General features: G+C 70.8%; 50 protein-coding genes (1 of these 50 only partly in view). 22 read left to right on the plus strand and 28 right to left on the minus strand.

What is annotated here, in order from left to right:
* Positions 1-144: 144 nt before the first annotated feature.
* A complete protein-coding gene (locus QQY66_RS08530) occupies positions 145-1,698 on the plus strand; it encodes an amino acid permease (RefSeq protein WP_301978487.1) in 1,554 nt (517 codons plus the stop codon).
* Between the two features lie 18 nt (positions 1,699-1,716).
* Here QQY66_RS08530 and QQY66_RS08535 read toward each other — a convergent pair whose 3' ends face one another.
* From QQY66_RS08535 to QQY66_RS08550, 4 genes are all read right to left on the minus strand, one after another.
* Positions 1,717-2,301 (minus strand): GNAT family N-acetyltransferase, encoded by a 585-nt coding sequence (locus QQY66_RS08535; protein WP_301978490.1) that lies wholly within the window; start codon positions 2,299-2,301, stop codon positions 1,717-1,719.
* Positions 2,302-2,442: 141 nt separating this feature from the next.
* Positions 2,443-3,822: a cytochrome P450 gene (locus QQY66_RS08540; protein WP_301978491.1), complete on the minus strand. Its 1,380-nt coding sequence runs from the start codon at positions 3,820-3,822 to the stop codon at positions 2,443-2,445.
* A 16-nt stretch (positions 3,823-3,838) separates the two neighbouring features.
* Entirely contained in the window at positions 3,839-4,759 is a 921-nt protein-coding gene (locus QQY66_RS08545; protein ID WP_301978492.1) for a hypothetical protein, read from the minus strand.
* A gap of 691 nt (positions 4,760-5,450) precedes the next feature.
* Positions 5,451-5,735: a polyprenyl synthetase family protein gene (locus QQY66_RS08550; protein ID WP_301978493.1), complete on the minus strand. Its 285-nt coding sequence runs from the start codon at positions 5,733-5,735 to the stop codon at positions 5,451-5,453.
* 537 nt (positions 5,736-6,272) lie between these two features.
* Here QQY66_RS08550 and QQY66_RS08555 point away from each other — a divergent pair.
* A complete protein-coding gene (locus QQY66_RS08555; protein ID WP_301978494.1) occupies positions 6,273-7,214 on the plus strand; it encodes an RluA family pseudouridine synthase in 942 nt (313 codons plus the stop codon).
* Positions 7,215-7,232: 18 nt separating this feature from the next.
* Here QQY66_RS08555 and QQY66_RS08560 read toward each other — a convergent pair whose 3' ends face one another.
* The 6 genes from QQY66_RS08560 to QQY66_RS08585 form a co-directional block, all read right to left on the minus strand.
* Positions 7,233-8,711, minus strand: a complete 1,479-nt coding sequence (locus QQY66_RS08560) for a cytochrome P450 (RefSeq protein WP_301978495.1) — start codon at positions 8,709-8,711, stop codon at positions 7,233-7,235.
* Positions 8,712-8,891: 180 nt separating this feature from the next.
* A complete protein-coding gene (locus QQY66_RS08565) occupies positions 8,892-9,512 on the minus strand; it encodes an ATP/GTP-binding protein (protein ID WP_301978496.1) in 621 nt (206 codons plus the stop codon).
* Positions 9,493-9,894: a DUF742 domain-containing protein gene (locus tag QQY66_RS08570; RefSeq protein ID WP_301978498.1), complete on the minus strand. Its 402-nt coding sequence runs from the start codon at positions 9,892-9,894 to the stop codon at positions 9,493-9,495. The genes QQY66_RS08565 and QQY66_RS08570 overlap by 20 nt, the downstream gene beginning before the upstream one ends.
* Positions 9,891-10,298: a roadblock/LC7 domain-containing protein gene (locus QQY66_RS08575; protein ID WP_301978499.1), complete on the minus strand. Its 408-nt coding sequence runs from the start codon at positions 10,296-10,298 to the stop codon at positions 9,891-9,893. The genes QQY66_RS08570 and QQY66_RS08575 overlap by 4 nt, the downstream gene beginning before the upstream one ends.
* Entirely contained in the window at positions 10,295-11,905 is a 1,611-nt protein-coding gene (locus tag QQY66_RS08580; RefSeq protein ID WP_301978500.1) for a sensor histidine kinase KdpD, read from the minus strand. The genes QQY66_RS08575 and QQY66_RS08580 overlap by 4 nt, the downstream gene beginning before the upstream one ends.
* A gap of 314 nt (positions 11,906-12,219) precedes the next feature.
* On the minus strand, positions 12,220-12,846 hold the full coding sequence (locus QQY66_RS08585) for a TetR/AcrR family transcriptional regulator (RefSeq protein ID WP_301978501.1): 627 nt from the start codon (positions 12,844-12,846) through the stop codon (positions 12,220-12,222).
* A 148-nt stretch (positions 12,847-12,994) separates the two neighbouring features.
* On the opposite strand from QQY66_RS08585, the gene QQY66_RS08590 reads away from it, so the two are divergent.
* From QQY66_RS08590 to QQY66_RS08615, 6 genes are all read left to right on the plus strand, one after another.
* Positions 12,995-13,831 carry an urea amidolyase associated protein UAAP1 gene (locus QQY66_RS08590; protein WP_301978502.1) on the plus strand — a complete coding sequence of 279 codons (837 nt, stop codon included), beginning with the start codon at positions 12,995-12,997 and terminating at the stop codon, positions 13,829-13,831.
* Positions 13,828-14,424: an urea amidolyase associated protein UAAP2 gene (locus QQY66_RS08595; RefSeq protein ID WP_301978503.1), complete on the plus strand. Its 597-nt coding sequence runs from the start codon at positions 13,828-13,830 to the stop codon at positions 14,422-14,424. The genes QQY66_RS08590 and QQY66_RS08595 overlap by 4 nt, the downstream gene beginning before the upstream one ends.
* Positions 14,421-17,933, plus strand: coding sequence for a 5-oxoprolinase/urea amidolyase family protein (locus tag QQY66_RS08600; RefSeq protein ID WP_301978504.1), 3,513 nt, complete (start codon positions 14,421-14,423; stop codon positions 17,931-17,933). Before QQY66_RS08595 ends, QQY66_RS08600 begins: the two co-directional genes overlap by 4 nt.
* 12 nt (positions 17,934-17,945) lie before the next feature.
* Positions 17,946-19,604, plus strand: a complete 1,659-nt coding sequence (gene atzF / locus QQY66_RS08605) for an allophanate hydrolase (protein ID WP_301978505.1) — start codon at positions 17,946-17,948, stop codon at positions 19,602-19,604.
* Positions 19,605-19,808: 204 nt separating this feature from the next.
* Entirely contained in the window at positions 19,809-22,013 is a 2,205-nt protein-coding gene (locus QQY66_RS08610) for an MMPL family transporter (protein WP_301978506.1), read from the plus strand.
* A 138-nt stretch (positions 22,014-22,151) separates the two neighbouring features.
* Positions 22,152-22,760, plus strand: coding sequence for a DNA-binding response regulator (locus QQY66_RS08615; protein WP_301978507.1), 609 nt, complete (start codon positions 22,152-22,154; stop codon positions 22,758-22,760).
* A 28-nt stretch (positions 22,761-22,788) separates the two neighbouring features.
* On the opposite strand, the gene QQY66_RS08620 is transcribed toward QQY66_RS08615, so the two are convergent.
* A complete protein-coding gene (locus QQY66_RS08620) occupies positions 22,789-23,958 on the minus strand; it encodes a sensor histidine kinase (RefSeq protein WP_301978508.1) in 1,170 nt (389 codons plus the stop codon).
* A 236-nt stretch (positions 23,959-24,194) separates the two neighbouring features.
* Between QQY66_RS08620 and QQY66_RS08625 the strand changes: the two genes are divergently transcribed.
* Positions 24,195-25,091, plus strand: coding sequence for an AfsR/SARP family transcriptional regulator (locus tag QQY66_RS08625; RefSeq protein WP_301978509.1), 897 nt, complete (start codon positions 24,195-24,197; stop codon positions 25,089-25,091).
* Entirely contained in the window at positions 25,088-25,927 is an 840-nt protein-coding gene (locus tag QQY66_RS08630; RefSeq protein ID WP_301978510.1) for a thioesterase II family protein, read from the plus strand. Before QQY66_RS08625 ends, QQY66_RS08630 begins: the two co-directional genes overlap by 4 nt.
* On the opposite strand, the gene QQY66_RS08635 is transcribed toward QQY66_RS08630, so the two are convergent.
* Positions 25,836-26,549, minus strand: a complete 714-nt coding sequence (locus QQY66_RS08635) for an MFS transporter (RefSeq protein ID WP_301978511.1) — start codon at positions 26,547-26,549, stop codon at positions 25,836-25,838. The two genes, QQY66_RS08630 and QQY66_RS08635, sit on opposite strands and share 92 nt — an antisense overlap.
* Positions 26,536-27,786 (minus strand): FAD-dependent oxidoreductase, encoded by a 1,251-nt coding sequence (locus QQY66_RS08640; protein WP_301978513.1) that lies wholly within the window; start codon positions 27,784-27,786, stop codon positions 26,536-26,538. Before QQY66_RS08640 ends, QQY66_RS08635 begins: the two co-directional genes overlap by 14 nt.
* 121 nt (positions 27,787-27,907) lie before the next feature.
* Between QQY66_RS08640 and QQY66_RS08645 the strand changes: the two genes are divergently transcribed.
* From QQY66_RS08645 to QQY66_RS08695, 11 genes are read left to right on the plus strand one after another with little or no spacing between them, the layout of a single operon-like run.
* Entirely contained in the window at positions 27,908-29,806 is a 1,899-nt protein-coding gene (locus QQY66_RS08645) for an HAD family hydrolase (protein WP_301978514.1), read from the plus strand.
* On the plus strand, positions 29,803-31,560 hold the full coding sequence (locus tag QQY66_RS08650) for a fatty acyl-AMP ligase (RefSeq protein ID WP_301978515.1): 1,758 nt from the start codon (positions 29,803-29,805) through the stop codon (positions 31,558-31,560). Before QQY66_RS08645 ends, QQY66_RS08650 begins: the two co-directional genes overlap by 4 nt.
* Complete coding sequence (locus QQY66_RS08655; protein WP_301978516.1) at positions 31,557-33,299, plus strand: acyl-CoA dehydrogenase family protein; 1,743 nt, start codon at positions 31,557-31,559, stop codon at positions 33,297-33,299. The genes QQY66_RS08650 and QQY66_RS08655 overlap by 4 nt, the downstream gene beginning before the upstream one ends.
* Complete coding sequence (locus QQY66_RS08660) at positions 33,299-35,059, plus strand: acyl-CoA dehydrogenase family protein (protein ID WP_301978517.1); 1,761 nt, start codon at positions 33,299-33,301, stop codon at positions 35,057-35,059. Before QQY66_RS08655 ends, QQY66_RS08660 begins: the two co-directional genes overlap by 1 nt.
* 29 nt (positions 35,060-35,088) lie before the next feature.
* A complete protein-coding gene (locus QQY66_RS08665) occupies positions 35,089-35,355 on the plus strand; it encodes an acyl carrier protein (RefSeq protein ID WP_301978518.1) in 267 nt (88 codons plus the stop codon).
* Positions 35,352-38,225: a type I polyketide synthase gene (locus QQY66_RS08670; protein WP_301978519.1), complete on the plus strand. Its 2,874-nt coding sequence runs from the start codon at positions 35,352-35,354 to the stop codon at positions 38,223-38,225. The genes QQY66_RS08665 and QQY66_RS08670 overlap by 4 nt, the downstream gene beginning before the upstream one ends.
* Positions 38,222-39,262, plus strand: a complete 1,041-nt coding sequence (locus tag QQY66_RS08675) for a 3-oxoacyl-ACP synthase III family protein (protein ID WP_301978520.1) — start codon at positions 38,222-38,224, stop codon at positions 39,260-39,262. Before QQY66_RS08670 ends, QQY66_RS08675 begins: the two co-directional genes overlap by 4 nt.
* A gap of 21 nt (positions 39,263-39,283) precedes the next feature.
* Complete coding sequence (locus QQY66_RS08680) at positions 39,284-39,547, plus strand: acyl carrier protein (protein ID WP_301978521.1); 264 nt, start codon at positions 39,284-39,286, stop codon at positions 39,545-39,547.
* Positions 39,548-39,555: 8 nt separating this feature from the next.
* The gene (locus tag QQY66_RS08685; RefSeq protein WP_301978522.1) at positions 39,556-40,404 is read left to right on the plus strand and encodes a 2-oxo acid dehydrogenase subunit E2; all 849 of its coding nucleotides are present in this window, start codon (positions 39,556-39,558) and stop codon (positions 40,402-40,404) included.
* Positions 40,379-41,029 carry a 4'-phosphopantetheinyl transferase superfamily protein gene (locus tag QQY66_RS08690; RefSeq protein WP_301978523.1) on the plus strand — a complete coding sequence of 217 codons (651 nt, stop codon included), beginning with the start codon at positions 40,379-40,381 and terminating at the stop codon, positions 41,027-41,029. The genes QQY66_RS08685 and QQY66_RS08690 overlap by 26 nt, the downstream gene beginning before the upstream one ends.
* Positions 41,026-42,084, plus strand: coding sequence for an alpha/beta hydrolase (locus QQY66_RS08695; protein ID WP_301978524.1), 1,059 nt, complete (start codon positions 41,026-41,028; stop codon positions 42,082-42,084). The genes QQY66_RS08690 and QQY66_RS08695 overlap by 4 nt, the downstream gene beginning before the upstream one ends.
* Here QQY66_RS08695 and QQY66_RS08700 read toward each other — a convergent pair.
* The 12 genes from QQY66_RS08700 to QQY66_RS08755 all read right to left on the minus strand — a co-directional run bounded on the left by QQY66_RS08700 (position 41,975) and on the right by QQY66_RS08755 (position 54,346).
* The gene (locus QQY66_RS08700) at positions 41,975-42,814 is read right to left on the minus strand and encodes an AfsR/SARP family transcriptional regulator (protein ID WP_301978525.1); all 840 of its coding nucleotides are present in this window, start codon (positions 42,812-42,814) and stop codon (positions 41,975-41,977) included. The genes QQY66_RS08695 and QQY66_RS08700 overlap by 110 nt on opposite strands.
* Before the next feature lie 213 nt (positions 42,815-43,027).
* The gene (locus QQY66_RS08705) at positions 43,028-45,883 is read right to left on the minus strand and encodes an RNA helicase (RefSeq protein ID WP_301978526.1); all 2,856 of its coding nucleotides are present in this window, start codon (positions 45,881-45,883) and stop codon (positions 43,028-43,030) included.
* A 100-nt stretch (positions 45,884-45,983) separates the two neighbouring features.
* Entirely contained in the window at positions 45,984-46,934 is a 951-nt protein-coding gene (gene tatC / locus QQY66_RS08710; RefSeq protein ID WP_301978527.1) for a twin-arginine translocase subunit TatC, read from the minus strand.
* A gap of 47 nt (positions 46,935-46,981) precedes the next feature.
* Entirely contained in the window at positions 46,982-47,272 is a 291-nt protein-coding gene (tatA, locus tag QQY66_RS08715; RefSeq protein ID WP_301978528.1) for a Sec-independent protein translocase subunit TatA, read from the minus strand.
* Positions 47,273-47,534: 262 nt separating this feature from the next.
* Positions 47,535-47,729, minus strand: a complete 195-nt coding sequence (locus QQY66_RS08720; RefSeq protein ID WP_301978529.1) for a hypothetical protein — start codon at positions 47,727-47,729, stop codon at positions 47,535-47,537.
* A 10-nt stretch (positions 47,730-47,739) separates the two neighbouring features.
* Complete coding sequence (locus tag QQY66_RS08725; protein WP_301978530.1) at positions 47,740-48,030, minus strand: hypothetical protein; 291 nt, start codon at positions 48,028-48,030, stop codon at positions 47,740-47,742.
* Between the two features lie 52 nt (positions 48,031-48,082).
* Complete coding sequence (locus QQY66_RS08730; RefSeq protein WP_301978531.1) at positions 48,083-49,135, minus strand: YafY family protein; 1,053 nt, start codon at positions 49,133-49,135, stop codon at positions 48,083-48,085.
* A 19-nt stretch (positions 49,136-49,154) separates the two neighbouring features.
* On the minus strand, positions 49,155-50,108 hold the full coding sequence (locus QQY66_RS08735) for a YafY family protein (RefSeq protein WP_301978532.1): 954 nt from the start codon (positions 50,106-50,108) through the stop codon (positions 49,155-49,157).
* 129 nt (positions 50,109-50,237) lie between these two features.
* Complete coding sequence (locus QQY66_RS08740; protein WP_030053355.1) at positions 50,238-50,609, minus strand: FKBP-type peptidyl-prolyl cis-trans isomerase; 372 nt, start codon at positions 50,607-50,609, stop codon at positions 50,238-50,240.
* Positions 50,610-50,670: 61 nt separating this feature from the next.
* Positions 50,671-51,612, minus strand: coding sequence for an FKBP-type peptidyl-prolyl cis-trans isomerase (locus QQY66_RS08745; protein WP_301978533.1), 942 nt, complete (start codon positions 51,610-51,612; stop codon positions 50,671-50,673).
* A gap of 109 nt (positions 51,613-51,721) precedes the next feature.
* Entirely contained in the window at positions 51,722-53,083 is a 1,362-nt protein-coding gene (gene pafA / locus QQY66_RS08750; protein WP_028801611.1) for a Pup--protein ligase, read from the minus strand.
* A gap of 9 nt (positions 53,084-53,092) precedes the next feature.
* Positions 53,093-54,346 (minus strand): MFS transporter, encoded by a 1,254-nt coding sequence (locus QQY66_RS08755; protein WP_301978534.1) that lies wholly within the window; start codon positions 54,344-54,346, stop codon positions 53,093-53,095.
* Positions 54,347-54,460: 114 nt separating this feature from the next.
* On the opposite strand from QQY66_RS08755, the gene QQY66_RS08760 reads away from it, so the two are divergent.
* On the plus strand, positions 54,461-55,480 hold the full coding sequence (locus QQY66_RS08760) for a LacI family DNA-binding transcriptional regulator (protein ID WP_301978535.1): 1,020 nt from the start codon (positions 54,461-54,463) through the stop codon (positions 55,478-55,480).
* 71 nt (positions 55,481-55,551) lie between these two features.
* Here QQY66_RS08760 and prcA read toward each other — a convergent pair whose 3' ends face one another.
* The 3 genes in view from prcA to QQY66_RS08775 are tightly spaced (at most 59 nt apart) and all read right to left on the minus strand, a layout consistent with a single transcriptional unit that may run on beyond the window.
* Positions 55,552-56,298 carry a proteasome subunit alpha gene (gene prcA / locus QQY66_RS08765; RefSeq protein WP_301978536.1) on the minus strand — a complete coding sequence of 249 codons (747 nt, stop codon included), beginning with the start codon at positions 56,296-56,298 and terminating at the stop codon, positions 55,552-55,554.
* Positions 56,299-56,357: 59 nt separating this feature from the next.
* Entirely contained in the window at positions 56,358-57,203 is an 846-nt protein-coding gene (gene prcB, locus QQY66_RS08770; protein ID WP_301978537.1) for a proteasome subunit beta, read from the minus strand.
* On the minus strand, positions 57,155-57,671 hold the 3' portion of the coding sequence (locus QQY66_RS08775) for an endonuclease VII domain-containing protein (RefSeq protein WP_301978538.1). It continues 77 nt past the right edge of the window; 517 of the gene's 594 nt are visible here — the last part of the coding sequence; its start codon lies off the right edge, out of view; the stop codon is at positions 57,155-57,157. Before QQY66_RS08775 ends, prcB begins: the two co-directional genes overlap by 49 nt.

Below are 57,671 nucleotides of genomic sequence, written 5' to 3' on the forward strand. Positions count from 1 at the left end.
CGGATTCGAATGGATCGACGCCAAGGGCATGAGAAAGTGGGCCCGTCGTGGACATGCCGACGTGACGCACCCGAAACAGGCTCCCCCTAATTTCTGTCACCCGACAGGAACTCCGCCCCTTCCCCGCCGAAGGCAGGTGCCGCCGTGGCCTCCCCCTCAGGAACCCCCTCCGACGTACGTCCCGATCCCCTGGAGTCCTCCGACGACCGGGCCCTCGCCGCGTTCGGCTACCGCCAGGAGCTGCACCGCAGCCTCGGCCAGTACGCCTCGTTCGCGGCCGGGTTCTCCTTCATCTCCGTACTGACGACCGTCTTCCAGTTCTTCGCGTTCGGGTACGCGTTCGGCGGCCCCGTCTTCTTCTGGGCCTGGCCGGCGGTGCTGATCGGGCAGCTGCTGGTGGCCGCCTGCTTCGCGGAGCTGGCGGCGCGTTATCCGATCTCGGGCGCGATCTATCAGTGGTCGTCGCGCCTGTCGAACCTCACCTTCGGCTGGTTCGCCGGCTGGATCATGGTGATCGGGCAGATCGTGGTGGTCGCCGCGGCGGCGCTCGCCCTGCAGGTGGTCCTGCCCGCCATCTGGTCCGGCTTCCAGCTGATCGGCGACGACCCGGCACCCACCTCGGCGAGCGGCGCGGCCAACGCGGCGCTCCTCGGCGTGCTCCTGCTGTCCCTGACGACCTTGGTGAACGTCCTCGACAACCGTGTGCTGTCGCTGGTCAACCGCGTCGGCGTCACCGCCGAGATCATCGGCGCCGTCCTCATCATCGTCCTGCTGTTCACCCACTCCGAGCGCTCCCCCGGCATCACCTTCGAGACCGGGACCGCCGCCGAGTCGGGTCTGGTGGGGGCGCTGCTGGTGGGCTCGTTCACGGCGGCGTACGTGATGATCGGATTCGACAGCGCGGGCGAGATGAGCGAGGAGACACGCCGGCCGCGGCGCACCGCGCCCCGTACGATCCTCACCGCGCTCGGCTCGGCCGGCCTGCTCGGCGGCCTGATCATCCTCGGCGGTCTGCTGGCCGCGCCCAGCCTCACCGACGGCCGGCTCGGGGTCGAGGGCATGAGCTACGTCCTCACCAGCAGCCTCGGCGACGGCGTCGGCCGGGCCCTGCTCGTCGACGTGGTGGTGGCGATCACCGTGGCGACCCTGGCCATCCAGACTTCGGCCTGCCGAATGCTGTTCTCCATGGCCCGCGACGGCCAGCTGCCCTTCGCCGGTCGCCTCGCGAAGGTCAACCCACGCACCGGCATGCCCGTGGCGCCCGCCCTGGTGGTCGGCGTCCTCGCGGCAGCCCTGCTGCTGCTCAACTTCGGCTCCCCGGAGGCATTCCTGGCCATCGGCACCACCTGCATCGTGATGCTCTATCTCGCCTACGCCATGGTCACCGGCCCCCTGCTGCTGCGCCGCCTGCGCGGCGACTTCCCGGCCGGCGGCACCGACGAGCAGGGCCGCCCCCTGTTCTCCCTCGGCCGTTGGGGCATCCCGGTCAACGCCCTCGCCCTGCTGTACGGCCTGTTCATGACGGTCAACCTGGCGTGGCCACGGGCGGCGGTGTACGACCCGGCGGGCGGGCACTGGTACTTCCAGTGGTTCACGGTGTTGTTCCTGGGCGCCACGGTCGTCGTTGGCGCGGCATTCCGGGCGTACCGCGGTCTCAGGGCTGTGTCGACGACGGCCGTACCGGAGACGGCCGTTTAGGACGACCGGCCTGTCCGGTCAGTCGCCCTTCACGCGCGCGTGCAGGTGCATGTCGTGCCCCCCGTCCGCGTGGAGGACGGCACTGCGCTTGGTGCCCTCCAGGGCGAAGCCCATCTTGGTCGCGACGCGGCGGGACGCCTCGTTGCGGACGGCGTGTATGAGCTCGAGGCGGTGGAAACCGATGTCGTCCAGGGCCCAGCGGGCCAGGGTGGTCGTGGCGCGGGCGATGATGCTCTGGCCGCGGGCTTCGATGACGGTCCGGTAGGCGACTTCGGCCGTGCCCTCGTCGAGCCGTATCTCGCGCAGTGCCACACGGCCCAGCAGACGGTCGAAGTCCGCGTCCACAACGGCCCACTGTGCGGTTCGCTCCTCCCCCCAGTCCTTGTGCCGACCCTCGATCCAGCCGCCGACCTCCTCCGCGGAATCGGCGGCCTTCGCGTGCCACTGCTGCAGAATGGGGCCCTGGAAGATGGCATGCGCGGCGGGCGCGTCTGTGGCCGTCCAGGGGCGCAGGACCAGGCCGTCACCGGTGGCGATGGCGGGCTGGGGGGGGGTGCCGGAGAGGGTGTCTCGGGTGAGGACGAGGTCGATGAGGAAGGGCATGCACGGCATCCTGCCAACGGGGGGTAGAGCCCAACGGAATTTCGGGAGGCGACGGGCTCACGGGCTCTTGCGGGCTGCCGGCGCCGGTCCGCACGCCGAGGACGCCCGGCCCCAGCCGGGAGCCCTCGGCTGTCCGGGCTGTCAGCACGGACCGCGTTGTGCGGTGTGGCGTGACGCCTTCGTGGTACGCCGCGCCAGTCTCAGATGCAGGCGGCGCGGATGCATGACTGTTGCCAACGGGGTCGGCCGGACATCCGTGCCGGGAGCGCACTCCACCTGCCACCGGTTCGCGATGGTGGCGAGCGCCAGTGTCGCCTCGGCCAGGGCGTAGGCATCGCCTATGCACTTGCGGGCGCCGGCACCGAAGGTGGCGAACGACCCGCGGGGCAGATCGGCGGCGCGGTCCGGCAGCCAACGGTCCGGAGTGAAGCCCGTCGGGTCGGCGTGAACCGCCGCCTGGCGGTGCACTACCGGCGGGCTGATCACCAGCGTCGTCCCCGGCTCCAGGCGCCGACCGGCCAGTTCCACCTGCGATGCGGTGATTCTCGTGTACAGCCACGCGGGCGGATACAACCGGAGGGATTCGGTGATCATCCGGTTGGTAAAAGGCAGTTCGGGCAGGTCGCTCCAGCCTGCCGGGCGCCCTCCGAGCACTGCGTCGGTCTCTTCGTGGACTTTGCGGACGGCCTCCGGGTGCTTGGACATCAGGTACAGGGTCCAGGTCAGGTTCGCGGCAACGGTCTCGGATCCGCCGAACAGCATGGTGATGACCTGGTCGTGAACCTCGTCGTCGGTCAGACCCGCTCCGCCACCCTCGTCGCGGGCGGACACCAGCATCGAGAGCAGATCTCCGTGGTCCCTGCCGCCGCGCCGGTAGTCCGCCATGATGCGGTCCACCGTGCCGTGCAGGTGATCAAGTGCCCGCTCGTAGCGGTGGTTCGCGGGCAGAGGCAGTCGCTGCCACGCCCTCGGCAGGAACATGCGTTGGAAGAGCCCGCCGAGCGCGGTCTCGAAGGAACGCTGGATGCTGTCCACGGCGCCGTCGTCGACGTGGGCGGTGAACAGCGTACGGACCGCGGCGCGCAATGCGAAGCCGTACAGCACCGGGAAGGCATCGATGACCTGGCCTTCACGCCAGGACTCGGTCAGCGCGGTGCTCTCCTGCTCCATCACTTCCGCGTATTGCTGAAGCCGTGCCCGGTGAAAGGCGGGCTGGAGCAGTCGGCGCTGCCTGCGGTGGTCTCGGTGCGGGCAGCTGCCCAGTCCGTTGCCGACGATGTCCCGGAGCCGGTCGAAGAGCGCGCCGCCCTTGTCGAAGACGCGGTCCTCCATGAGGACTTGCCGCAGCAGTTCGGGATGGCAGGGTACGTACGCGCGGGTTGGGCCGATCCGGATCTCGACCAGGTCGCCGTAAACGGGCAGCGAATCGAGGAACTCGACCGGCCGCCGCATCAGCTGGAGCGCATGCCCCACAAGGGGCAGCGCCCTGGGGGCCGTCCCGGTGACGAAGTTGGTGGCCATGGGCTCTTCCTCCCCCCTACGCACTCTGCGCAGCCGGAAGCGCATAGCGGTTGGTACCCACGCTCCACGCGTAACTGCCGGATATCCAGGTACCCAGGGCTTCGGTGAACCTCGCCACGGCGTCACGTTCCCGTCCGGTCAGGTCCAGCGGGGCACACAGCCGAGGTACCTGCGCGTACAGGCTGGTGAAGTCGGCCAGTTGCCGGTCGAATATTCGCACCGCTTCGTCGATCGCCTCGTCGCGGCGCAGCTTCCCATGGTGCTCCAGCAGCAGGACGAGGTTGTGCGTGTCACGATGCGACTCCTCCCGCTCCACCCCGTGGACGTCGTTCACCACGGCGATCACGTCGGATGCTGTGTACCTCAACCGCCTCATCCACGCGCTGTCCTGTACGCGGGCCGGCACTTCGAACCCGCCGACACGCTCGGCCATGTCGAGGAACGGCTCCACCCCCACGCTGATGCAGCGCAGAGCGCGGTAACTGTCGATGTCGAGGATGATGCCGTTGCGGTGGTTGTGATCCTCCAGCGGGAAGGTGGCGAAGAAGTCTGCCCAGTTCCGGGCCGATCGTGCCTGCCAGTCGTGCGTCATGCCCTCGCACAGCTCTTGCCACAGACGAAGCCAGACCCGGACGAACGGCGTAGGGCGGCGTAAAGGCCTGCTCCAGGCGGGCGCTGCGGGGGCGGAAGTTCCTTGCGCGGGCCTCGTGACGGCCGTCATGTCCTCGATGATCCTGGCGACCAGGCCCGGTGCCCGCTCTCCCGGCCCTGACAGCTGGTCGTCCATCACGAATGCCAGCCCCAGCGTGTCGGAGGCCAGATCCAGCGCCGCGCCCACCGCGTAAGGGTAGGTGAGACTCGCCAGCCCGATGTGATCCACCGTGCGGAGGAACGCTTCCAGCGCCCCGGGCCCACTCACCAGGCCGTCATCCCGCATCCATGCGCACCCGCGGGCATGGCAGCGCTTTCGGTCCGGGCTGGTACGAGCCGGAAACGGAATCGAGAATTGAATTTCCTGTGACATGTCTTTCCCCTGTTGCATGTGTTGTCGAAAGCTCCCACGCAGTGGCCAGGCGCAGGCGCAAGGGCATCGAGCAGTTCGGTGGAAGTGCCGGCGAGGGCCGCACCGATACGTCGGGGGGCGTTCACAGGTGCACTTGAGCGGGCTGTCGGAGGGCAGAAAGCGGTAGGGCAGGCCAAGAGTGACCATCGCCGTGGGAGTACCGGCGTTCTGTCGACCGACAGCGTTGTCCGGGAAAGCCGGACGACTTTGGACAGGTCGCGGACGCGGACCACCGGAGCGACACCATGGGCGGAGAAAACGACAGCGCGTTCGGGCCGCCCGTATCGTTTCAGGTCCCGCTCCGCGGTCTGGATGGCGCGGACGACGCCGGCGCAGAAACCGCAGAGGACGGCCGGCAATACACGTACGCTGGGTGGGGTCATGCGCCCCTCCGTGTGGTCGTGTCCACCAGGCCGCTACAGGCCCGGGACGGTGGCCGGGGACAGGGACGTGGGGGTGTTGAGGAGGGCCAGGACGGCGTCGCTGCTTCGGGCAATCATGTCCTCGACGTGGGCAGGCCCGGTGGCGGTGGGGAGTGCGCGGATGTGGGCGGCGTCAGCCTAGGTCAGCTCCGCGCGGCAGACCAGGCGGCGCAACGCGTCCGCGTGGGGCGGTGGCCGCCTACCGCAGGGCGAGGGCGAGCGGGGCCGTGGTCTGACGTCGCGCAGATCGTCCAGGCGGGACGTGCGGTGACGTCCGGGTCCCCGAAAACGCCGAGCAACCCTTCGCGCAGTTGGAAGGCCTCGCCCAGGGTCAGCGCGTAGGCGGTGAGGGTGTCGAGGAGGCTTGGGTCGACGCCGGCCAGGACGGCGCCGATGTGCAGGAGGGCGTTCGATCGTGTACCTGGCACCGTTGAAACGGGCGATCTCGCCCACGGCGCACACCTTGGCCACCAGAAACTCGCGGATCTCGCCTGCCAGTCCGACAAGCCGCTCCGTCGGCAATGCCTTCACCGCGGTTGGAACGCACGACTCCGACAACGCCTGTCCCGCAGTTGGTCTCTGATCCACAGACATCACCCCACGCGCTCGGCCGACAGGAAGAGCACGCCGCGCCAAGGCCGCTTGTACGACTTGGACGAGTTCTACAGTGTGCCAGGCGTAAGCCCATGGCGGGAGGCGCACGCATGTACGTACTTGATGCGTACACGGCCCACGCAGTGCGCCCCCGAAGAAGACCCGCACTGCGTACTTCCACAGGACGCGCATCTCGCTTCACACCCGCATACGCCCCACCGAAACGAGACAAGTCCTTGCTCTCATCGCCGGGACATCAAGGATCCTGGCAGCGTTCCGGCATTGGCTGTCCCGGCTGGGCTCACGGTTCTTTGCCGGGCTGACACCGCCTCGTCGCCTCGCTGTCGGTGCCCTTCATAGACTTGATCGTGATGAGACGCCGTAGCCCGCCCCCGCCCTCTCCCCTGCCGCAGCGCAACGGGGTGGATCCGGTGCGGGTGCGGTTGCCGAGCGGGGACGCGTGGACGACCGTGCGGGATCATCTCGTGGCGCGGCTTGCGGCCGGGGCCAGGGTGATCGACGAGATGCTGGACGCGGGGCGGATCGTGGACGCCACCGGGCGTCCGGTATCCAGGGACATGGCGTACGTGCCGGGGATGTTTGTGTGGTTCCACCGGGAGCTGGCCGACGAGGAACGGGTACCGTTCGCGGTCGACGTCGTGTACCGGGACGAGCACGTGGTGGTGGCCGACAAACCACACTTCCTGGCCACCACGCCGCGCGGCAGCCATGTCGCCGAGACGGCCCTGGCGCGACTGCGGCGGGAGCTGGGCGTCCCGACGCTGAGCGCGGCGCACCGGCTGGACCGGCTGACGGCCGGGCTGGTGCTGTTCACCGTGCGGCCCGAGGAGCGCGGCGCGTACCAGTCGCTGTTCCGTGACAAGCGGGTGGCGAAGGAGTACGAGGCGGTGGCCCCGTACGACCTCGCACTGGACCTGCCAGTCACCCTGCGCAGCCGGATCGTCAAGGAGCGCGGGGTGGTGGCGGCCCGCGAGATCGTGGGCACGCCCAACGCCGTCAGCCGGGTCGAGTTGCTGGAGCACCGGAACGGGCGTGCCCGGTACAGGTTGACACCGCGTACCGGGCAGACGCACCAGCTGAGGGTGCACATGAGCGCCCTTGGGGTGCCGATCCTCGGCGATCCCCTCTATCCGGTGGTGACCGGCCCCGTGGCGGCCGGTGACTTCCGGCGTCCGCTCCAACTGCTCGCGCGGGTGCTGGAGTTCACCGATCCGATCACGGGGTGCGAGCACCGGTTCGTCAGCCCGCGTGTGCTGCGGGCCTGGTCGTCGTACGACGAGTGGGACGGGTAGCCCCGGTGGCCAGTCGGTTCAGTCGCCGCGCCACCAGCGCAGGAGGCGCCGGAACACCCCCGGCTGATCGGCCGGCTCGGGCGCCGGCGTCGGCGTCGGAGCGGAGGGCACCGGAGCGGGGGGTTCCGGAGCAGCCGTCTGCGGCTGTGGCGTGCTGAACTGCCAGTTGCTGGGGCGCTGTGACTGCACCGGATGTGCGGGGAGCGCCATAACGTCCTGCTGGGGCTTGGGCGCGAACTCCACGGGCAGTTCCACCAGGTGCCGGTTCGAGATGGACGCCCGCCAGCGCAGTTCGTGCTCCTCGCAGGCGAGTTCGACGTCGGGAAGGCGCGTCAGCAGCGCGTCGACGCCGACGTCGGCGATGGCGCGGCCGATGTCCTGGCCCGGGCATTCGTGGGGACCGCCGCTGAAGGCGAGGTGGGAGCGGTTGCCCTGCATGTTGACCGTGGGGTCGGGACGGACGCGCGGGTCGACGTTGCCCGGTTCAATTCCCATGAGGAGGCCGTCGCCTCTGCGGATGCGCTGACCGCCCAGCTCGGTCTCCTGCTTGGCGAAGTAGCCCAAGAGGGTGCTGAAGGGCGGCTCGTCCCATAGGGACTGCTCGACCGCCTGGGGCACCGTCATCTGGCCGCCGCTGAGCTGGGCACGGAATCGCGGGTCGGTGAGCACCACTCGCAGTACGTTGGCAAGGAGGTTGGCGGTGGCCTCGTACGCGACGATCAGGACGACGCGCAGGTGCTGGCTGACCTCCTCGTCGGTCAGCCGCGCCGGATGATTGATGAGGTGGCTGGTGAAGTCGTCCTTGGGTTCGGCACGACGGCGGGCGGTGAGCCGCATCAGGACGTCCATGATGTACGCGTTGCTGGCGATGGCGGTCTCGGTGCCCTTGGGCAGGTCGCGGGCGGCCTCCACGATCCGGTCGTTGTACTCCTCGGGCATACCGAGGATCTCGCACATCACCATCATCGGCAGACGCTCGGCGAACTGGCTTACCAGGTCGGCCTTGCCCTCCTCGCAGAACTTGTTGACGAGGTCCTGGGTCGCGCGGTTGATGTGGCGGCGGATACGGCGGTGGTCGATGGTCGACATGGCGCCGGTGACCGCGCCACGCAGCCGCAGGTGCTCGTCGCCCTCGGCGTGGCAGCAGATGGGCTGCCAGGCGAGGTGCGGCATGAGCGGGTGATCGGGCCTGACGGTGCCGTCCTGCAGCGAGGTCCACAACCGGGTGTCACGGCTGTACTGCGAGGGCGTGCGCACCATGTGCATGTTCTCGCTGTGGCCGAGGACCACCCAGATCGGCACGTCCTCGTGCAGTAGTGCTGGAGCCACGGGGCCGTGCTCGGCACGGAGCTTCTCGTACACGGCTTCCAGGTCCTCCGCCTCGGGGCCGTACAGCCGGCGCAGCCCGCCGGGGCCGATGCCGTGTGCAGGGCAGCCGGGGGGCGGGGTGGCCGTGGGCTCGTCCGTACCAGTCGGGGAGAGAGGTTCAGGCGTCACGATGGTCGCTCCGAAGCTGAAGTGATTCCGGTGTACAGGAGGTGATGGGGTCCCCGGGTTCAGGCGGTTCGGCGAAGCCGGGAACGTGGGGGAGGTCGTGCGTGCGGCTCATGGAACGTGAGCCGCACGCACGGTTCGGGGACGGGGTACGGCGGCCGTACGGCTCGACCGTTGCGTGGGTCACGCAGGGGCCTTCGCGGTCGCCAGCGCATGCAGGAAGTGCATCAGGGTCATCAGGACGTCGCGGCTGGAGGCCCGGCGGCGTGCGTCGCACTCGACGATGGGGATCTCCTCGGGCAGGTCGAGTGCCGTACGGAGTTCGGAGATGGGGTAACGGGGCGCGTCCGGGAAGCTGTTGATGGCCACCACGAAGGGCACTCCGCACTCCTCCAGTCGCCCTATGACGTCGAAGCTGACCTCGAGGCGGCGGGTGTCGACCAGCACGACCGCGCCCAGCGCACCCTCGAACAACCCGTTCCACAGGAACCAGAAGCGTTGCTGGCCGGGGGTGCCGAAGAGGTACAGCACGAGCTGATCGGTGATGCTGATGCGGCCGAAGTCCATCGCGACGGTGGTGGCCGTCTTGGATTCCGAGCCGAAGTTGTCGTCGATGCCGACGCCGGCCTGCGTCATGGTCTCTTCGGTGGTCAGTGGCCTGATCTCGCTGACCGAGCCGACCATGGTCGTCTTGCCGACGCCGAACCCGCCCACGATCACGATCTTGACCGCGGCCTCGGCCGTGTGCGGCAGCTGGTCCTCGGTCCGTGGACCGGGGATGATGTCAGAGCTTTTGAAGTCCATGCATCACCGCTTCGAGAATTGAACGGTCGGCGACGGCCTGGCGCACGATCGGGGCGCGCGCCGTCACCAGTCCGGCCGTCAGCATGTCGGTGAGCAGGACCGTCATCATGCTGAACGGCAGGTTGAGATAGGCCGAGAGCTCGGCCACGGACAGAGGGGCGGCACAGAGCCGGAGCAACGCCGACTGTTCCGGCGTGGCGGAAGGCGGGGGGTCGGCGCGCGCCACGATTAAGGTGACGAGGTCGATGTCCGCGTCACGCTCGCCGCCGTCCGGGCCGGCCACCACGAAGAGCCGTTCCGGCTTCTTCTGGTTCCCGGGCTTGGCGGGCGGTGGAGGCGGTTGTTCCTTGGGGTATCGCCGCTGGCGTTGCGGAGGACTCATACGGTCTGCCCGTTGCGCCGGGGCGGACTGGTGAGATGGGCGCCGATGCGGGCGACGAGGTCGGACATACGGTTGCTCATGCGGCCGGGTTCGGCGAACGTGTCGGAGAGCACGGCGAGATAGGCGTTGGAACCGGCGGCCATCAAATAGAAGTAGCCGCCTTTGATCTCGATGAGGACCATCTTCATCGTGCCGTCGCTGTTCGGGATCTCCGAGGCGACGGCGCTCGCCAGACTCTGCAGGCCGGCGCAGGCCGCGGCGACGCGGTCGGCGGTGTCCGGGTCGCCACCGTAGCGGGCGATGCGCAGTCCGTCGGCGGAGAGCACCACGATCATCTGGATGCCCGGTACGCCGTCGTGGAGCTCCTTGAGCATCCAGTCGAAGTTGGCGCGCTGCTGGATCACTTGAGGTCCCCCTCGTCGTCGGCCTCGGGGCGGGCCGGTTGGGTTCGCGGTTTGAGTGTGAGCGGGTCGGGCTTGCCCTTGAGTCCCTCCCAGAACGCCTCGACCCAGGCTCCGGGAACGGACTCGTCCTCATCCGGCTCGGGCTCGGGCTCGGGCTCGGACTTGGGTGTCGACCAGATGGTCGGACGGCCCTCCCGTTCGGCCTGCTCGATGGCCGCCTGCTCGGCGAGCCGCTTGCTGAGCGGGGTCTTGACCCGGCTGCGGCGCTGGGGCAGCCCGCCTGCGGTCCATTCGGTGACGACGGGGACGTCGTCCTCCATGGAGACCCCTGCGGGGATCTTCGGGCTGGTGGGGCGCCGCTTCTTGGGGGCGCGCTTGGGACCTTCGAGCACATCGGGGCCCTCGGCCTTGGGCGCCGATCCGGCGCCGATGCCGTGGGCGAGTCCGGGCGCGGGGTCGGTGGTCATCATCTCGCGCGGCACCACGAGGATGGCGCGGACGCCGCCGTAGGCGGAGGACCGCAGCGAGACCCGCATGCTGTAGGCCGTGCAGAGGCGGCCGACGACAGCCAGGCCCAGGCGCGGGGACTCGCCGAGGTCCTGGAGGTCGGTGCCCTGCTGGGCGCGCTCGAGCATGCCCTCGACCTTGGCGCGGGCCTCCTCGCTGAGGCTGACACCGGCGTCCTCGATCTCGATCGCGACACCGGTCTGCACCTCGGTGGCGGTGACGTGCACCTTGCTCTGCGGCGGCGAGTAGCGCGTGGCGTTGTCGAGGAGTTCGGCCGCGGCGTGGATGACCGGCTCGACGGAGATGCCGGCGATGTTGACCTGGGCGATGGAGTCCAGGCTGATGCGGCGGTACTCCAGGATCCGGGACATCGCACCACGCAGCACGCTGTACAGCGGAACGGGTTCGGGCCACTGGCGGCCGGGGCGGCCACCACCGAGCACGGAGATGGAGTCGGCGAGGCGGCCGATCAGCATGGTGCCGTGGTCGATGCGCAGCAGGTCGTCGAAGACCTCGGGGTTGCGGCCGTGGTCCTCCTCCATCTCCCGCAGTTCCACGGCCTGTTGGTGAACGATCGCCTGGACGCGGCGGGCGATGTCGACGAAGGAGCGCTGGGCGGAGTCGCGCAGGGCTTCCTCGTGGTCGACGATGTCGAGCATCGACTCCACCAACCCCAGCTGCACCCGGGAGAGTTGGGCACCGGACGGGTCCGTCCCTGCGAGGTCCCGCATCACCTCATAGGAGGAAACGCCACAGCGCAGCCGATGGATCGCGGCGGGCGTGATCTCCGTGGCGAGGCGGGTCATCTCCTCGTCGTGGGCGGCGATACGCCGTTCCAGATGCGCGGTGTGACGGGCGTGCTCGGCCCGCACGTCCCGCAAGGCACGGCCGCGGCGCACCGCTTCGGCTGCCGTCGCGATCACCAGCAGCGTGGCGACGGCGCCGCACCAGCCGACGGCCGTCCGGGCCGGCCCGGTCACCAGGGCGACGGCGGCTCCGGTCGCCGCGGCCATCACTATGGCGGGCAACAACAGCACGCGCGCGTAGGGCAGTTCACGTCGACGAGGTGGAGAGGCGGGAGGAGTGTGAACGCTCACCATGTAGGCCCTCTGAAACGAATCGGCGGGGTGTCGGGGGAGCTTGCAGGGGGTACGTCTTGGAGTTGTCAGGATCTTCTGCATGTTTGGGAACAAGCGCACGAATATGTGCCAACTCGGTGCGCTGCGGGCGAGCTTAGTCCGACCGGATCATCGCTGTGTCATATTCAGCAAGCACCTGAAATGGGGCGCGGGACAGGAGTAATCTCGGCCCCATTTACACGCTCAGAGATCATTCGCACACGATGCGTCACCACGTACGGCCGTACGAAGAACACTCACCGTGACGGGTGAAGATCGGCTTCCGTGGGCGGCGCTCAGATTCCGGCGATCCGCAGCGCCGCGTCCGCCGCGGCCTCGGCGAACACCGAAACGGGACGCTCGGGTTCGGAGCGGTGGACCAGGATGACGCCTTCGATCAGCCCGAACAGCAGATCCGTCCGCAATTCGAGCTCAGTCTTGGCGAGTTGGCCGCCGACGTCCGTGGCGGCGAGCAACTGCCGGTAGGCGTCCTTGAGTTCGGCGCGAACGGCATGGAAACCGGCGAACCGCTCGGCCCGCACCTCCGGCAGCAGATACAGGCCGCCGAGATTGTGCGGGCCGCCGCACAGCAGCTCCACGTCGGCGCGGCACAGCTCCCAGAGCCGATCCTCGGCCGGGGTGGTGTCGTCGGCGAGCAGTTCCCGCGCGTAAGTCAGCGACGGGGCGACCGTGGACTCCAGGAGCGCGGCGAGCAGTTCTTCCTTGCCGGAGACGTAGTGGTACATGGACGCCTGCCGCATGCCCGCACGCTCGGCGACGGCCCGGGTGGTGGTGGCCGCGTAGCCGCGCATGGTGAACAACTCGGCGGCGGCGGCGAGGAGTTCGTCACGCGGCTCGAGCCCGCTGTCGGGCCGCCGCTCGGCCCGCGGTCTGCCGACGCGTCGTCCCCTGCTCGTGCCCATCCGCCGATCCTCGCATATTGACGCAGGTCGCGATCTCTGTGAGGAATCGGTAACTGGGCGGAAGCACCCGGGCAATGCCGGTGACGCGCCCCGTGCCTAATTTCTGTCGAGCGACAGAAATCAAAGACACCGGAGCCGGAGGTCCGCGATGACAGCAGGGAAGGCAACAGCGACCACTTACGGAGCCCGTGCGCATGCGCGCGCCCAGGAGGGCACGCGTACCGAGGCCATGCCTGTCGTCCCGGCCACCGACTGGCCCGAGCCGCCTCGCGAGGCGGGCCGGCTGGTGTGGGCGGAGACGGTGGCGGGCGGCAACTACACACACCGGGCGCTGGCCCGCGGCACCGAGCTGCTCCTGACCGACCTGCGCGGCGACGCCTGCGCGCATCTGCTGCTGTACGTCGCCGACCGGCCGTGGGAGCGGCTGAACGTCGCCGACACGGTCAAGGTCCAGTGGAACGCCTACCTCGGCGAGGGCCTGCTACTCCTCTCCGACCAGGGCCGCGTCCTCGCCTCGCTGATCGCCGACACCTCCGGGCGGCACGACGCGCTCTGCGGCACCTCCACCCTCGTACGCAACACCGAGCGGTACGGCGACGGTGCCCCGCAGTCCGGCTCACCGGCCGGACGTGAGCTGTTCAAGCTGGCCGCCGCGAAGCACGGCCTCGAACCGCGCGACCTGCCGCCGTCGCTGTCGTTCTTCCAGGGCGTGGAGGTGCGCGAGGACGGCGCCCTGGACTTCACCGGCTCGGCCGGCCCGGGCGGCAGGGTGACGCTGCGCGCCGAGCAGGACGTCACGGTGCTGATCGCCAACGTGCCCCATCCGGTCGACCCGCGGGACGACTACGTCAGCACCCCGCTGGAGGTGCTCGCCTGGCGCGCCGAGCCGACCAAGGCCGGCGACCCTCTGTGGGACGCCTCCCCCGAGGGCCGCCGCGCCTTCCTCAACACCGCCGAATTCCTTGCCGCGAGGGGGCTCGCATGAAGACCGTCGTTCCCGCACGCGCCGCCTGGTCGTCGGTCGTCCGGACAGGCGAGACACTCACCATCACCGACCTGCACGGCAACCAGGCCGTCGACTTCCTGGTGTACGACGCCCACGACACGTCGGTCCGCTACAGCGCGCCCGACACGATCCACGCACAGGGCAACATCTTTCTCACCACCGGCAGTGTGCTGATGTCCAACGAGCACACGCCGCTCATGACCGTGGTCGCCGACGACGTGGGCCGGCACGACACGGTCGGTGGCGCCTGCTCCAAGGAGTCGAACACGCTCCGGTACGGCCACCACACCTGGTCGCAGCACGCGTGCGTGGACAACTTCCTGGCGGAGGGCTCGAAGTACGGGCTGGGCAAGCGGGATCTGGTCTCCAACATCAACTGGTACATGAACGTGCCGGTCGAGAAGGACGGCACCCTCGGCATCGTCGACGGCATCTCGGCACCCGGCCTCTCCCTCACCCTCCGCGCCGAACGCGATGTGCTGGTCCTCGTCTCCAACTGCCCGCAGATCAACAACCCTTGCAACGGCTTCGCTCCGACGGCGGTGGAGATGACGATCGGGGAGCCCGCGTGAGCTTCGAGACGCTGCTGGTCGCCAACCGCGGCGAGATCGCCGTACGGATCATCCGCACGGCCCGCGAACTCGGTCTGCGCACCATCGCCGTGTACTCCGACCCGGACCGCTCGGCACCGCACGTCCGGCTGGCCGACCAGGCGGTACGGCTGGGCCCGGCGCCCGCGAAGGAGTCGTACCTCGATGTGGACCTGGTGCTGAAGGCCGCCAAGGACACCGGCGCGGGCGCGATCCATCCCGGGTACGGCTTCCTGTCCGAGGACGCGGCCTTCGCGCGGCGCTGCGAGGACGCCGGGATCGTGTTCGTGGGCCCGACGCCAAAGCAGCTGGAGCTGTTCGGCGCGAAGCACACGGCACGGGCGGCGGCGCAGGCCGCGGGGGTGCCGCTGGCGCCGGGGACGGGGCTGCTGGGCTCGGTCGAGGAGGCCTTGGAGGCAGCCCGGGCGATCGGTTATCCGGTCGTGCTCAAGGCGACCGGCGGGGGCGGCGGTATCGGTATGTCGGCCTGTCGGTCCGCCGGTGAACTGGCCGAGGCCTGGGAGCGGGTGCAGCGCGTGGCCGCCGCGTCCTTCTCCTCCGCCGGTGTCTTCCTGGAACGGCTCGTCGAGAACGCCCGCCATGTCGAGGTGCAGGTCTTCGGCGACGGCGCGGGGAAGGTCGTCACCTTCGGCGACCGGGACTGCTCGCTCCAGCGACGCAACCAGAAGGTGCTGGAGGAGGCGCCGGCGCCCGGGCTGCCGGACCATGTGCGCGACCAACTGGCCTCCAGCGCCCGCGACTTGTGCGCCTCGGTCGGCTACCGCTCCGCCGGAACCGTCGAGTTCGTCTACGACGCCGCCCGCGAGGAGGCCTGCTTCCTGGAGGTCAACACGCGCCTCCAGGTCGAGCACCCGGTCACCGAGGAGATCTACGGCGTCGACCTGGTCGCCTGGATGCTGCGGCTGGCCCGCGGCGAGAACGACGTCGTACGCGACCCGGGCGCGCCGCGCGGTCACGCCGTCGAGGCACGCCTGTACGCGGAGGATCCGAGCCGTGAACACCGGCCCGGCGCGGGCCTGTTGACGCGGGTCGAGTTCCCGCCGGGTGTGCGGGTGGACGGCTGGGTGGAGACGGGTACGGAGGTGACGACGGCGTACGACCCCCTGCTGGCGAAGGTCATCGCGTACGGCCCGGACCGGGAGCATGCTCTGCGGCGGCTCGACGCGGCGCTGGCCCGCACACGGGTCGACGGCATCGAGACCAACCTGGGACTGGTGCGGGCGGCGCTCGCGGACCGGGAGTTCGGTGCGGCCCTGCACTCGACGGCCGCCCTCACGCGGGTGAGCGATCCGACCCCGCGCATCGAGGTCGTCTCCGGCGGGCTGCTCACCACGGTGCAGGACTGGCCGGGCCGCACCGGCTACTGGCAGGTCGGCGTGCCGCCGAGCGGCCCGATGGACGACCGGTCGTTCCGGCTGGGCAACCGGGCGCTGGGCAACCCCGAGAGCGCGCCCGGGCTCGAATGCACCCTCCAGGGACCGGCGTTGAGGTTCACGCAGCCGACGACCGTGTGCGTGACGGGTGCTCCCGCGCCGGTGACCGTCGACGGTGCGCCGGTCGCGCCGTGGGAGCCGGTGACGGTGCCGGCGGGGGCCGTACTGGAGGTCGGGGCCCCTACGGAGCACGGTCTGCGGACGTATGTGCTGTTCGCGGGCGGTCTGGACGTGCCCGGGTTCCTGGGCAGCGCGAGCACGTTCACGCTGGGCCGGTTCGGCGGGCACGGGGGCCGGGAGCTGCGGACGGGCGATGTGCTGCACGGGGGGACGGTCGCGGACGGCACGCCCGTACCGCTCGACGACCGCCCCGCCTTCGGCACCGTATGGCACGTCGGTGCGGTCGAAGGCCCGCATGCGGCACCGGAGTTCTTCACCGAGGAGGACATCCGGGACTTCTACGCGGCCGGCTGGAAGGTGCACTTCAACTCGGCGCGGACGGGTGTGCGGCTGGTCGGTCCGAAGCCGCGCTGGGCCCGCACGGACGGCGGTGAGGCGGGCCTGCATCCGTCCAACATCCATGACACGCCGTACTCCGTCGGCTCCGTCGACTACACGGGCGACATGCCCGTGCTGCTGGGTCCGGACGGGCCTTCGCTCGGCGGGTTCGTGTGCCCGGCCGTGGTGCTGAGCGCGGAGCGGTGGAAGCTGGGGCAGCTGCGGCCGGGCGATACGGTGCGGTTCGTGCCGGTGGATGTGGACGGGGCGGGGCGGGCGGAGATCGTGGACGGTGGGGTGCTGGCGCGGGACCGCGATGTGACATTCCACAGAAGCGGCGACGACAGCCTGCTCGTCGAGTTCGGGCCGATGCAGCTGGACCTCGCCCTGCGCATGCGCGTCCACGCGCTGATGGAAGCGATCGCCGAGGAATCCCTCGACGGGATCACGGACCTCACACCGGGCATCCGCTCCCTCCAGATCCGGACCGACCCGCGACGGCTCCCCCAGCACGAACTCCTCGCCGCCGTAAGGGAAACGGTCTCCTCGCTCCCGCCCTCCGACGAACTCGTCGTCCCCTCCCGCACCGTCCACCTCCCCCTCTCCTGGGACGACCCGGCGACCCGCGAGGCCATCGCCCGCTATATGGCGGGCGTGCGCGACGACGCGCCCTGGTGCCCGTGGAACATCGAGTTCATCCGCCGCGTCAACGGACTCGACTCGGTGGCGGACGTGTACCGCACGGTGTTCGACGCGGAGTACCTCGTACTCGGCCTGGGAGACGTCTATCTGGGCGCGCCCGTGGCGACCCCGCTCGACCCACGGCACCGGCTGGTGACGACGAAATACAACCCGGCGCGCACCTGGACCGCCGAGAACTCGGTCGGCATCGGCGGGGCGTATCTGTGCATCTACGGCATGGAGGGCCCGGGCGGCTATCAGTTCGTGGGCCGTACGACCCAGGTGTGGTCGCCGTGGCAGCAGCGCGGTGCGTTCGAGCCGGGGTCGCCGTGGCTGCTGCGGTTCTTCGACCGGATCAAGTGGTATCCGGTGGGTGCCCAGGAGCTGCTGGAGCTGCGAGCCGACATCAAGTCCGGGCGCTTTGTGCCACGCATCGAGGAGGGCACCTTCTCACTCGCCGAGTACCAGGCCTTCCTCGCCGAGAACGCCGCGTCCATTGCCGAGTTCCGGGCCCGGCAGGGTGCCGCGTTCGCGGCGGAGCGGGACGCGTGGGAGGCGGCGGGCGAGTTCACGCGGGCTCAGACCGCGGTGGCGCCCGCGGCACCGGCGGCCGAGGTGCGGGTGCCGGCGGGCGGCCGACTCATAGAGGCCGAATTCGCCGCGTCCGTCTGGCAGTTGAACGTCGGGCAGGGAGACGAGGTGAGCGCCGGGCAGCCGCTGCTCGCGCTGGAGGCGATGAAGATGGAGTCCAGGGTGCACGCGCCGGTCGACGGCGTGGTGACCGAGATCCTGGTCGGGCCCGGGGACCAGGTGGAGGCCGGGACGGCCCTGGTCGTCCTCGCGCCCTCAGCAGACTGAGGAGCACAAGCAATGCCGACCGTCATGTCCCGTGTTCGCGCCGCCTACGCCCGTATCGAGGCCGTGGACCGCCCCGAGATCTGGATCGACCTGCGGCCACGGGAGGAGGCCGAGGCGGAGGCCGCCGCGCTCGACGCACGGGTGGCCCGCGGTGAGCGGCTGCCTCTCGCGGGGCGCCTCTTCGCCGCCAAGGGCAACATCGACGTGGCCGGGCTGCCGACCACGGCGGGCTGTCCGTCGTACGCCTACCGGCCGGAGGCGGACGCTCCGGTGGTCGCCCGGCTGCGTGCGGCCGGTGCGCTGGTCCTGGGCACCACGAACCTGGACCAGTTCGCGACGGGCCTGGTGGGCACCCGCTCCCCCTACGGCGCCGTGCGCCATGCGTACGACCCGGCGCGGATCAGCGGCGGTTCCAGTTCCGGATCGGCGGTCGCCGTGGCGCTGGGCTTGGTCGACTTCGCCCTCGGCACGGACACCGCGGGCTCGGGCCGGGTGCCGGCCGCCTTCAACGGCATCGTCGGCCTCAAACCCACCCGTGGCCTGGTCCCGACGGAGGGGGTCGTCCCGGCGTGTGCCTCGCTCGACTGCGTGACGGTGCTCGCGCGGACGCTCCCGGAAGCCGAGCACGCGATGTCGTACATGACCACGCTGCCCCAGCAGCTCCCCCAACGCCCGCCGGGCCCCTGGCGGATCGCGGTCGCCTCGCCGCGGCAGCTCGGCGAGCTGGATCCGGGCTGGGCGGAGGCGTACGAGGCGGCCGTACGGCAGGTCGTCGAGGCAGGCGCGGAGGTGCGGACGATCGACCTCACCCCCTTCACGGAAGCCGCCGCGATGCTCTACGAGGGCGCCTTCGTGGCCGAGCGCTACACCGCCGTGGGGAGTTTTATCGACAAGTTGCTCTCCGAAGGCGGCGCCGGTCTCGATCCCACCGTCGCCGGCATCATCACCCGCGCCCGCGACATCCCGGCCCACCAGCTCTACGCGGACCAGGAGCGGCTCGCTGCCCTGCGTGCCCAGGCCGAAGCCGAACTCGCCGACGCGGACGCCCTGTTGCTGCCCACCACACCCGGCCACCCCACCCTCGCCGAGGTCGCCGCCGATCCCCGGGGTGCCAACGCCCGCCTGGGCCGCTTCACCAACTCCACCAACCTGTTCGACCTGGCGGCGGTGGCCGTCCCGGCGGGCGAGGTGAACGGCCTCCCCTTCGGCGTGATGCTGATCGGCCCGGCGTTCACCGACGAGCGGCTGGCGCGGATCGCCGGGCTGCTGCAGCCGGAAATCCGGCTCGCGGTCGTCGGCGCCCATCTGTCGGGCCAGCCCCTGAACCCGCAACTCCTCGCGCTGGGCGCCCGGTTGGACCGTACGACCACCACCGCCCCCGTCTACCGCCTGCACGCACTCGCGACCACCCCGCCCAAGCCGGGCCTCGTCCACGTCAGCGAAGCCGGCGCCGCCGTCGAAACCGAGGTGTGGCGCCTCCCGGCCGAAGGCCTGGGCCGCCTGCTGGCCGCACTCCCCCGCCCGATGGCGCTGGGCAGCGTCGAACTGGCCGACGGCAGCCACGTCCCCGGTTTCCTGTGCGAGCCGGGCGCGCTCGACGGGGCGGCGGACATCACGTCGTACGGGGGCTGGCGCGCGTATCTCAGCGCGTCGGGCGCTATCGCGCCCTGAAGGGGCGCGGGGCTGTATCGATATGCGGCTCCGCCGCGTGGGCGCGACCAGCCACGACGGGCCGGCAGACAAACGACAGCCCATCGCGGAGCGCTCCGCGCAGCCGCCGCTTTAGCCTCGGTCACGACCATCGGAGGCCGCAGCACCCTGCCCGCTCACCAGGGAACCCCAGGCCATCCCGGGGATTCAGGGAGGACGCCTCCGATGACCAGCTCGCCCCCGCCCACCCCACCGGACAGCAGTCGTACGACCCGTGCGCTCACCGCCCGGCCACGCCTCACCCTTCTGCTCGTGCTGCTGCTCACCGCGGCGGCCGTGCTGCTCGGCAAGGGGGTCGCGGACCGGCTCGGCAGCGGTGGCTCACAGATCCCGGGCTCCGAATCGACTTACGCCACCGCTCAGTTGGAGAAGCGCTTTCCCGCGTCCCAGCCGAATCTGCTGCTGCTCGTCAGCGCGGAGAACGGCGTCGACGACCCGAAGGTGACCGCCGAAGCCCGCTCCCTCGCCCGGGATCTGGCCCAGGAACCCGGCGTCGGCGGCGTCGTCTCGTACTGGGACGGCGACAACGGCAAAGACCCGGCGCTGCGTGCGAAGGACGGCGGCGAGGCGCTGATCACCGCGCATCTGAGTGGCAACGAGGATGCGGTCGACGACACCCTCAAGGCGCTGGAGCCGCGTTACGGCGGCGAACACGGTGTGGTGGACGTGGAGTTGGGCGGTCCGGCCGCCGTGCGGCACGCCTCGCAGGAGGTGATCGCCGAGGATCTCGTCCGGGCCGAGATGATCGCGCTGCCGCTCACCCTCGTCCTGCTGGTGATCGTGTTCGGCAGCGCGGTCGCGGCGCTGCTGCCGCTGCTGGTGGGGATCGTGGCGATCCTCGGCACGAACGCGGTACTGCGGATCGTCACCGAGTTCACCGATGTCTCGGTGTATGCGCAGAACCTGACGACGGCACTGGGGCTCGGGCTCGCGATCGACTACGCCCTGCTCATCGTGCGACGCCATCGCGAGGAGCTGGCGGCGGGGCTGGAGCCCCGGGCGGCGGTGATCGCGACGCTGCGGACGGCCGGCCGGACCGTGCTGTTCTCCGCGCTGACCGTCGCCGCGTGTCTGGCGTCGATGTTCGTGTTCCAGCAGTACTTCCTGAAGTCGTTCGCGTACGCCGGGATCGCCGTCGTACTGATCGCGGCGGCGGCCTCGTTGATCGCGCTGCCTGCGGTGCTGGTGCTGCTCGGCCACCGGGTGAACGCGCTGCGGGTGCCGCTCGCCCGGAAGGAGACGGGAGAACCCGGTGCGGCATGGGGACGGCTCGCCCGGCTCGTGATGCGCCGTGCCCCGTACTTCCTCGTCGGTACGGTGGCCGTCCTCGTGGCCCTCGGGCTGCCGTTCAAGGACGTCCACTTCGGCACGGCGGACGACCGGCAGCTGCCCGAGTCCGCCGGTCCGCGGGTCGTGCAGCAGCAGCTGAGGGAGGAGTTCCCGGCGAGTCCGGGCAGCGCGCTCAGTGTGCTCATCGAGGGTTCCACGGACCGGGCGGCGGTCGCCGAGTACAGCCGTCAGGTGTCCGCGCTGCCGCATGTCGTCCAAGTGACCGGTCCCGCCGGGCAGTTCGTGAAGGGTGCGCGGGCCGGTGCGGGCGAGCAGCCGGGGTACCTCACCGTGATGCACTCGGGTGAGGCCACCTCGCGCTCCAGCCTGGACCTGGTCGACGAGATCCGTGATGTCCCGGCGCCCTTCGACACCTCGGTGACGGGTCCGGCCGCCGTCCTCGCCGACACCCAGGACGGCACCGCCGAACGCCTCCCCTGGGCGCTGGGCATCATTGTCGCCGCCACCCTGATCCTGGTCTTCCTGTTCACCGGCAGCGTGCTGCTGCCGGTCCTCGCGATCCTGCTCAACGCCCTGAGCCTGACCGCCATGTTCGGGGCGATGGTGTGGGTTTTCCAGCAGGGCCATCTGTCGGGGCCGCTCGGCTTCACGCCCACGGGTGACATCGAAACCGCACTCCCCGTGCTGATGTTCTGTGTGGCGTTCGGACTCTCCATGGACTACGGGGTGTTCCTGATCTCCCGGATCAAGGAGGAGTACGAGACCGGCGGCGACCACCGGGCCGCGATCGCTGACGGCATCCGGCGCACCGGCGGGCTGATCACGGCGGCGGCGCTGATCCTGGCCGTGGTGATGGTCGCGATCGGCACCTCACGGGTCACGAACATCAAGATGCTGGGCCTGGGCGTGGGGCTCGCGGTGCTGATGGACGCCATGGTCGTGCGCAGCCTGCTGGTACCCGCCGTACTGCGGCTGACCGGCCGGGCCACCTGGTGGGCGCCGGGCGCGCTGCGGAAGCTGCACCGGCGCGCGGGAATGACCGAAAACCCCGCAGACACACGCGAGTTGGTGACTCAATAGCACCAACACGGCTTCTGTGGCTGAGCGTTACCATACATCTACCCTCCGCACAAATCCCTCACAAAACAGCCATGGGGCGGGGCTACACTCCGGGCCACATGTGGCGGACCTGCTGTCCGCGTCTGCCTGGGGGGTGGATTGATTCGGATCCTGCTGGCCGAGGACGTCTCCATGGTGCGTGGTGCCCTCGTGGCGCTGCTCAACCTGGAGCCCGACCTGGAGGTGGTCGCTGAGGTCGAATCGGGGGACAAGGTGCTCGACGCCGCGCTCGTCTCCCGGCCCGACGTCGCGGTCCTCGACCTCGACCTGCCCGGCACCGACGGCATCACGGCGGCGGCGCAGCTGCACGAGCGGCTGCCCGGCTGCCGTACCGTCATCCTCACCAGCCTCGGCAAGCCCGGCACCCTGCGCCGGGCCCTGGCGGAGCGGGTCACCGGATTCGTCCTGAAGGACTCGCCCGCCTCCTATCTCGCCGAAGTGGTCCGCAAGGCCGCCGAAGGTGAGCGGGTCGTCGACCCGGAGCTGGCGCTGTCCGCCTTCTCCGACGGCGAGTCGCCGCTCACCGAGCGCGAGACGGAGATCCTGCGCTGGGCGGCGCGGGGCGCCGACGCGACGGACATCGCCGAGGCGCTGCACCTGTCCGCGGGCACCGTGCGGAACTACCTCACCTCCGTCGTCGCCAAGCTCAACGCGCGCAACCGGCTGGATGCGGTGCGGATCGCGCAGGAGTCGGGCTGGTTGCTGTAGCCACCCGAGCTGCGCCGCCCGAAGTGCGCTACCCGAAGTGCGCCGGCGCCTCCGCGGTCACCCGGTACCACCCCCGTTCGTCGGTGTCCACGGTGAGCCGGCCGCCGATCGCCGCGAGCCGCTCGGCGAGGTTGGCGAGACCTCCCGAGCCGCTGCCCTCCAGACACGGGAAGGGACCCGAACGCACCGCCCCCGCCCCGTCGTTGGTGATGACCAGCCGCACGAACCCCCCGTCCGTGCGCCGGGTCTCGATCCGGCACTCGGTGGCCTTGCTGTGCCGGACGATGTTGGTGACGCCCTCCCGCAGCACCGTCGCCAGGACCGTTCCGACGGGCCCCTGGCTCTCGCAGCGCAGGTCCACGCCGGTGCGGATGTCGGCCGCGGTGAGCAGTGAACGCGCCGACTCGGCCTCCAGGGTGAGCGACAGATCGCGGTAGCCGCGCGCCACGGTGCGGACGTCGGACAGCGCCTGGCGGGCCACCACCAGCAGTCCGTCCAGCTCCTCCCGGGACCGCTCGGGGTGCTGCCGTACCAGCCGCTGGGCGAGGTCTCCCTTGAGGGTGATCGCGGAGAGGCTGTAGCCGAGCAGGTCGTGCAGGTCGCGGGCGTAGCGGCGGCGCTCCTGCTCGACCGCGCGCCAGGCCAGCATCTCCCGCTCCTCACGGGCGGTCAGCACCAGCCGGCTCAGACGGGCGGTGCCGTACACCACGAGGGCGACCACGGCGGTGGACCAGCCCGCGTACAGCCAGTTCGCGGGTCCGGCGCCCTCGCCGATGGCGGCGGCGCACCCCCCGGCGACGGCGAGCGCGGCGAGCACGCGGCCCGTGCGCGCCGCCACCGTCAGCAGCAGTGAGCCGGCGAAGTATCCGGCCATGCCGGGCCACACCGGTCCCGGCGCGACGACGGGCAGGAAACCGAGGACGCCTTGCGCGGTGAGCGTCAGCCCCAGCCGGTGCCCGTGGATCCGGCGCCGTACGGGCAGGCTGAGCAGCAGGAACAGGACATACGTCCCGATGAGCGCGGCCACTGAGAGCGCGGCGGCGGCCGGGCCCGGGTCCTCGGCGGCGATGGCGCATACGCCCAGAGGCAGGAACACGACAGGAACGATCAGGACGGCGCGCGTGGCGTGCTCCGGCGCGGTCGGTGTGGCGGTCGAGCGCTCGGGCATGCCAAGCGCCCGTTCGGCCGGTGCGGGCATCGGACTCCCCCAGAGTCTCCCCAACTCAGGTCCAGACGGGGCGGATGGTAGGCGAGGCGGAGTCCCGGCCGACAGTGCGCATCTGTACCCCGCCGTAGTGCGCCATATCACCCATGTGGGTGCGTGACGGATTCACATCGCCTTCGTGCCGAGGTCACTGGTGCCCGGCGCACACCTGCTGCCACCGTCAAAGGGGCATTCCACGCGGGGTGCGGTACCACTGGGGGGAAAACGTGATGGACATCGCCTTACTCGGACCACTCGGCGCTCGGATCGGGCAGGCGTCAGTCGTCCCGAGCGCCGCGAAACCACGCAAGGTCCTGGCGCTGCTCGGGCTCGACTGCGGGCGCCCGGTGAGTGTTTCGATACTGGTGGACGAGCTGTGGGGGGACCGGCCGCCGCGTTCGGCCGAGGCCACGCTCCACACGTATGTGAAACAGCTCCGCCGGCTCATCGCACAGGCTCTCGAACCGGACGCGCCCCGAAGGGGCGCGGGGAACTGCGCGACCAGCCACGACGGGCCGGCAGACAAACGACAGCCCATCGCGGCACGTCCCGCAGAGCGCCTGGGCCCTCGGGACCTGCTGCGGCGCGTCCCGGGGGGCTATCTGCTCGATGTCCCCGCCGAGTCGACGGACGCCGCCCGCTTCGAACACCTCGCCACGGCGGGGCGGCAGGCGATCGAGAAGGGCGTGGACGACGAGGGCTGTGCGCTGCTGATGCGGGCGCTCAGGCTGTGGCGGGGCCCCGTACTCGCCGACGTGGAGCCGGGGTTCGTGCTGCGGGCGGAGGCCTTGCGGCTGGAGGAGCTGCGGATGGCGGCCCTGGAGGAGCGCTTCGACGCGGAGCTGCGGCTCGGTCGGCACCGGGTCGTGCTCGGTGAACTCGCCTCGCTCGCCTCCCGGTTCCCGCTGCACGAGGCCCTGCACGCGCAGCTGATCCTCGCCCTGCACCGCAGCGGCCGCTCCTGGCAGGCCCTGGAGACGTTCCGCGCGCTGCGCCGCACCCTCGCCGACGAGCTGGGCCTCGAACCGTCGTCCCGGCTGCGGGAGTTGCACGAGGCCGTGCTGCGCGGGGATCCGGCGCTGGACAGCGAGGGGACCTGGTTGCCGCGACCATTGGCGGCCCGGTGACGGAGTACCTGTCGCGTCCACCGCGTCCCGGCGCGGCCGGCCGGCTGCTGTGCTTCCCGTACGCGGGCGGGGGCGCCTCCGCCTACGTCCGCTGGGAGCGGGGGCTGGCCCGGCGGGGCGCCGCGGTGGACGTCCTGCCGGTACGGCTGCCCGGCCGCGAGGGCCGGATCGCCGAACCCCGCCACAGCGAACTGGCCCCGCTCATCGTCGAGTTGGACGCGGAGCTCAGCCCCGTGCTGGACGCGGACGGGCCGCCGGTGCTGCTGTACGGGCACAGCATGGGCGCGCTGCTCGCGTACGAGGTCGTACGGCGTCGTCAGTCGCGCGGTGCCCGGCTGCCGAGTGCCGCGCTGCTCGCCGCGTACCGCGCCCCGCACCTGCCCCCGCCGCGCATCGGCGGCCCGGACGCGTCCGACGAGGAGCTGACCCGGGAACTGGCCGCGCTGGGCGGGCTGCCGCCGGTGCTGCTCGGGCATCCGGAGTGGCTGCTGGCGCTGCTGCCGATAGTGCGGGACGACCTCCGGCTGTGCGCCGACGCGGAGGGGACGGCCGATCGGGTGGACGTCCCGCTGCATCTGTTCGCCGGGGAGACGGACGAGTTGGTGCCGCGTGGGGAGGTCCGGGAGTGGCGGATGTGCGCGGCCCGCGGCTGGGAGCTGTGGACGGTGCCGGGCGGTCACTTCTTCCTCCGCACGCACGAGCCCGCGCTGCTCGACGTGGTGGCGGCGGTGGTACGCCGGTACCTCACGCCGCCGCATCCCGCACCGGCTGAGCCACCGCATCCCGTACGCCGGCCGGAGCCCGACCCCGCCGCCTCCGCACCCGAAGGACCCTGATCGCCGTGACCCCGCCGGCCGCGGTCAGCGGCACGTCGGCCCAGAACGTCCAACGCCAGTGGGACGCGGGCACGCAGGCCCCGGCGACCAGCCCCGCCGTCACCCCGGCGAGCAGCACGGCGCCCCACACCACCAGCAGCCGGTTCGTGTGCACCGGCACCACGAGCAGCGCGGCGGCGGTCAGCGCGGCCGCCCCCGCACCCTGCGCCGCCCGCAGCGCGAGGAAGGCCCCGGCATCCGGTACGAGCGTGCAGGCGACGGAGGCCTGCGCGAACAGCCACAGCCCGATGAGCAGCATCACCAGCGGCCCGGTGCGCCGGCCGAGACGCCGAGCGGGCAGCACGAGGGCACCGAGCCCGACGACGTAGGCGATGACGGCCCAGGGCAGCCAGGTCGTCGGCAACCCGTTCGCGGCATGCAGTTCGGCCCCGAGCACGGCGACGACCGCTCCGGCACCGGCGATGACGAGCTGATGCAGGGCGAGGGCGGCGAGAAGCACCGGGCCCTGCCGCTCAGGCCCGCAGCCCGCACCGGTGCGACGGCTGCGCTCGGCCGCGTCGGAGCCCGCGTCGCCGACCCGCCTCACCACAGCCCCGCCACCCGGCTCCTCAGCCCCTGACATCCTGCTGCACCTTGGCCACCCGCTCCCCCGGCTTCTGCACCTGGAAATACGCGCCCGCGAGGACCTTGTGGGTGAGGCGTTCGCTGTGGTCGACGGCTCGGTAGAGGGTGCGGCGCCAGCCACCGCCGAGTCGGCCGCCGAGGGAGAAGAGGCGTTCCTGGCGCAGTTGGAGAGCGCGGGAGCGGGCGACGGAGGCCTCGCGGGCGCGCTGGAAGCGGTCGGTCGCGTGGGTGAGCGCGGCCGGGCCCTCAGGGAGCGCGTCCTCCAGGAGCGGCGCCAGCGTCACCGCGTCGATGATGGCGTGGTTGACGCCCTGGCCGAGGATCGGCGTGAGGGTGTGCGCGGCGTCGCCGATGAGGACGAGGCCGGGGGCCGACCAACGCGGCACCACGGTCGTGAAGATGTCGAGCATGGATGTGTCCGACCAGCCACGGATGTGGTTGCGAACGGTGTCCGACAGTTCGGGTGCGAGCAGATCGAGCCGCTGGTGCAGCAAGGGCAGCCCGTGCTTACGGATCTCCTTCAGGCCACCCTTGGGAATGTTGAACCCGACGCGCACACTGTCGGGCCGGGTCGGGATGAACAGCCCGTGCTGGTCGCCCCGGATGCGCACCCGGTACGTACGGTCGTCCCAACTGTCGTACGGAAACGGCAGCTTGAGCCAGACGACGTCCCGGTCGAGCGGCATCACCTGCGCGTGAAGCCCCGACATCTCCCGCACCTTGCTGAACCGTCCGTCCGCGCCGACGGTGAGCGTGGCGTGGACGGTCGTCGCGCCGTCGGGCGTGCGGGCCCGTACGCCGGTGACCTTGCCCCCGTCCCGGAGGAGCTCCGTGGCGGTCGCCCCCTGGATCAGCGTGAACGAGGCGTGTTCGGCGCCGGCTTCGGCGAGCGTCGACAGCAGGGTGTGCTGCGGCAGCTCGACCGGGAAGGGGTGCGGGTACTGGAAGCGGTCGAAGTCGGCGCGGAGCACGGTGTGCCCGGAGTCCTCGATCTCGAACCGGTGCATCTGGACGTAGGCGCCGTCGAGCCGGTCGAGGATGCCCAGCTCGTCGAGGAGCCACACCGAGTCGGGTGACACGGACTCCCCGCGGAACGAGCGGTTGAAGTGCTTGGACGCCTCCAGCACGACGACGTCGACCCCGCGCCGGGCGAGTTCCACGGCGAGGGTGAGCCCGGCGGGCCCGCCACCCACCACACAGACCTGGGTACGCAGTTCACGCCCTGTTTCGTCCATCGTCCCGCCTTCCCTGGGCCGTACGGTCGAGGCCCACCCTCCGCAGCCGGCCTTGCGCCCGCCTTGCGTGTCCGCGGCCCGCACAAGGGACCGTTAAGGCGCGGCTCGCAGGCTCCCTGGCATGACCACCGAGACGACGGCGGCGGCCGGTCCACTCGACCGGCTGCGCTTGATGCACTCCGACGGCAGCCTGGCGGCACGCCGGCACGATCTGCCCGCGCTGCTCGACCGGCTGGCCACCGGCGACGAGCCGGAGGCGGCGCTGCGGACGGCGGGACGGCTCATCGGATCCGTCCGCGACCAGCTCGCCGGGGCCGGGACCGAGACGCTCACCGTGTCGATCGACGGCAGCGGCACGCTGGACGGCCTGGTGCCTTCGCTGACCGCGGAACTGGCCCGGCACCGCCTGCTGCTCAGCCCGCTCACCGGTGACCACGGCGCCTGGGTACGGGCCCTGCTGGACGCAGACAGCCCCGTGTACGCGCCCGGCACCGCCCTCGCCCTGTGTGTGCTCGACGCCTCGGTGGTCTTCGACTCACTGCCGACGCCCTGGACGGCGAAGGACGCCATGGCGGCGGCGCGGGACTTCCTCGCCCGCCTCGACCACCTCACCGCCCACCACGCCCGTCACGGCCAAGGCACCCTCGTCCTCAACACCCTCCCGCTCCTGCGCGAGCACACCCACCAGCTGGTCGACCACCGATCGCGTGCCGAACTGAGCACGGCATGGCGGGAGTTGAACGCGGGGATCCTCCGGCTCGCAACCACCCACCCCCGCACCCACACCATCGACCTGGAGCCCCTGGCGAACGCGAGCGGCCCGGTCCGCGACACCCGCCTCGCCGGATACGCCCGCGCCCGCCTCGGCTCCGACCTGCTCGCCGGGTACGCCCGCGAGGTCGCCCATCTGGCCCGCACCCTGCGCGGCCGTACCAAGAAGGTCCTGGTCCTGGACGCCGACAACACCCTGTGGGACGGCGTCCTCGGCGACGCGGGTCCCGAGGGCATCGCCGCCGCGTCCACTCTGCGCGGCGAGGCGTTCGGCCGGTTCCAGCGGGTGATACGGCAGCTCGGCGCCCAGGGCGTGCTGCTCGCCGTCTGCTCCAAGAACGACCAGGAACCGCTCGCCCACGTCCTGCGTACCCACCCCGACATGGCCCTGTCCGAGGACGACTTCACCGTCGTACGAGGGGACTGGGGGCCCAAGGACGAGGGGTTGCGGGCGATCGCCGAGCGGCTCGGGCTCGGGGTGGACAGTCTCGTCTTCGCGGACGACTCCCCGTTCGAGCGGGCGCAGGTCTCGGCCGCGCTGCCGGACGTGTCGGTCGTACCGCTGGACGACGAACCGGCCCTGCACGCCGAACGCCTTCTCGCCGACGGCTGGTTCGACGTGCCGGAGCTGACGGAGACGGACCGGCAGCGCGGCGCGCAGTACCGCAGCGAGGGCGAGCGGCGGGAGCTGCTGGAGAGCGCCGAGTCGTACGAGGACTTCCTCGCGCGCCTCGAAGTGGCCGTCGAGGTGGCGCCGCTGCGACCGCACGAGGTGGCCCGGGTCGCCCAACTCACCCAGCGCACCAACCAGTTCAATCTCGCGACGCGCCGTATGACGGCGGACGAGGTGACCGAGGCGGCCGAGTCGGGGCTGGTCCTCACCGTCTGCGCCCGTGACCGGTTCGGCGACAACGGCCTGGTCGGGGCGGTGTTCGTGTCGTATGAGGACGACGGCTGGCGTATCGACAACGCGCTGCTCAGTTGCCGGGTCTTCGGCCGTCGTATCGAACATGCGCTGGTGGGCGGGGTGCTGGCACTGGCTGCCCGGGAGGCCGGGGTGGCCGTGGTGCGCGGGCGGTTCCGGCCCACCGCGAAGAACCACCGTTTCGCGGACTTCTATCTCTCGCTCGGCTTCGAACCGTACGGCCCGCCGCAGGCCGACGGGACGGCCGAGTACCGGCATGCACTGCGGGACCTGCCCGCTGTGCCGTGTCACATCACACTCACCGTGACAGGGGGACGGCCGTGACCAGCACACCGCTCCGCTTCGCACCGGCGCAGGCGGACACGTTCACCCGCGTCGTCCTGGAGCGCGCCGCCGCGCACCCGGAGCGCACCGCGTTCATCTACCTCCCGGACCGCTCGGACGCCACCGAACCCGAGCAACTGACCTACGGAGACCTGGACATACAGGCGCGCAGCGTGGCGGCCTGGCTGCAGGAACGGCGCGCGACCGGCCGCCCGGTGCTGCTGCTGCATCCGCCGGGCCCGGAGTTCCTGGCGGCGTTCGCGGGCTGCCTGTACGCCGGAGCCGTCGCCGTACCGGCCCCGCTCCCCACGGACCAGGGCGAGCAACTCGCCCGCGTGGGCGGCATATTGCGGGACTCGGATGCCGTGGCCGTCCTCACGACGTCCACGTACGCGCCCCTCCTCCAGGCCTGGCTGGACTCCCTCGAACTGCCCCACGTCCACACCCTGGCCACCGACGCGGCAGGCCTCACTCACGCCCCCGACCCGGAGCAGTGGCGCGCGGCGACCGTCCGCCCGGACGATCTCGCCTTCCTCCAGTACACCTCCGGCTCGACCAGCGACCCCAAGGGCGTCATGGTCACCCATGCCAACCTGCTCGCCAACGAGGCGGCGATCCACCGCTGGAGCGGCACCAGGGAGCACATGGTCGTCGGCGGCTGGCTGCCGCACTACCACGACCTCGGGCTGATCGGTCATCTCCTCCAGCCGCTGTACGCGGGCGGCGTCGCGGTCCAGATGTCGCCGCTGTCGTTCCTGAAGCGCCCCCGGCGCTGGCTGGAGATGATCGGCACCTACCAGGTCGAGGGGTCGGGGGCGCCCGACTTCGCGTTCGAGCTGTGCACCCGGCGTATCACCGACGAGCAGTTGGAGCAGCTCGACCTGTCCAGCTGGCGGGTCGCCCCGAACGGCGCCGAGCCGGTACGCGCCGAAACCCTGCGGACCTTCGCCGAGCGGTTCGCCCCGGCCGGCTTCCGCGCCGAGGCGTTCACCCCGTGCTACGGCCTCGCGGAGACGACGCTGCTCGTCACGGGCGCCGACGCGGCTGCCGACCCGACCGTTCTGACCGTCGACTCCGCCGCCCTCGAACAGGGCGTCCTGGCCGAGGGCGAGGACCGGACCCTGGTCTCCAGTGGCACCGTCCGCGACTGCGAGGTGCGGATCTGCGACCCGGAGACGGGCGGCGAGCTGCGGGACGGGCGGGTCGGCGAGGTGTGGGTGCGCGGGCCGAGCGTCACGGCCGGTTACTACGGCAACCAGGCGGCCACCGCGGAGTGCTTCCGCCCGGACGGCTGGGTGCGCACGGGCGATCTGGGCGTCCTGGACGGCGGCGAGCTGTATGTCACCGGCCGGATCAAGGAGGTCGTGGTCCTCGCGGGCCGCAACCTCTACCCGCACGACGTCGAGCGTGCCGCCAGGGCCGCCGATCCCTCGCTGGCCCGGGGCGCGGGCGCCGCCTTCGGCGTCACGGCGGGCGACCGCGAGCATCTGGTCCTGATCCTGGAGGTCCGTCTCGCGGCCGTCCCCGACGGGGACCTGCACCAGGTCGCGACCGCCGTCCAGCACACCCTCGGCCGGGAGTTCGCGCTCCCCGTGGGCAGCGTCCTGCTCGTCCGCCCCGGCTCGGTCCGCCGCACGACCAGCGGAAAGGTCCGCCGCGGGGTGATGCGGGAGCTGTTCCTCAAGGGCGAGGTGACACCACTGTACGAGGTGCTGGACCCGGCGGTCCGGGCCGTACGGGAGGGCACTTCATGACGGAGCACTCCCCCTACCGTCTCGCCGAGGAGCTGGAGCACGCCCTCGGCGACCCCACCGACCCGCGCACCACGTTCTCCTACGCCACCTGCCTGGACCTCGACGCCCGCGAGGAGTTCCCGGACCAGATCTGCCGGGACCTCGACGCCTGGGGCCTGCCCGACTACTACGTGCCGGTCCGCCACGGCGGCCGGCTGCGGGACTACGAGCATGCGCTCCAGCTCGTCCGGACGGTCGCCCGGCGCGATCTGACGGTGGCCGTCGCGCACGGCAAGACGTACCTGGGCGCGGTGTGCGTGTGGGTCGCGGGCAGCGACGAGCAGGCTGCTCGGCTCGGCGCGGACGTGCGTGCCGGGGTGCCGGTCTCGCTCGCGCTCACCGAACGGGCGCACGGCAGCGACCTGTTGGCGGGTGAGGTGACCGCGCACCGGACCGACGGCGGCTGGCGGCTGCACGGCGAGAAGTGGCTGATCAACAACGCCACCCGCGGCACCCTCCTCTCCGTCCTGGCCCGCACGGACCCGGCGGGCGGCCCCCGCGGCTTCAGCGTCCTGCTCACCGACAAGCGTGAGCTGGCACCGGCCGCGTACCGCTCCCTGCCCAAGGTGCCCACGCACGGCATCCGCGGCGCCGACATCTCCGGGATCGTCCTGGACGGCGCCCAGGTGGGCCCGCACGCCCTGGTGGGAGCCGAGGGCACCGGCATCGAGACGGTACTCAAAGCCCTCCAGCTCACCCGCACCATGTGCGCCTCCCTCTCCCTCGGCGCCGCCGACCACGGTCTGCAGATCGCCCTCGGCTTCGCCCGCGAACGCCGCCTGTACGGCCGTAGCCTCGCCGAACTCCCGCAGGCACGGCACGTGTTGGCGTCCGCAGCGGCCGACGTCCTCGCCCATGAGGCACTCGCGCTCGTCGCGTCCCGCATGGTCCACACCGCCACGGACGAGCTGTCGCTGATCGCGGCGGTGACGAAGTACCTGCTGCCGACCGGGACGGAAGACGTGCTCTCCGCACTCGGCGGGGTGCTCGGGGCGCGGGCGTTCCTGGTGTCGGGGCAGGGCGTCGGACCGTACGGCATGTTCCAGAAGGTCGAACGCGACCATCGGATCGTCGGCCTCTTCGACGGGAACACGCTGGTCAATCTGACCTCGCTGGTGCAGCAGTTCCGTTCGCTGATACGGCACTGGAGGCGCGGTACGGCCGACCCCACCCCCGCACTCGCGGCCTGCGAACTGGCCGTCCTGCTCCCGGAGTTGGAGCCGTCGCGGCTGTCGCTCAAGGCACGGAACGGCAGTTCACTGCTGGCCGCGCTGCCGGGGTGGGTCGAGGAGCTGCGGGCCGCGGAGCAACCCGCCCTGAAATGCGCGGTGGACGCGGCACTGCGTCTGCTGGAGGTCACCGATCGGCTGCACGACCGGATGGCCGACTTCGCCGACGTGGTCGCCGATGTCCCTGAGGACGCCTTCGACCTGGCCCGCCGCTACTGCCTGTGCGTCACGGCCGCCGCCTGTCTCGGGCTGTGGGTGGGCAACACGCGCGGCGCCGCCGGGGAGGAGGGGCTGTGGCGGGACGGGGTGTGGCTGCGGGCCGTGCTGGACCGGCTGCTCGTACGGCTGGGTGAGGAGCCGGCGGACGCCGGTGACGCGTACGACGAGCTGCTGGACGAGGCGTTCTCCGCGTATGAGCGTGGGCGGCTGTTCTCGCTGCTGCGGCTCGATTTGATGCGGAGGGCCATGTAATGCGTGACCTGAGAGGCCCTGACAAATTCGGCTACGGTTCTGCAGCCCCGCAAAGGGGCGCGGGGAACTGCGCGACCAGCCACAACGGACCCGCGGACGATCAACCACCCATCGCCGAGCGGGCCGCCGCGCTCGCGCAAGCCTTCGGGGACCCCTACGACCCGGAAAACCCGCTCGGCCAACAGCAGTTGTCCGCGGCCGGCGAACGCGGTGAGCTGAGCACGGACGGCGAGGCGCTGCTCGACGCGTTCGGGCTCGGCGCCGAGTACGTGCCGGTGGAGCTGGGCGGCCGACTGGTCCGGCTGGACGGTCTGGTGCGGGTGCTGCGCGAGGTCTTCCGCCGGGATGTGGGGCTGGGCCTCGGGCACGGAGTCACGTCGTTCATGGCGGCGGTGAACGTCTGGGCGGCGGGCTCGCCCGAGCAGCGTGACCGGCTCGCGCGGCTGCTGCCGGCCGGCGGCAAGGTGTCCGTCGCTTACCACGAGCTGGCGCACGGCAACGACTTCCTGCGCATGGACTTCACCGCACGTCCGGGGCGCGGCGGTTACCGCCTGTTCGGGGCGAAGGAGGTCATCAACAACGCGGACCGGGCGCGGGCCTGGGTGCTGTTCGCCCGTACCGACCCGGCGCCGGGCAGCCGCAGCCACTCGGTGCTGCTCGCGGGCCCGGACGAGTTGCCGACGGACCGCTGGCAGCCGCTGCCCCGCTACCGTACGGCGGGCGTGCGCGGCTGCCGGATCTCCGGGCTCGCCTTCCGGGACTGCCTGGTGCCCGCGTCGGCCCTGGTCGGCGAGGAGGGGCGGGGCGGCGAGGTGGCGCTGCGGTCGTTCCAGGTGACGCGGAGCGCGCTGCCGGGGATGGCGATCGGGACGGCGGACAGCTGTCTGCGGACGGTGCTGCGGTTCGCGCTCGGACGGCGCCTGTACCGCCGTAACGTCATCCAACTCCCGCACGCCGCCGCCGTGTTGACCAACGCGTTCGCCGACCTGCTGCTCTGCGACAGCCTGTCGCTGGCTGCCGCGCGCACGGTCCATCTGCTGCCCGAGCAGGCCAGTGTCACCTCGGCGGCCGTGAAGTACCTGGTGCCGAAGCTGCTCACGGACAGCGTGCGCGAGCTGTCGGTGGTGCTCGGCGCCCGGTTCTACGTCCGCGAGGGCGAGCACGCCGCTTTCGGCCGGCATGTGCGGGACCTGCCGGTGCTGTCGCTCGGCCACGCGGGACCGACGGCGTGCCTGGCGACGCTGGTGCCCCAGCTGCGGAGGCTGGCGACCGCACCTCAACTCTCCGGCATTGATGGGCTGTTCACGGTCGAGGACGACGACGTCCCGGCCGGGATCCCCTTCGACCGGCTCACGCTCACCGCGACCGGCGACCCGCTCACCGCACTGCTCATGGACACGGACGCACCGGTCCAGGATCTGCTGCGGGACCTGGCCGCGGAGTTGGCCGACGTCCACCGCGCCTGCCGTGCCCTGCCTCCGGCCGACCGCACTCCGCTCGCCTCCCCGGCCGCGTTCGCCCTGGCCGCACGGTATGCCGAACTGCTCGGCGCCGCTGCCGCCGTCGGCGTTTGGCACAACGCCCGCGGCGGGTTCCTCGCGGACCCGGTGTGGCTGGGCGCGGCCCTGCACCGCTCGGCGCGCCGCCTGGGCCTGCGGGAGGGCGGGATTCCCGCAATGTACGCGCAGCCGCTCCGGGCCGAACTGCTCCGCAGATACGAGGAGTCGCGGCCGTTCGATCTCTACGACGCCCACGCGTGAACCCTGCTGCTCTCACTCTGGAGAACCCCATGTCCTTGCCCACCGTCCCCACGGAGCAGTCCCTGATCGACTGGCTCACCACGCGGGTCGGCGCCTATCTGCGGCGCGACCCGGCCGAGATCGACCCGACGGTGCCGCTCGCCGAGTACGGCCTGGACTCGGTGGCCGCGCTCAGTCTCTGCGGTGATGTGGAGGACCACTTCGGCATCCCCGTGGACCCCACGGCCGCCTGGGACTTCCCGACCGTGCGGGCGCTCGCCGGCCACCTCTGGAAAGAGCTGGAGAACGCCGGATGAGCGCAGTTGCCGTAACCGGTCTCGACTGCCGTTTCCCGGGTGCCGAGGATCCGTACCGCTTCTGGGAGTTGCTGATACGGGGCGGCGACGGCATCAGCCGGGTGCCGCGTGAGCGCTGGGACCCCGGGGTGACGGGCGGCCCCGGCGAGGGCGGCTTCCTCGCGGACGCGGACGCTTTCGACAACGCCTTCTTCACCATCACCCCGCGCGAGGCGGCGTCCATGGATCCGCAGCAGCGGCTGATGCTGCAGTGCGCGTGGCGGGCCTTCGAGGACGCGGGCGTCGCGCCGCACCGGCTGGCGGGGACGGCGACCGGTGTGTTCGTCGGGGTGATGGGCAGCGAGTGGGCACAGCTGACACTGACCGACCTGCCGGGGATCACCCCGCAGATCGGTTCCGGAAACGGCTACTGCATGATCGCCAACCGGGTCTCGTACCACCTGGACCTCAAGGGCCCGTGCCTGGCCGTCGACACGGCGTGCTCGTCGTCGCTGGTCGCGGTGCATCTGGCGGTGAACGCCCTGCTGTCCGGCGAGTGCGACCGGGCCCTGGCGGGCGGCGTCAACATCGCGCTGACGCCCGCGCTCGGCCTGTTCTACGAGCGGGCGGGGCTCGCGGCGCCGGACGGCCGCTGCAAGCCGTTCAGCGCGGGGGCGAACGGCATCGGGCGCGGGGAAGGCGTCGGGGCGGTCGTGCTGCGGCGCCTGGAGGACGCGCTGGCCGACGGCGATCACGTGTACGCGGTGATCCGTGGGACGGCCGTCAACCAGGACGGGCGGAGCAACGGGCTGACCGCGCCGAGCCGTTGGTCGCAGCAGGAGGTGATGGCGGCGGCGTTCCGCAGGGCGGGCGTGGAGCCCGGCGACGTGGTCTTCACCGAGGGGCACGGCACCGGGACCGCTCTCGGCGACATGATCGAGGCGAAGGCCCTCGGCGCCTGGCACGCCGGCCGCGCCCGCCCGATGGCCCTAGGCTCCGTCAAGGGCAACCTCGGCCACACGGAGGGCGCCGCCGGGATCGCCGGCCTCATCAAGGTCGCCCTCGCCCTGCACCACCGCACGGTCCCGGTCAGCCGCTTCGCCGCGCACGAGAACCCCGGGCTCCGCCTGGCGGAGAAGGGGCTGAGGCTCCTGAAGTCACCGCTGAGGCTGTCCGGTCCGGCGCTGGCGGGCCTGAGCAGCTTCGGCATGGGCGGCACGAACGCACACGCCGTCCTGGAGTCGGCGCCCTCAGTCCGTACGACGGCTTCGGCGCCGCCCGCGCTCGGCGCCCATGTCTTCACCCTCACCGCACCCGACGCGCCCGCGCTGCGCCGCAACCTCGCCGCCCAGGCCGAGGCGATCGGCCGACGCCAGTCACCGGTCGGGCCGTTGTGCCGGGCCTCGCATCGGGTCAAGTCGGGGCATGCGGTGCGGGCGGCGGTCGTGGTGGGGGCGGAGGAGGGCAGTTCGCGGCTGGCGGAGGCGCTGCGCGACGAACGGCCCATGGCTGCTCAGCAAGCCCCGCTCATCGCCGCCCTGTTCACCGGCCAGGGTGCCCAGTTCCCCACCATGGGCGCCCAGCTCTACCGTTCGTCCTCGCTCTACCGCCGTCACCTGGACGCGGCCGACGCGGCGCTGCTGCCGTACACCGAGACGTCCGTACGCGACCTGCTGCTGCGCGGCGACCCGGCCGTGCACCGTACGCGCTGGGCGCAACCGGCCCTGTTCGCCGTCGGTTACGCGCTGGGCGCCGCGCTCGCGGATGCCGGTGTGCGCCCGGCGCTGCTGCTCGGGCACAGCGTGGGTGAGTTCGCGGCGGCGGTGCATGCCGAGGCGCTGTCGCTGGCGGACGCGGCCCGGCTGATCGCCGCGCGGGGCGCGCTGATGGAGCAACTCCCGGACGGTGGCGGCATGCTGGCCGTCCATGCGCCCGCGGACCGGCTGCACGAGCTGGTCGAGCGGGAGCCCCTGGTCGGCTTCGCCGCCTTCAACGGCCCCCGGTCCACAGTGCTTTCCGGCGACCTCGCCGCCCTGGACCGCATCGCGTCCGCCCTCGACGGCGTCCGGGTGCGCCGCCTGGAGGTCTCGCACGCCTTCCACTCACCGCTCATGCGGCCGGTCCTCGAACCGTTCCACCGCATCGCCGAGGAGACGGCGGGCGGCGTCCCGCGCATCCCGTTCTACTCGACCGTGCGCGGCAAGGTCCTGGAGTCGGAGCCGCTGGACGCCGCGTACTGGACGGAACACATCAGCGCCCCGGTCCTGTTCGCGGACGCCGCCGCCCAGCTCCTGGACGAGCGCCCCACCCACGTCGTCGAACTCGGCCCCCGCCCGGTCCTGACCGCCCTGGCCCGCCGTATCGCGACCGGCCACCCGCCGGTCCCGCTGCACCCCCTGCCGGGCGAGGCTGCGACCGGGACGGAGCTGGCGGCGACGGTCGCCGCCCTGTACCGGGCGGGCCTGGACGTGGACTGGCCCGCGCAGGACGAGGGACCGACGCGACAGCTGCTGCCGTACACCTTCGCCACGGACGGACGCTTCTGGCGCGGCGGCCTGCCGACTCCGCCTCCGCCCGTGATCGAGGCGGAACCGGAGGAGGTTTCACGCACCGACTCGATCGAGATCCACGTCCTCGAAGCCGTCGCCGGACTCGGCGGCTACGACGTCTCCGCGCTCTCCCCGCACTCGCGTCCGCAGGAGGACCTCGGCCTGGACTCGGTCACGTTGATCGAGTTGAAGGCGCGTGTCGAGGCCCGGCTGCCGTCGCTGGGGCCGCTGCCGGTGGAGGAGCTGCTCGGCCATCTGTCCACGCTCGGCGACCTGATCGCGTACGTCACCGCGCGCGCCGCACAAGGTGGCGTCGCCTCATCGACGGAGTCCGCCCTATGACCGTGCCCGCACCTCCCGCCGTCCCCACCGTCCATGTAGCCGCCGCCGGTTCCGCATTGCCCGGCGCGCCCGTCGACAACGCCTCGCTGGCCGCGTCGCTGGGCGTCAACGAGGAGTGGATCGACCACTTCATCGGCACCCGCACCCGTCACTTCGCCCGCGATCTGAGCACCGGAGAGGTCCGCTGGTCCCTGGCCGACCTGTGCGCGGAGGCCACCTCGCAGGCGATCGAGTGCTCCGGCACCGACCCGGCCGACATCGAGTTCATCGTCCTGGGCACGGCGACGCCGGACCATCTGATGCCGGCCACCGTCAACGAGATCGCCGACCGCCTCGGCCTGGACCAAATCCCCACCTATCAGCTCCAGTCGGGCTGCGCGGGCGCCGTGCAGGCCCTCGCGCTCGCCCACACCTTCATCAGCAGCGGCACCCACCGCACCGGCCTCGCCATCGGCGGCGACGTCTGCACCAAGCATCTCGACCTGCGCCGCGACCTCGCCTCCGCGGCCCCCGGCGACCTGGTCAACTGCGTGCTGTTCGGCGACGGCGCGGGCGCCGCCGTCATCGGCGCCGACGCCGGTGAACGGCCGGTCGCCCTGCGCCGCACCCTCAACCGCTGTACGGGGCTGGGCCGCAGCCCCGGCCAGATCATCGACTGGTTCGGGCTCGCCGACCGGCACGACCAGCGCCAGGTGCTCACCGAGGACTACAAGGCGATCGAGGGCTCGGTGCCCGCCATGGCCGTGGAGATCCTCTGGGAGCTCCTGGACGACCTGGGCTGGTCGGCCGAGGACCTGGACTTCCTTCTGCCGCCGCAGCTGTCGGGCCGTATGACCCGGCTGATCACCGAGCAGCTGGGGCTGCCGGCCGCGCGCGAGATCTCCTGCGTCGCGGACACCGGCAACAACGGCAACGCACTGCCCTTCCTCCAGCTTCAGCAGCTGATGAAGGAGATCGCGGGCGGCCAGAAGGCCCTCGCCGTCGCGGTCGAGTCAAGCAAGTGGATCAAGGCGGGGTTCGCCTTGGAAGGACTGTAGAGCCGTGGAAGGACGGTAGAGATGCCCACAGAGACCCACCCGCTGCCCCTGGCCGAGTTCGCGCGCCTGGTGCGCGGCGAGACCGGCCTCCCCCTCGGCACGACACCCGCCGAGGAAACGGCCCTGCTCGACGCCGACTTCGACGAACTGCCCGAGTGGGACTCCATGTACCTGCTGAAGCTGGTGACCGCCCTGGAGCACACCCTCGGCCGCCCCGTCCCGGTCGGCCGCCTCCTCGAAGCCCGCAGCCTCCGTCAGATCCACGAGCTGGTGATCACGACATGAGCACTTCCTTGACAACCACTCATCCGGTACGCGCCCGCCGCCACACCCTCTACTTCCTGGAGTACGCCGCCCGCCAGCGCCCGGTGTTCCTGGACACGGACGTCGACATGGGCGCCGTCCACGCCCACCGCGCCGCCGCCGAACGCCGCTACTCGACGGTGACGTACGTCCTGTACGCGGCGGGCCGTGTCCTGCACCGCCACCCCGAGGCCAACGCCGTCCTGGCGCCGCGCCGCCTGCGCGCCCCGCGCATCGTGCGTTTCCCGTCGGTCACCGGCAAGCTCGCGCTCGACGCCAAGTCGGCCGGGGGCGAGCGCGTCGTACTGTCCGCGCTGATCCCCGTCCTGGAGTCGGCGACTCTGGACTCCATCCAGGACCAGGTCGACCGCTACCGCTCGCCCGACGTCGCCACCCTCCCGGAGTTCGGTGGCGTACGGGCCCTCGTGCGGCTCCCGGTGTGGCTGGGCCGCGCCGCCTTCGCGCACGCCCTGCGCAGTGCCCGGCGACGTCCTTCGGTCCTCGGCACGGTCTCCGTCAGCTCCCTCGGCCACCGCCCGGTGGACGGCTTCCACTCCACGGGCGGTACGGCGGTGACCCTCACCTGCGGCCGGACGACCCCCCGTCCGGTGGTCCGCGAGGACGGCACCATCGAGGCCGCCCCCGTCATGCGCCTCGGTCTCGCCTTCGACCACCGCGTCCTCGACGGCGCCGCCGCGGCGGACGTCCTCGGGGAGCTGACGGATGCGCTGGAGCACGGCAGTTGGGAGGCCACGTCCGATGCACCCCCACGCCTTGCACCCGTCGCCGAGCTGCGCTCCCCCACCCCCTCCCGTGCCCCTCACCGCCCGGCCGGCTGAGGCCGCTCGGCTGCTCGCGCAGGGGGCGGTCGTGGCGTACGGCTCCGTGTCCGACTGGGCCGACCGGGCGCCGTCGCTGCGGGGCGCGGACGCGGCCAGGCTCCGCGGGCCGGCGCATCCCGAGGTCCGGGCGCGCTTCCTGGCGGCACGGGCCCTGCTCCACCACATCCTCGGGGCCACGGACCTCGCCTACGACCCCGGGGGCCGCCCCCGCCTCTGCGGACCCGCGTCCCGTTACGCCGTCAGCCTCAGCCACACCGACGGCCTGGTCCTCGTGGGCCTGTGCGAGCGCACCGCCGCCCGCCTCACCATCGGCGTCGACCTGGAACGCACCGACCGGCACCTGGACGGCCCCCGCTTCCCGAGCCACATGTGCACCCCGCGCGAACTGGCCCGGCTCGCCCGCACGCCGGCCACCGACCGCAACGCGCTGCTGGTGCGCTGGTGGACGTCGAAGGAGGCGTACAGCAAGGCGGTCGGCCGTGGACTGGCCCTGGACTTCAGGACGTTCGACACCCGTCCCCCGCCGGGCTGGACCCTGCGCACCCACACCCTGACCACCTCGGAGACCACCTACACGGCGGCCGTCGCGATCGGCCCCGAATCCACGAAGGACACCCCATGAGCCTGGACCCGAACCCCCTCACCCTCCCCGGCCCCCTGGCCGAACTCAAGGAGTACGCCCGTCTGCACGCCCGCAACCAGGGCCTGTCCGCCCGCGACACCGCCCGCATCCTGGATCGCATCGGCAACGACACCCCGGACTCCCCCGACTCCTGGACCCACGTCTGGGCCACCCGCGCCGACGAACTCGCCGCCCGCAACCACCTCCTGGACGCCTGCCGCCACTACACGCTGGCCCGCTTCCCGTACCCGTACGACGAACCCCGCCGCCGAGCCCAGCAGGCGGCAGTGGCGACCTTCGACCGCTGGCGGGGCACCCAGTCCGGCATCGAACGCCTCGAACTGCCGCATCCGGAGGGCCCGTTGACCTGCTGGGCGACCGGACTCGACCGGGACCGCCCCCTGCTGGTCGTCATGGGCGGCATCATCAGCGTCAAGGAGCAGTGGGCGCCCCTGCTGCCCCGGCTCAGCCGCATGGGTTTCGCGGCGGTCGTGGCGGAGCTGCCCGGCGTGGGCGAGAACTCCCAGCGCTACACGCCGGATTCCTGGCGCCTGCTCCCGCACCTCCTCGACACCCTGGCCCCCCGCGCCCGCACGGACGCCACCTCTCTACTCTTCCTCAGCTTCAGCGGCCACCTCGCCCTGCGCGCTGCCGCCGCCGACGCCCGCATCCGGCGCATCCTGACGGTGGGCGCCCCGGTCTCGGCGTTCTTCACCGACGCGGACTGGTGGCAGCGCCTGCCCCGGCTGACCCGGGACACGCTGCGCCGCCTGACGGCCACCGCCGACGACACCGAACTACGCGCCGTACTGAAGGACTTCGCCCTCACGCCGACCGTCCTGCAGGACGTCGACGCGTCCGTGCGCTACGTCGCCAGCACCCGCGACGAGATCATCCCGCCCGCCGATCCCGCGCTCCTGCGCTCCGCGCTCGCCGACGTCCGGGTCAAGCAGATCGACGACGTGCACGGATCACCCGGTCATCCGGGGGCGGTACGACGCTGGCTCGCCTGGAATCTGCGGGGAAAGCCGTCCGCTGCCGCACCGGCCGGCTGACCGGCGCCGGCCCGCCGAGGACCCGCGAGTGCACGCGGGCGAGGGCGGGCCCCGGCGGCACGCCCAACTCGTCATGGAGCGACCGCCGTACGGTCCGATAGGCGCGCAGCGCGTCCGCGGTCCGCCCCGCCCGCCGCAGCGCCTCCATCAGATGACAGTGCAGCTGCTCGCGCAGCGGATGCGCATGAGCCAGCTCCGTCAGCTCACCGGTCAGCTCCTCGTGCCGCCCGAGCCGCAGATCGGCCTCGATACGCAACTCCAGGGCCTCCAGCCGCAATTCCTCCAGCCGGGCGGCAGCGGCGGCCAGCGCGGGCCCGTGCTCCACCCCCGCCACGGCGGGCCCCTGCCAGAGGCCCAGCGCCTCACCGAGGACCCGCGAAACGGCCGCGAAGTCGCCGCGGCGCGCGGCGCCCCGCCCCTCCCGGTGCAGTTCCTCGAACCGCTGCAGATCGAACTCACCGGGCCGAACCCGCAGCAGATATCCAGGAGCCCGCGTCACCAGCGGCGCGTCCCCGCCCTCCGCGATCGCCTTACGCAGATGCGAGACATACACCTGCAGGGTCGTCGCCGCGGTACGCGGCGGCCCCTGCGGCCACAACTCGTCGAACAACGCGGACGCGGACACCACACTCCCCGCCCTGAGCAGCAGCGCCGCAAGCACGGCCCGCTGCTTGGCCGCCGAGGGCGTACGGGGTTCGAGCCGAACAGGACCGAGGACACGGAAGCGCATGACGACAGCAGCTCCTCTCAACTCCGGGGGACCAGCGTCCCGCGGAGCCCGGGAGCGGAAAGGGTAAGGACACGGGACATCCACTGGAGCCGAGCTGAAGGCGCCCCGAAGGGGCGCGGGGCTGTGCTCGATTTGCGGCTCCGCCGCGTGGGCGCGACCAGCCCCCACCGGCCCGCAGTCAGCAACCCCCATCAACCCCTACGGCGCCCCCCGCTACCCGACCGACGAGTAAGCCACAACCCCCCGCAGCAACCCATCAACCGCCTTACGCGCACTCTTGGCCACCGTCGAGCCCTCCACAGGAGATGACGCCGCCGAGATCTGCCCCAGCACATCAATCACCTGCTTGCACCACCGCACAAAGTCACCCGCCGGCATCTCCGCCTCACGCAGCACCTCATCGAGGCCCTTCCCGGACGCCCACATATACGCGGCCCAGGCAAAGCCGAGATCCGGCTCACGCTGCCCGACACCCTCGGACTGAGTGATCCGGAACTCCTCCTCCAGCCCGTCCAGCCGCCCCCAGATCCGCACCATCTCACCGAGCGCGGCCTTCGCCTTCCCGGACGGCAGCTTGGGCGCCATCGCATCGTCCCCGACCCGCGCCTCGTACACCAACGCCGAGACACAGGCCGCGAGTTCGGCGGGACCGAGCCCCTCCCACACCCCGGCGCGCAGGCATTCACTCGCGAGCAGATCCAGCTCGCCGTACAGCCGGGCGAGCCGCTTGCCGTGCTCGGTGACCTCGTCACCGCGCAGATAGTCCAGCTCGGTCAGCAACGCGACGATCCGGTCAAACGTACGGGCGATCGTGTTGGTACGGCCCTCGATACGCCGCTCCAGCTGCGAGGTGTCCCGCACCAGCCGGTGATATCGCTCGGCCCAACGCGCGTGATCCTCACGGTCGTTGCATCCATGGCACGGATGCGCCCGGATCGCCGTCCGCAGCCGGGCGATCTCCCGGTCGTCGGCGGCCTGCGACCGCTTCTTGCGATGCCGCTCCGGCGGAATGTGCCCGGCCTTGGTCCGCAGCGCGGAGGCGAGGTCGCGACGCGACTGGGGTGAGCGCGGATTGAAGGACTTCGGGATCCGCATCCGCTCCAACGCCTCGACGGGCACCGGGAAGTCCATCGACGCCAGCCGCTTGACCTGCCGCTCGGCGGTCAGCACCAGCGGGCGCGGCCCGTCGTGGTGCTCGAAGCCACGATGGCCGTTCGACCGCCCGGCCGGCAGTCCCGGATCCAGCACCAGCGCCAGCCCCGCGTACTTGCCGGTCGGCACATGGATGACGTCACCCGGCTTGAGCCTCTCCAGCGCGACGGCGGCCTCGGCGCGCCGCTCCGCCGCGCCCTGCTTGGCCAGTTCGGTCTCCCGGTCCTTCAGCTCACGCCGCAGCCGCGCATACTCCTCGAAGTCCCCGAGGTGGCAGGTCATGGACTCCTTGTAGCCCGCGAGCCCCTCCTCGTTGCGCTGTACCTGCCGCGAGATCCCCACGACCGACTTGTCGGCCTGGAACTGCGCGAAGGACGTCTCCAGCAGCTCCCGCGAGCGGTGCCGCCCGAACTGCTCGACGAGGTTGACCGCCATGTTGTACGACGGCTTGAAGCTGGACCGCAGCGGATACGTGCGCGTACCGGCCAGTCCCGCCAGGTGCTCCGGGCTCATCCCGCGCTGCCACAGCACCACGGCATGTCCTTCGACATCGATGCCGCGGCGCCCGGCACGACCGGTCAACTGGGTGTACTCACCGGGGGTGATGTCGGCGTGCTGCTCGCCGTTCCACTTGACGAGCTTCTCCAGCACCACGGACCGGGCGGGCATGTTGATGCCCAGCGCCAGCGTCTCGGTGGCGAACACGGCCTTGACGAGGCCGCGCACGAACAGCTCCTCGACGACCTCCTTGAACGTCGGCAGCATGCCCGCGTGGTGGGCCGCGATCCCGCGCTCCAGCCCCTCCAGCCACTCGTAGTACCCCAGCACATGCAGGTCTTCGGTGGGAATGGAGGCCGTGCGCTCCTCGACCAGCGAGCGGACCCGCTCCCGTGCCTCGTCGTCGTTGAGCCGCAGCCCGGCGTACAGGCACTGCTGAACGGCGGACTCACAGGCGGCGCGGCTGAAGATGAAGGTGATGGCGGGCAGCAGCCCCTCGGCGTCGAGCCGCTCGATGACCTCGGGCCGTCCGGGCGTCCACACCCGCGACCTGGATCTGCGCTCCCGCTCCCGATCGGCCTCCCGCATGGCCCGCCCGCGTCTGCGGTCCTGGAACGACGGCTTCGTCGCCTCCATGCGCGCGAGCCGGGTGAGGTCCGGGTTGACGGCCTTCTTGTGGCCCTCGCCCTCCTCGAACAGGTCGTACATCCGGCGTCCGGCGAGCACATGCTGGAACAGCGGCACGGGCCGGTGCTCGGAGACGATCACCTCGGTGTCACCGCGGACGGTGTCGAGCCAGTCGCCGAACTCCTCGGCGTTCGACACGGTGGCCGACAGCGACACCAGGGTCACCGACTCCGGAAGGTGAATGATCACCTCTTCCCACACAGCGCCCCGGAACCGGTCGGAGAGGTAGTGCACCTCGTCCATGACCACATATCCGAGTCCGAGGAGGGTCTGCGACCCGGCGTACAGCATGTTCCGCAGCACCTCGGTGGTCATCACGACCACCGGGGCGTCGGAGTTGACGCTGTTGTCACCGGTGAGGAGTCCGACCATGGCCGTGCCGTAACGGCGGCACAGGTCGGCGTACTTCTGGTTCGACAGCGCCTTGATGGGGGTCGTGTAGAAGCACTTCTTGCCCTGCATCAGAGCGAGGTGGACGGCGAACTCGCCCACGATCGTCTTGCCGGAGCCGGTGGGCGCGGCCACCAGCACGCCCTTCCCCGATTCGAGCGCCTCGCAGGCCTCGATCTGGAAAGGGTCGAGGCCGAAGTCGTACATCTCGCGGAAGGAGGCGAGCGCGGTGGCCTGCTCGACAGCGCGCTTACGCGCTGCCGCATACCGCTCGGCCGGTGAGAGGTCCTCTGTCATCGTGCTTTCGAGCGTACCGGGCCCCACTGACAACAGGACGATCAATATCCGGATCTGCGCGGTCCTGCCCCCGGGGCCCGCCGCAAACGCCGGGCGCCCCCACCACGCGTAGTGATGGGGGCGCCCTACGTGTTCGCGCAGTCGGCTACGTCACGTCGTCGTATCCGTTGACCCGGTCCGTGCCCGCCTGCTCGGGCAGCGCCCGGCTGGCGGAGACCGTCTCGACCTCGCCGACATCCTCGGGCGTGAGGTCCAGGTCGGAGGCCTCGTCGTCGGCGGGGCCCATGGCCTCGCGGCGACGCCGACGCCTGTCGTTGATCAGCGAGAAGGCGGTCGCGGCGAAGTACAGGATCCAGATCGGTCCGGCGAGCGCGAGCATGGTCAGCGGGTCGGTGCTGGGCGTCGCGACCGCCGCGAAGACCGTGATACCCATGATCATCGCTCGCCACCAGCCGAGCATCCGCTTGCCGGTGATCGCCCCGGTGAGGTTCAGGAAGATCAGCAACAGGGGCAGCTCGAAGGAGAGGCCGAAGACGATCACCATGCGGGTGACCAGATCGAGCAGGTCGTCCAGCGGCAGGAGGTTGTCCGTGTTCTCCGGGCTGAACTGGAGCAGCACCTCCGCCGTGGTGGGCAGCACCGAGTAGGCGAAGTAGGCGCCGGCGAGGAAGAGCGGAGCGCCCATGCCGACGAACGCGTAGGCGTACTTCTTCTCGTGCCGGTGCAGACCGGGCGCGACGAAGGCCCACAGCTGGAACAGCCAGACCGGCGAGGCCAGAACGACACCGGCCATCAACGACACCTTCAGCGCGAGCGTGAAGGGAGTGAGCAGGCCGTTGATGGTGATCTGCGCGCACGGCTCGGTGGACTTGGACGTGTTCGCCAGTTGCTCGAACGTCTTGCCACAGCCGACCGAGTCGAGGATCGGCTTGGTGAGGATGTTGATGATGTCGTTGTAGAAGAAGGCGGCGACCACCGTGATGGCGACGATGGCCAACAGCGCCTTCGCGAGCCGGTTGCGCAGTTCACGTAGGTGCTCCGCGAGGGGCATCCGCCCCTCGGGATCCCTCTCCTGCTTGCGGGCAGACTTCAGCAACCCACATTCCCATCTCGTGCAGCGGGCCGGTGGTCACCGGCCCTGCGTCAGCGCTTGGTCGTGTCCGTCGGCTCGGTGACCGGGCGCGAGCTGGTCACATCGCCGGGGGCGGCCTGGATGGTGCGCTGAGCCGGGGGCTGCTCTTCGGTGTTCGGCGGGGCCGCCGGGGCGGAGGCGTTGTCCTGGCCCTCGGTCTTCATCGCCTTGGCCTCGCTCTTGAGGATGCGCGCGGACTTGCCGAGCGAGCGCGCCATGTCCGGAAGCTTCTTCGCGCCGAACAGCAGGATGATGACGACGAGGATGAGAATGATCTCGGGGGCTCCGAGCCTTCCGAACATAAGTCTTTACCTTCTCACCGAGGCGGCTGGGGTGGGGTGCTGTCCGATCGGCCGAACACTCATCCGATCGATCGTGCTTGACAGCGATCGTAACGCTCAGGGGTAAACGGGTGGCAATCCCTGTGCGTACTCCCGGTCAGCGACCCGAGCCTCGTTTTCCGGGCCGCGACCAGCAGCGTACCTGCCGGAACCACCTGGGTGACAGGGCGAAGCAGCCCAAAGCGCATCAGACGCAGGACTCACAAGACATTCTCAACCGGATTCAGAGCGAGTCCACAGTGCGCGCCGCGCTCAAAGACGCACGCTCCAGATCCTCCGCGGCCCGGTTGATACGAGCCGCCGAGTCCGAAACCTGCCTGCCCAGGCGCTGTGCCTCAAGGAAGACCCGTACCGCGAGCACACCGAGGACGGCGAGACCGGCAAAACCCACAGCAACCGCGAACATCGGCCAGAACATGACGCCGAGCCTAGAGGGTCGAGTGCAGCCGCAGTGTCCTGACCCCGCCACCCGTCAGCAGCTCGACGATGCGCTCCCCCGCCGGCTTGCGCACGGACGCGCCGCAGTCGGGGCAGGTGAAGGAGTAGAAGGTGGTGCGGCTGGAGGCGCCGATGGCCAGGCGCAGGGCGCTCGCGGTGAGTTCGAAGCGGCCCCGGCAGTCCGGGCAGCCCGCCTTGAACACCACGGGAGTCACGCTTCTCATGCCGGCGAACGCCGACGCCACCGACATTCCCGGCACCCCGGACGCCGACTCGCTCAAAGCCCCTGCTCCTCTTCTCCTGGTCGTTCGCCTCCGGCGCGCCCCGTGCGGCTCACTCCGGCCTGTCGTGCTGCCCGTCGTCCCGCCTGCCCCGCACCCCGTACTCCGCGGGAGCCTGCGCCTCGATGCCGTCGTACGCCGCCAGCGCCTCACGGGCCGCGTGCCGGGCGCTGTCGGCCAGCTCGCGCGGTGACACGATCCGGCCCTCGCGCCCGAGCCGGAGCGCCAGGCGGCGCAGCGACGCCGGGTCGGGGGTGCGCAGAGTGATACGCAGCCCGCCGTCGGGAAGCTCATCCGCGCTGTCGTGCGGGTAGTACTCGGCGACCCAGCGTCCGCCCGGGCCGACCTCGACGACGACCTCCGGGTCCTCGGCGGCGGGCTGCACCAGCCCCTCCGACAGGTCCCGCAGCTCCACCTCGGGGGGCGCGGACGGCTCGTCCAGGATCCTGATCTCGGCGACCCGGTCGAGACGGAAGGTGCGGCGCGCCTCGGAGCGGCGGCACCAGGCCTCCACATAGGTGTGGCCGACGCTGACGAGGCGGATGGGGTCGATCTCGCGCTCGGTGACCTCGTCCCGGGCGGGCGAGTAGTAGCGGATCCACAGGCGGCGGCGCTCGGAGATCGCCCGGTCGACGTCCGCGAAGACGCCGCCCTCCGATTCGAAGGTCACCGACAGCCGGGCGCTGGCGCCGGCGGCCTCACCGGCCGCGGCCTCCACCTTGGCGGTGGCCCGCAGCAGCGCCTGCCGGTCGCTCTCCCGCAGACCGGGCAGCGTGGCGACGGCACGGGCCGCCACCAGCAGTGCGGTCGCCTCGTCGGCGGCAAGCCTCAGCGGCTCCGCTGTCTCCGCCCCGAGGGCGGCAGGGTTGTGCCACCAGATCCGCTCGCCGTCGGTGTCGATGTCGAGCAGGTCGCCGCCGCGGAAGCTGGTGCCGCACATGGGCAGCACATCGAGGTCGGAGACCAGCTCGTCCTCGGTGATCCCGAAAGCACGGGCGACGTCCTCGAGCCGGGCGCCGGGGCGCTCCCTCAGATACGTCACCAGGGAGAGCATCCGGCGGGTCTGGTCGATGGCGTTCACAGGCCTGATCGGTTTGCCGGCCACTGTCTTTCTCCGCTCCCCCTCAGCCCTTGGCCACGGCACGCAGCCGGTCCACCACGTCGGCGCGCAGCTCGGCCGGCTCCAGTACCACCACGTCCGGCCCGAACTCCACCAGCCAGGCGTCCAGCCCGTGCCCGTACGGGATCTCCAACTCGTCCCAGCCGTCGCCCAGTTCCCGCACCGACGCGGCCCTCGCCCGCAAGGGGTACCCCGCGTCCGTGCGCAGCCGGATCAGCGCACTGCGGTCGGCGGTCTCCCCCGCCCAGCTCGCGACGGTCTCCCGGACGGTGACGACATCGGGGACCTCCACGGTGAACCGGCCGCTGCGGGTACGCACCCGGCCGGTGATCCGGGACAGCCGGAACACCCGCTCGGCACCGCGGTCACGGTCCCAGCCCGCCAGATACCAGTGGCCGCGCCAGCACTCCAGCGCCCACGGCTCCACATGCCGGGGTTCGGGATGCGCGGCGGTGGCCTTGCGGTAGTCGAAAGCGACCGGCCGGCGGTCGCGGCAGGCCAGCATCAACGGCTCGAACGCCGCCTCGTGCACCGGAATCCGCGGCTCCAGCGCGCCGTGCGCCTCGTACGGGTCGATGTCCTCGAGCAGCCCGGCCGCGCGCAGCTTCTGCAGCGCGCCACTGGCCGCGCCCGCGAGCCGCGCCTGCTGCCACACCTTGGCGGCCAGCCCCAGAGCGGCGGCCTCCTCGGCGTCGAGGGTGACGGGCGGGAGGCGGTTGCTGTCGCGGCGGGCCAGATAGCCGACCTCACCGTCGAGATTCTCCACCGTCTCGATGACCAGGCCGAGTTCGCGCAGATCGTCCTTGTCCCGCTCGAACATCCGGTTGAAGGAATCGTCCGAGCCGGCTTCCAGATAGGCCTCGATGGACTCACGCAGCTCGCGCTTGCTGAGCGGCCGCCGCGTCCCCAGCAGACACAGCGCCAGGTTCATCAGCCGCTCGGCCTTGGCAATGGCCATCGACGCCCTTCGCCTCCCTATGGTGCTTACGAACGACGACCGTACCGCCCAGCGGTGGCGCGGCAAAAGCCGAGGGCCCATGCCCGCGCAGGCATGGACCCCAGGTGATCGGGTGTGGTCGTACGTCGATCAGACCCCGAGCAGGTCGACCACGAAGATCAGCGTCTCACCGGGCTTGATCGCCGGGGTGGGGCTCTGGTTGCCGTAGGCGAGGTGGGCCGGGATGGTCAGCTGACGCCGGCCGCCGACCTTCATGCCCTGCACGCCCTGGTCCCAGCCCTTGATGACCCGGCCGCCGCCCAGCGGGAAACGGAAGGGCGTGCCACGGTTCCAGCTGGCGTCGAACTCCTCGCCGGTGCTGAAGGCGACACCCACATAGTGGACGGTGACGGTCTGACCCGCCTGCGCCACCGCGCCGTCGCCCTCCCAGATGTCCTTGATCTCCAGGTCCGCCGGGGGCTCGCCGCCCGGGAAGTCGATCTCGGGCTTGTCGATGCTCACTGCAGTGACTCCTATTGGTACGTATGTCATGCGCGATGACTGATGGGCAACCTGCCCAGTCTTACATCACGGCCAGGATGTCGACGGCGAAGACCAGCGTGGAGTTCTTCGGAATGCCCTGCTGCTCCTGGCCACCGAGGGCCTGGTCGGGCGGCAGCACGAGCAGCACCCGGCTGCCGGCCTTCTTGCCCACGAGACCGTTCTTCAGGCCCTTGATCGACAACTGGTCCAGCGGAAACGTCGCCGTCTTGCCCGTCTGGTACGTGCTGTCGAACTGCTTGCCGCCGTCCCAGAGCAGGGCCACGTAGTTCACGACCACAGTGTCCGTGCCCTTCACGACAGCGCCGTCGCTCTCCAGCACGTAGTTGGAGACGAGCTTCTTCGGCGGTTCGCTGTCCTTCGGCATCGTCACCTTCGGTGCCTTGCCGTCGGTGTTCGTGCCGACCTTCGGCAGGTCGATGCTGTCCTGCGCGACCTCCGTGCCCTTCGCCGACGCGGGGATGGTCGTGCCCTTCACGATGTCCACGACGAACACCAGCGTGGCGTTGGCCTTGATGTCACCCTGGCCCTGCGCCCCGTACCCCAGGTCCGGGGGGATCACCAGCTCCACCCGGCTGCCGACCTTCTGGCCCTCCAGGCCCTTCTCCCAGCCCTGGATGACGCCGCCCGCACCCAGCGTGAGCGAGAACGGCTGACCGCGGTCGAAGCTGTTGTCGAACGGCTTGGACTCGTCGTACTCCTGACCGAGGTAGTTCACCTCGGCGGCGTCGCCCTTTTTGAGCTTCGCACCGTCCCCCTCCTTGATGACCTCGACCTTCAGCTCCTTCGGCGGATCGCCCTCCCCCTTGGCCAGGGTCGGCTTCTGCCCGAACTCGGCACCCTTGGTGACCGCGGGCACTCCGTTCTTGGTGGAGCTGGAGTCGGAGCCCTTGTCGTCGCTGCCGCAGGCCGCCGCGGAGAGCAGCAGCAGCGGCACGACGAGAAGGCCGGCAATTCGGCGCACGTGTTCCTCAGATCTCAGACGGCACTGTGGTCGCCCGCCACTCTAGGGTGTGCGGCGGGCCCCGTACGAGAACGTACGGGGCCCTTGGCACGTTTCCTCAATTCCGGGGTCACATTCCCGCGATCAGCTTCTCCACGCGGTCGTCCACCGAACGGAACGGGTCCTTGCACAACACCGTGCGCTGTGCCTGGTCATTGAGCTTCAGGTGCACCCAGTCGACCGTGAAGTCACGGCGCTGTTCCTGAGCCCTGCGGATGAAGTCACCGCGCAGCCGGGCCCGAGTGGTCTGCGGCGGAACCGACTTGCCCTCGAAGATCTTCAAGTCATTGCAGATCCGGGCGGCTTGACCCTTTTTCTCCAGCAGGTAGTAAAGACCTCGCCTGCGATGGATGTCGTGGTAGGCGAGGTCTATCTGCGCCACGCGCGGATGCGACATGGTCATGTTGTGCTTGGCGCGGTACCGCTCGATGAGCTTGTACTTCATCACCCAGTCGATCTCGGTGCCGATCCGGTCGAGGTCCTCGGCCTCGATCGCGTCCAGGGTGCGGCCCCACAGCTCCAGGACCTGCTCCACGGTGCCGGTACGGATCCCGCGGCGCTCGCAGAAGTCCACGGCCTTCTCGTAGTACTCGCGCTGCACTTCCAGCGCCGAGGCCTCGCGCCCGCTGGCCAGACGCACCTTGCGCCGGCCCGTGATGTCATGGCTGACCTCGCGGATCGCCCGGATCGGGTTCTCCAGGGTCAGGTCCCGCATCACCGTGCCCGCCTCGATCATGCGCAGCACCAGGTCGGTCGCGCCGACCTTCAGCAGCATGGTCGTCTCGGACATGTTCGAGTCGCCCACGATGACATGCAGGCGGCGGTAGCGCTCGGCGTCCGCGTGCGGTTCGTCGCGGGTGTTGATGATGGGCCGGGAACGCGTCGTCGCCGAGGACACGCCCTCCCAGATGTGCTCGGCCCGCTGGCTGACGCAGTACACGGCGCCACGCGGGGTCTGCAACACCTTGCCCGCACCGCACAGCAGCTGGCGGGTGACAAGGAACGGAATGAGAATGTCCGCGAGCCGGGAGAACTCCCCGTGCCGCGCCACCAGATAGTTCTCGTGGCAGCCGTAGGAGTTGCCTGCCGAGTCGGTGTTGTTCTTGAAGAGGTAGACGTCGCCCGCGATTCCTTCCTCGTGCAGGCGTCGTTCGGCGTCCACCAGGAGTCCCTCGAGAATGCGCTCGCCGGCCTTGTCGTGGGTGACCAGCTCGGTCACGTTGTCACATTCGGGTGTCGCGTATTCCGGATGTGAGCCCACGTCGAGATAGAGGCGGGCGCCGTTTCGCAGAAAGACATTGCTGCTGCGGCCCCATGACACGACACGGCGGAAGAGGTACCGCGCCACCTCGTCGGGAGACAGGCGCCGCTGTCCCCTGAACGTACACGTGACGCCGTACTCGTTCTCCAGCCCGAAAATGCGGCGGTCCATGAGTGAACATTACGCCCGATCCCCTGAGCTGAAACGGGGTTCGACCGCACGGTTGCGATCATTTTCCGATGCGGCCGCCACCACGGCCCGCCCACCGGGCGCCGCCAGCACCCGCACGGTGACCAGCACAACCAGCAGCGACACCCCACCAGCGGCACCCGGCACGGCGAAGCCCCACAGCGTCCCACCGCCCTCGACGACGGGACCCGTGAGGCCAGTTCCGACCGACGCCCCGACCGTGAACGTCGTCACCAGCCACGAGAACGCCTCCGTGACCGTCCCCCTCGGCGCATGCCGGTCCACGAGCACGAACGCACACGCGATGCACGGCGCGAGGAACACCCCGGACAGCACACTGAGCAACGTCATGGCGACCGCACCCGGCATGAACATCAGCGGCAGATAACACACCGCCAGAAGAGCCACCAGCCCACACAGTCGCCGCGCCGGCTCACCGGTCCACTGCCGCGCCCCGTACACGGTGCCGCCGACCAGCGCACCCAGCCCCAGCCCCGCCATCAGCCAGCCGTACACCGCGTCACCGCCGTTGTCGTCCGCGTACGACACGGCCGCCACCGTGATGGAACCCAGCGCGATACCGACGAACAGAAACGCACCCAGCAACGCCAGCAGCCCGGGCGAACGCAACGCACCCAGCCAGTGCGCCTCACGCGGCGCCGAACGCCACGCGCGCGAAGGCGGCGACACGACCACGGACAGCGCGCCGAGAACCCCGATGACGTTCAGCACCAGCAGCGCGGTCTGCGCCGACCACAGCGACACACACACGGTCACCAGCAACGGCCCCACGGTGAACATGACTTCCTGCGCGACCGCGTCCATCGCGTACGCCGTGTGCACCTGGCCCTCCTTACGGAGGACACTCGGCCACAGCGCCCGCAGACCGCCCTCCAGAGGCGGCGTGAAGAGCCCGGCAGCCGCCACGGCCGCATGGGCGAGCGGCAACGGGTCGGTGCCCGAGAAGGCGAACACCGCCATCGCCAGCCCCGACAGCACGGCGGCCGGCAGCTGTATGCGCGGCTGCCCGTACAGGTCAACCAGCCGCCCCAGCACCGGCTGGCCCACGGCGTTCGCGACCCCGTACACGGCCGCCAGCGCCCCCGCGAGGCTGTACGTGCCGCCCTCCGCCCGCACGAACAGCACGATCGCGATCGCGCAGGTCGCGTTCGGCAGCCGGCCCACGAGCGTGCCGACGAGCAGCCGGGTGGCATGCCTCGCCCTGAGGATCTCCAGGTATCCCACGGCCGTGTCCCGCCCTTCCGCTCGCCGACCCCATTGAGGTGTTACGTATAACGCCCTTCGTCATACGTACCATGTGCGCTGTCCACCAGTCCAGACGAAAGAGCAGGTCGCACGGTGGCACCAGGCAGCACCCGCCCCACCAGCCGTGACGTCGCCCAGGCCGCCGGGGTCTCCCAGGCCGCGGTCTCCCTCGTCCTCGGCGACAAATGGCGCGGCCGGGTCTCGGAAACCACCGCCGAACGCGTACGACAAGCCGCACGCGACCTCGGCTACCGCCCCAACCTCGCCGCCCGCAACCTCCGCCTCGGCCACACCCGCACCGTCCTGCTCGTGGTCCCCGCACTGACGACCGAATTCTTCGCCGGCGTCTACACCGGAGCGGCCCGCATCGCCGCCAAACACGGCTTCGGCGTCGTCCTCTACCCCTCCCCCGAAGGCATCGGTCCCGCCCGCGACCCCTTCGCCTCCGCCCAGGCAGCCCTCGACGGCATCATCGCCTCCTCCATGGCCGCCGACGCCCTCACCGCCATCCGTGGCGACCAACTCCCCCTCGTCATGCTCGACAGCGACCCGGACGGCAGCCTCGGCGCCGCCACCGTCAACCTCGACATCACCGACGGCGTCCGCCAGGTTGCCGAACACCTCCTCGGCCTCGGCCACCGCCACTTCCTCCACCTCGCGGCAGACATCCCCTCCTGGACCTTCGAAGTACGCGCACGTGAACTGGCCGCACGAGTCGGCACGGTCCCCGGCACGTCCGTACGCACGGCCCACGCACCCATCTCCATCGACGGCGCCCGCATCGCCGCCGAGACCGCGCTCTCCGCCCCCGCAGGCCCCCGGCCCACCGCACTGGTCTGCGACGACGACAAACTCGCCGCCGGCGCCTACAAGGCCGTACGCCGCCTCGGCCTGCGCATCCCCGACGACATCTCCGTCACCGGCCTCGACGACCTCGCCCTCGCCACCGCCATCGACCCCGAGCTGACGACCGTACGCCTGGACGCGGAACTGTTCGGCGAACGCGGCATGCAGGCGCTACTGGCGGTCCTGGACGGCCGTACACCGGAACCGGGCGACATTCCCGTCGAACTCGTCGTACGAGGCTCCACAGCGCCGCCCAGCGCCCGCTGACACGCCTGTGCCCCGTCCGCACAAGGCGGCCGGGGCACACAAGGCAAAGCAAGACAGGGCGATCGGCGGACCTACTCCTCGTCCTCGGAACCCTCGGCCTCCGCCGCGGTCTCCGCACCGCCCGCCTCCAGCAACCGGGCCAGCTGCGGACCCGTGATCCGCTTGAACTTCCGCGCCTGCGGACGCGTACGGTCCAGCACCGCGACCTCCAGCCCCTCCGCGGGAATCTCCCGCTGCGTGCCGTTGGTGTCCCGGGACAACGCCTGCACGGCCAGCTTCAGCGCCTCCGCCAGAGTCATACCGTCCTGGTGACGCTGATCGAGATAACTACTGATCTGCTCCGCATTGCCACCGACCGCGACCGAACCATGCTCGTCGACGATCGAACCGTCATGCGGCAACCGGTAAATCTGATCACCCTCCGGCGTCTCCCCCACCTCGGCGACGACCAGCTCCACCTCGTACGGCTTCTCCGCCGCACTGGAGAAGATCGTGCCCAGCGTCTGGGCATACACATTCGCCAGGCCACGAGCGGTCACGTCATCACGGTCATAGGTGTAACCACGCAGGTCGGCATACCGGACGCCACCGATCCTGAGGTTCTCGTACTCGTTGTACTTACCGGCCGCCGCAAAACCGATCCGGTCATAGATCTCGCTGAACTTGTGCAGCGCGCGGGACGGATTCTCCCCGATGAACACGATGCCATCGGCATACTGCAACACGACCAGGCTGCGGCCACGCGCGATGCCCTTCCGGGCGAACTCCGCACGGTCGGTCATCGCCTGCTGAGGTGAGACATAGAACGGCGTCGACACCGGCTACCCATCCCTTTCTGTCGAAGTCACTGGATCACCTTGCAACAAGAGGCCGCCGCCTACAGCAGCGCGGCCCGCGGGCCGTCCGGCTGCTCCAGACGCCGCTCCAGAATCGAGCGGGCGATCTCGGAGGACTCCTCCTCCGTCAGCCGACGGAAACCGTCCTCGGTGATCACGGTGACGATCGGGTAGATCCGGCGCGCTACATCGGGACCACCGGTCGCCGAGTCGTCGTCTGCCGCGTCGTACAGGGCCTGCACCACCAGGGTCGTGGCCTCGTCCTCGGTCAGATCGCTCCGGAAGAGCTTCTTCATCGCGCCACGCGCAAAGATCGAACCCGAACCGGTGGCAGCGAAGCCGTGCTCCTCGGAACGGCCGCCAGTGACGTCGTACGAGAAAATCCGCCCCTTGCCGCGATCCACGTCGAACCCAGCGAAGAGCGGCACCACAGCGAGCCCCTGCATGGCCATACCGAGGTTCGACCGGATCATGGTCGACAGGCGGTTCGCCTTGCCCTCCAGCGAGAGCTGCGCGCCCTCGACCTTCTCGAAGTGCTCCAGCTCCAGCTGGAACAGCTTGACCATCTCGACGGCGAGGCCCGCGGTGCCGGCAATCCCGACGGCGGAGTACTCATCCGCCGGGAACACCTTCTCGATGTCCCGCTGCGCGATGACGTTACCCATCGTGGCCCGACGGTCACCGGCGAGCACGACGCCCCCCGGGAAGGACGCCGCCACGATCGTCGTGCCGTGCGGCGCCTCGATCACGCCCTGCGTGGGGGGCAGTTGCCGGTTGCCGGGCAGGATGTCCGGCTGATGCTCGGACAAAAAGTCCATGAAGGACGACGACCCAGGCGTCAGGAAGGCAGCCGGTAGACGCCCGGTGCTACGAGTGTTGGCTTCCACGAGGATCCTTCCAAGTAAGCGGCAGCCCGACGAACTGCGTCGGGATCATCTCCCAACTTGCCGATGGCCGAATTGCAGTTGAAGCACAGTACGCCACGGACCCTACCCGTCTCGTGGCAGTGATCCACATGTACGGCCGGAGCTTTCAGGCAGATCACACAGAGCCCCATTTGAGAGGCGATCATCTCGTCGCGTTCGGCTTCGGTGATGCCGTAGTGGCGCTTGAGGTGGTGCGCCCTCCCCTGAATCGCCTTGCACGACTTACAGAGCGTCGCGAAGCCATCCGACGCGCTGCGATTCCGCGTCCACTCACTGTGCGGCTTGATCTTCCCGCATGTGCGGCAGTACTTGTGGCCCGCGGGTACTTCCACTCGCGGCCGCACGTTGCGCCCCTTCGCCACCTGCCGCGCCTGGTGGTACGCCGACGCGCACTCCCGGCAGTAGACGTGCAGCCCATCACGCATCGCC

The organism is Streptomyces sp. DG2A-72, from assembly GCF_030499575.1.
In the GTDB taxonomy this organism is placed as follows: Bacteria; Actinomycetota; Actinomycetes; order Streptomycetales; family Streptomycetaceae; genus Streptomyces.

Excerpts from the sequence above, each read along its gene's own strand:
- QQY66_RS08535 (WP_301978490.1), bottom strand. The coding sequence starts at position 2,301 with ATGCCCTTCCTCATCGACCTCGTCCTCACCCGAGACACCCTCTCCGGC.
- QQY66_RS08540 (WP_301978491.1), bottom strand. The coding sequence starts at position 3,822 with ATGGCCACCAACTTCGTCACCGGGACGGCCCCCAGGGCGCTGCCCCTT.
- QQY66_RS08545 (WP_301978492.1), bottom strand. The coding sequence starts at position 4,759 with ATGCGGGATGACGGCCTGGTGAGTGGGCCCGGGGCGCTGGAAGCGTTC.
- QQY66_RS08555 (WP_301978494.1), top strand. The coding sequence starts at position 6,273 with ATGAGACGCCGTAGCCCGCCCCCGCCCTCTCCCCTGCCGCAGCGCAAC.
- QQY66_RS08565 (WP_301978496.1), bottom strand. The coding sequence starts at position 9,512 with ATGGACTTCAAAAGCTCTGACATCATCCCCGGTCCACGGACCGAGGAC.
- QQY66_RS08570 (WP_301978498.1), bottom strand. The coding sequence starts at position 9,894 with ATGAGTCCTCCGCAACGCCAGCGGCGATACCCCAAGGAACAACCGCCT.
- QQY66_RS08580 (WP_301978500.1), bottom strand. The coding sequence starts at position 11,905 with ATGGTGAGCGTTCACACTCCTCCCGCCTCTCCACCTCGTCGACGTGAA.
- QQY66_RS08585 (WP_301978501.1), bottom strand. The coding sequence starts at position 12,846 with ATGGGCACGAGCAGGGGACGACGCGTCGGCAGACCGCGGGCCGAGCGG.
- QQY66_RS08590 (WP_301978502.1), top strand. The coding sequence starts at position 12,995 with ATGACAGCAGGGAAGGCAACAGCGACCACTTACGGAGCCCGTGCGCAT.
- QQY66_RS08595 (WP_301978503.1), top strand. The coding sequence starts at position 13,828 with ATGAAGACCGTCGTTCCCGCACGCGCCGCCTGGTCGTCGGTCGTCCGG.
- atzF (WP_301978505.1), top strand. The coding sequence starts at position 17,946 with ATGCCGACCGTCATGTCCCGTGTTCGCGCCGCCTACGCCCGTATCGAG.
- QQY66_RS08610 (WP_301978506.1), top strand. The coding sequence starts at position 19,809 with ATGACCAGCTCGCCCCCGCCCACCCCACCGGACAGCAGTCGTACGACC.
- QQY66_RS08620 (WP_301978508.1), bottom strand. The coding sequence starts at position 23,958 with ATGCCCGCACCGGCCGAACGGGCGCTTGGCATGCCCGAGCGCTCGACC.
- QQY66_RS08625 (WP_301978509.1), top strand. The coding sequence starts at position 24,195 with ATGGACATCGCCTTACTCGGACCACTCGGCGCTCGGATCGGGCAGGCG.
- QQY66_RS08635 (WP_301978511.1), bottom strand. The coding sequence starts at position 26,549 with ATGTCAGGGGCTGAGGAGCCGGGTGGCGGGGCTGTGGTGAGGCGGGTC.
- QQY66_RS08640 (WP_301978513.1), bottom strand. The coding sequence starts at position 27,786 with ATGGACGAAACAGGGCGTGAACTGCGTACCCAGGTCTGTGTGGTGGGT.
- QQY66_RS08645 (WP_301978514.1), top strand. The coding sequence starts at position 27,908 with ATGACCACCGAGACGACGGCGGCGGCCGGTCCACTCGACCGGCTGCGC.
- QQY66_RS08655 (WP_301978516.1), top strand. The coding sequence starts at position 31,557 with ATGACGGAGCACTCCCCCTACCGTCTCGCCGAGGAGCTGGAGCACGCC.
- QQY66_RS08660 (WP_301978517.1), top strand. The coding sequence starts at position 33,299 with ATGCGTGACCTGAGAGGCCCTGACAAATTCGGCTACGGTTCTGCAGCC.
- QQY66_RS08665 (WP_301978518.1), top strand. The coding sequence starts at position 35,089 with ATGTCCTTGCCCACCGTCCCCACGGAGCAGTCCCTGATCGACTGGCTC.
- QQY66_RS08670 (WP_301978519.1), top strand. The coding sequence starts at position 35,352 with ATGAGCGCAGTTGCCGTAACCGGTCTCGACTGCCGTTTCCCGGGTGCC.
- QQY66_RS08675 (WP_301978520.1), top strand. The coding sequence starts at position 38,222 with ATGACCGTGCCCGCACCTCCCGCCGTCCCCACCGTCCATGTAGCCGCC.
- QQY66_RS08680 (WP_301978521.1), top strand. The coding sequence starts at position 39,284 with ATGCCCACAGAGACCCACCCGCTGCCCCTGGCCGAGTTCGCGCGCCTG.
- QQY66_RS08695 (WP_301978524.1), top strand. The coding sequence starts at position 41,026 with ATGAGCCTGGACCCGAACCCCCTCACCCTCCCCGGCCCCCTGGCCGAA.
- QQY66_RS08700 (WP_301978525.1), bottom strand. The coding sequence starts at position 42,814 with ATGCGCTTCCGTGTCCTCGGTCCTGTTCGGCTCGAACCCCGTACGCCC.
- tatA (WP_301978528.1), bottom strand. The coding sequence starts at position 47,272 with ATGTTCGGAAGGCTCGGAGCCCCCGAGATCATTCTCATCCTCGTCGTC.
- QQY66_RS08720 (WP_301978529.1), bottom strand. The coding sequence starts at position 47,729 with ATGTTCTGGCCGATGTTCGCGGTTGCTGTGGGTTTTGCCGGTCTCGCC.
- QQY66_RS08735 (WP_301978532.1), bottom strand. The coding sequence starts at position 50,108 with ATGGCCATTGCCAAGGCCGAGCGGCTGATGAACCTGGCGCTGTGTCTG.
- pafA (WP_028801611.1), bottom strand. The coding sequence starts at position 53,083 with ATGGACCGCCGCATTTTCGGGCTGGAGAACGAGTACGGCGTCACGTGT.